The sequence below is a fragment of the Neobacillus thermocopriae genome, from assembly GCF_010975035.1.
Classification (GTDB): domain Bacteria; phylum Bacillota; class Bacilli; order Bacillales; family Cytobacillaceae; genus Neobacillus; species Neobacillus thermocopriae.
In genome coordinates, this window is sequence record NZ_JAAIUV010000023.1 from 1 (window position 1) to 57,671 (window position 57,671).

The 57,671-nt window shown below is 37.7% G+C and carries 54 protein-coding genes, 1 pseudogene and 1 other annotated feature (1 of these 56 running past the window's edge); of the genes and pseudogenes, 13 read left to right on the forward strand and 42 right to left on the reverse strand.

Annotated features, from left to right (window positions below):
• From G4Z05_RS13125 to pruA, 4 genes are all read right to left on the reverse strand, one after another.
• On the reverse strand, positions 1-478 hold a 478-nt coding region (locus G4Z05_RS13125; protein ID WP_205597402.1), incomplete at its 3' end, for a transposase.
• Positions 479-602: 124 nt separating this feature from the next.
• The gene (locus G4Z05_RS13130; protein WP_163252336.1) at positions 603-1,868 is read right to left on the reverse strand and encodes a Glu/Leu/Phe/Val family dehydrogenase; all 1,266 of its coding nucleotides are present in this window, start codon (positions 1,866-1,868) and stop codon (positions 603-605) included.
• Between the two features lie 117 nt (positions 1,869-1,985).
• Positions 1,986-3,182, reverse strand: coding sequence for an ornithine--oxo-acid transaminase (locus G4Z05_RS13135; RefSeq protein ID WP_163252337.1), 1,197 nt, complete (start codon positions 3,180-3,182; stop codon positions 1,986-1,988).
• 73 nt (positions 3,183-3,255) lie between these two features.
• Positions 3,256-4,800 carry an L-glutamate gamma-semialdehyde dehydrogenase gene (gene pruA / locus G4Z05_RS13140; protein WP_163252292.1) on the reverse strand — a complete coding sequence of 515 codons (1,545 nt, stop codon included), beginning with the start codon at positions 4,798-4,800 and terminating at the stop codon, positions 3,256-3,258.
• A gap of 221 nt (positions 4,801-5,021) precedes the next feature.
• Between pruA and G4Z05_RS13145 the strand changes: the two genes are divergently transcribed.
• The gene (locus G4Z05_RS13145) at positions 5,022-6,431 is read left to right on the forward strand and encodes a sigma-54 interaction domain-containing protein (RefSeq protein ID WP_163252338.1); all 1,410 of its coding nucleotides are present in this window, start codon (positions 5,022-5,024) and stop codon (positions 6,429-6,431) included.
• Positions 6,432-6,487: 56 nt separating this feature from the next.
• Here the strand turns inward: G4Z05_RS13145 and G4Z05_RS13150 are convergent, their stop codons facing one another.
• The 15 genes from G4Z05_RS13150 to G4Z05_RS13220 all read right to left on the reverse strand — a co-directional run bounded on the left by G4Z05_RS13150 (position 6,488) and on the right by G4Z05_RS13220 (position 24,852).
• Entirely contained in the window at positions 6,488-7,267 is a 780-nt protein-coding gene (locus G4Z05_RS13150; RefSeq protein WP_163252293.1) for a DODA-type extradiol aromatic ring-opening family dioxygenase, read from the reverse strand.
• A gap of 259 nt (positions 7,268-7,526) precedes the next feature.
• A complete protein-coding gene (locus tag G4Z05_RS16720) occupies positions 7,527-7,658 on the reverse strand; it encodes a GNAT family N-acetyltransferase (RefSeq protein WP_412758512.1) in 132 nt (43 codons plus the stop codon).
• Between the two features lie 277 nt (positions 7,659-7,935).
• Entirely contained in the window at positions 7,936-8,187 is a 252-nt protein-coding gene (locus tag G4Z05_RS13160) for a hypothetical protein (RefSeq protein WP_163252294.1), read from the reverse strand.
• A gap of 86 nt (positions 8,188-8,273) precedes the next feature.
• On the reverse strand, positions 8,274-9,515 hold the full coding sequence (locus tag G4Z05_RS13165) for a glutamate-5-semialdehyde dehydrogenase (protein WP_163252295.1): 1,242 nt from the start codon (positions 9,513-9,515) through the stop codon (positions 8,274-8,276).
• Positions 9,516-9,520: 5 nt separating this feature from the next.
• On the reverse strand, positions 9,521-10,630 hold the full coding sequence (gene proB, locus G4Z05_RS13170; RefSeq protein WP_163252296.1) for a glutamate 5-kinase: 1,110 nt from the start codon (positions 10,628-10,630) through the stop codon (positions 9,521-9,523).
• A gap of 56 nt (positions 10,631-10,686) precedes the next feature.
• Positions 10,687-10,899 (reverse strand) — a binding site (T-box leader).
• 149 nt (positions 10,900-11,048) lie between these two features.
• Complete coding sequence (locus G4Z05_RS13175) at positions 11,049-12,404, reverse strand: aspartate aminotransferase family protein (RefSeq protein ID WP_163252297.1); 1,356 nt, start codon at positions 12,402-12,404, stop codon at positions 11,049-11,051.
• A gap of 83 nt (positions 12,405-12,487) precedes the next feature.
• Positions 12,488-13,954 (reverse strand): CoA-acylating methylmalonate-semialdehyde dehydrogenase, encoded by a 1,467-nt coding sequence (locus G4Z05_RS13180; RefSeq protein ID WP_163252298.1) that lies wholly within the window; start codon positions 13,952-13,954, stop codon positions 12,488-12,490.
• A gap of 152 nt (positions 13,955-14,106) precedes the next feature.
• Positions 14,107-15,723, reverse strand: a complete 1,617-nt coding sequence (locus tag G4Z05_RS13185) for a PucR family transcriptional regulator (RefSeq protein ID WP_163252299.1) — start codon at positions 15,721-15,723, stop codon at positions 14,107-14,109.
• 112 nt (positions 15,724-15,835) lie between these two features.
• Positions 15,836-16,051: a hypothetical protein gene (locus G4Z05_RS13190; RefSeq protein ID WP_163252300.1), complete on the reverse strand. Its 216-nt coding sequence runs from the start codon at positions 16,049-16,051 to the stop codon at positions 15,836-15,838.
• A gap of 17 nt (positions 16,052-16,068) precedes the next feature.
• Positions 16,069-17,544, reverse strand: a complete 1,476-nt coding sequence (locus G4Z05_RS13195) for an NCS1 family transporter (RefSeq protein WP_163252301.1) — start codon at positions 17,542-17,544, stop codon at positions 16,069-16,071.
• A gap of 201 nt (positions 17,545-17,745) precedes the next feature.
• Positions 17,746-19,164 carry a dihydropyrimidinase gene (gene hydA, locus G4Z05_RS13200; protein WP_163252302.1) on the reverse strand — a complete coding sequence of 473 codons (1,419 nt, stop codon included), beginning with the start codon at positions 19,162-19,164 and terminating at the stop codon, positions 17,746-17,748.
• Between the two features lie 20 nt (positions 19,165-19,184).
• On the reverse strand, positions 19,185-20,471 hold the full coding sequence (gene preA / locus G4Z05_RS13205; RefSeq protein ID WP_163252303.1) for an NAD-dependent dihydropyrimidine dehydrogenase subunit PreA: 1,287 nt from the start codon (positions 20,469-20,471) through the stop codon (positions 19,185-19,187).
• A gap of 50 nt (positions 20,472-20,521) precedes the next feature.
• Positions 20,522-21,892, reverse strand: coding sequence for an NAD(P)-dependent oxidoreductase (locus G4Z05_RS13210; RefSeq protein WP_163252304.1), 1,371 nt, complete (start codon positions 21,890-21,892; stop codon positions 20,522-20,524).
• A gap of 482 nt (positions 21,893-22,374) precedes the next feature.
• Entirely contained in the window at positions 22,375-23,196 is an 822-nt protein-coding gene (locus tag G4Z05_RS13215; RefSeq protein WP_163252305.1) for a uroporphyrinogen-III synthase, read from the reverse strand.
• Between the two features lie 123 nt (positions 23,197-23,319).
• The gene (locus G4Z05_RS13220) at positions 23,320-24,852 is read right to left on the reverse strand and encodes a DHA2 family efflux MFS transporter permease subunit (protein ID WP_163252306.1); all 1,533 of its coding nucleotides are present in this window, start codon (positions 24,850-24,852) and stop codon (positions 23,320-23,322) included.
• 183 nt (positions 24,853-25,035) lie between these two features.
• On the opposite strand from G4Z05_RS13220, the gene G4Z05_RS13225 reads away from it, so the two are divergent.
• Positions 25,036-25,929, forward strand: a complete 894-nt coding sequence (locus tag G4Z05_RS13225; protein ID WP_163252307.1) for a TetR/AcrR family transcriptional regulator — start codon at positions 25,036-25,038, stop codon at positions 25,927-25,929.
• A 275-nt stretch (positions 25,930-26,204) separates the two neighbouring features.
• Here G4Z05_RS13225 and G4Z05_RS13230 read toward each other — a convergent pair whose 3' ends face one another.
• The 6 genes from G4Z05_RS13230 to G4Z05_RS13255 form a co-directional block, all read right to left on the reverse strand.
• A complete protein-coding gene (locus G4Z05_RS13230) occupies positions 26,205-26,591 on the reverse strand; it encodes a hypothetical protein (RefSeq protein WP_163252308.1) in 387 nt (128 codons plus the stop codon).
• Between the two features lie 128 nt (positions 26,592-26,719).
• Complete coding sequence (locus G4Z05_RS13235; RefSeq protein WP_163252309.1) at positions 26,720-27,712, reverse strand: VanW family protein; 993 nt, start codon at positions 27,710-27,712, stop codon at positions 26,720-26,722.
• Positions 27,713-27,968: 256 nt separating this feature from the next.
• The gene (locus G4Z05_RS13240; RefSeq protein WP_163252310.1) at positions 27,969-28,955 is read right to left on the reverse strand and encodes a proline dehydrogenase family protein; all 987 of its coding nucleotides are present in this window, start codon (positions 28,953-28,955) and stop codon (positions 27,969-27,971) included.
• 216 nt (positions 28,956-29,171) lie between these two features.
• The gene (locus tag G4Z05_RS13245) at positions 29,172-30,236 is read right to left on the reverse strand and encodes an LLM class flavin-dependent oxidoreductase (RefSeq protein ID WP_163252311.1); all 1,065 of its coding nucleotides are present in this window, start codon (positions 30,234-30,236) and stop codon (positions 29,172-29,174) included.
• A 252-nt stretch (positions 30,237-30,488) separates the two neighbouring features.
• Positions 30,489-32,207, reverse strand: a complete 1,719-nt coding sequence (gene cysI / locus G4Z05_RS13250; RefSeq protein WP_163252312.1) for an assimilatory sulfite reductase (NADPH) hemoprotein subunit — start codon at positions 32,205-32,207, stop codon at positions 30,489-30,491.
• Between the two features lie 26 nt (positions 32,208-32,233).
• Positions 32,234-34,039: an assimilatory sulfite reductase (NADPH) flavoprotein subunit gene (locus G4Z05_RS13255; protein WP_163252339.1), complete on the reverse strand. Its 1,806-nt coding sequence runs from the start codon at positions 34,037-34,039 to the stop codon at positions 32,234-32,236.
• Positions 34,040-34,271: 232 nt separating this feature from the next.
• On the opposite strand from G4Z05_RS13255, the gene G4Z05_RS13260 reads away from it, so the two are divergent.
• Positions 34,272-35,165: a LysR family transcriptional regulator gene (locus tag G4Z05_RS13260; RefSeq protein ID WP_163252313.1), complete on the forward strand. Its 894-nt coding sequence runs from the start codon at positions 34,272-34,274 to the stop codon at positions 35,163-35,165.
• Positions 35,166-35,214: 49 nt separating this feature from the next.
• On the opposite strand, the gene G4Z05_RS13265 is transcribed toward G4Z05_RS13260, so the two are convergent.
• Entirely contained in the window at positions 35,215-35,889 is a 675-nt protein-coding gene (locus tag G4Z05_RS13265) for an NUDIX hydrolase (RefSeq protein ID WP_163252314.1), read from the reverse strand.
• Between the two features lie 205 nt (positions 35,890-36,094).
• Positions 36,095-36,241, reverse strand: a complete 147-nt coding sequence (locus G4Z05_RS13270) for a hypothetical protein (RefSeq protein ID WP_163252315.1) — start codon at positions 36,239-36,241, stop codon at positions 36,095-36,097.
• Positions 36,242-36,454: 213 nt separating this feature from the next.
• Here G4Z05_RS13270 and G4Z05_RS13275 point away from each other — a divergent pair, with 213 nt between their 5' ends.
• Together G4Z05_RS13275 and G4Z05_RS13280 are read left to right on the forward strand one after the other, a co-directional pair.
• Positions 36,455-37,591 (forward strand): CAP domain-containing protein, encoded by a 1,137-nt coding sequence (locus tag G4Z05_RS13275; RefSeq protein ID WP_163252316.1) that lies wholly within the window; start codon positions 36,455-36,457, stop codon positions 37,589-37,591.
• A 93-nt stretch (positions 37,592-37,684) separates the two neighbouring features.
• Positions 37,685-37,879, forward strand: coding sequence for an alpha/beta-type small acid-soluble spore protein (locus G4Z05_RS13280; RefSeq protein WP_038535255.1), 195 nt, complete (start codon positions 37,685-37,687; stop codon positions 37,877-37,879).
• Between the two features lie 63 nt (positions 37,880-37,942).
• Here the strand turns inward: G4Z05_RS13280 and G4Z05_RS13285 are convergent, their stop codons facing one another.
• The 3 genes from G4Z05_RS13285 to G4Z05_RS13295 form a co-directional block, all read right to left on the reverse strand.
• Complete coding sequence (locus G4Z05_RS13285; protein ID WP_240465389.1) at positions 37,943-38,413, reverse strand: SRPBCC family protein; 471 nt, start codon at positions 38,411-38,413, stop codon at positions 37,943-37,945.
• 254 nt (positions 38,414-38,667) lie between these two features.
• On the reverse strand, positions 38,668-38,889 hold the full coding sequence (locus tag G4Z05_RS13290) for a hypothetical protein (RefSeq protein WP_163252318.1): 222 nt from the start codon (positions 38,887-38,889) through the stop codon (positions 38,668-38,670).
• 287 nt (positions 38,890-39,176) lie between these two features.
• Positions 39,177-40,130, reverse strand: a complete 954-nt coding sequence (locus tag G4Z05_RS13295) for a ribose-phosphate diphosphokinase (protein ID WP_327989751.1) — start codon at positions 40,128-40,130, stop codon at positions 39,177-39,179.
• Between the two features lie 400 nt (positions 40,131-40,530).
• On the opposite strand from G4Z05_RS13295, the gene G4Z05_RS13300 reads away from it, so the two are divergent.
• The 3 genes from G4Z05_RS13300 to G4Z05_RS13310 all read left to right on the forward strand — a co-directional run bounded on the left by G4Z05_RS13300 (position 40,531) and on the right by G4Z05_RS13310 (position 42,830).
• Positions 40,531-41,358, forward strand: coding sequence for a GNAT family N-acetyltransferase (locus G4Z05_RS13300; RefSeq protein ID WP_163252319.1), 828 nt, complete (start codon positions 40,531-40,533; stop codon positions 41,356-41,358).
• Positions 41,359-41,574: 216 nt separating this feature from the next.
• The gene (locus G4Z05_RS13305) at positions 41,575-42,195 is read left to right on the forward strand and encodes a DUF3298 and DUF4163 domain-containing protein (protein ID WP_163252320.1); all 621 of its coding nucleotides are present in this window, start codon (positions 41,575-41,577) and stop codon (positions 42,193-42,195) included.
• 167 nt (positions 42,196-42,362) lie between these two features.
• On the forward strand, positions 42,363-42,830 hold the full coding sequence (locus G4Z05_RS13310; RefSeq protein ID WP_163252321.1) for a low molecular weight protein-tyrosine-phosphatase: 468 nt from the start codon (positions 42,363-42,365) through the stop codon (positions 42,828-42,830).
• A gap of 78 nt (positions 42,831-42,908) precedes the next feature.
• Here G4Z05_RS13310 and G4Z05_RS16555 read toward each other — a convergent pair whose 3' ends face one another.
• Complete coding sequence (locus tag G4Z05_RS16555; protein WP_163252322.1) at positions 42,909-43,082, reverse strand: Fe3+ hydroxamate ABC transporter substrate-binding protein; 174 nt, start codon at positions 43,080-43,082, stop codon at positions 42,909-42,911.
• Positions 43,083-43,467: 385 nt separating this feature from the next.
• Here G4Z05_RS16555 and G4Z05_RS13320 point away from each other — a divergent pair, with 385 nt between their 5' ends.
• Together G4Z05_RS13320 and G4Z05_RS13325 are read left to right on the forward strand one after the other, a co-directional pair.
• Positions 43,468-43,902 (forward strand): MarR family winged helix-turn-helix transcriptional regulator, encoded by a 435-nt coding sequence (locus G4Z05_RS13320; RefSeq protein WP_163252323.1) that lies wholly within the window; start codon positions 43,468-43,470, stop codon positions 43,900-43,902.
• Positions 43,903-43,905: 3 nt separating this feature from the next.
• Positions 43,906-45,129 carry an MFS transporter gene (locus G4Z05_RS13325; RefSeq protein WP_163252324.1) on the forward strand — a complete coding sequence of 408 codons (1,224 nt, stop codon included), beginning with the start codon at positions 43,906-43,908 and terminating at the stop codon, positions 45,127-45,129.
• Positions 45,130-45,195: 66 nt separating this feature from the next.
• On the opposite strand, the gene G4Z05_RS13330 is transcribed toward G4Z05_RS13325, so the two are convergent.
• Together G4Z05_RS13330 and G4Z05_RS13335 are read right to left on the reverse strand one after the other, a co-directional pair.
• Entirely contained in the window at positions 45,196-45,825 is a 630-nt protein-coding gene (locus G4Z05_RS13330; RefSeq protein WP_163252325.1) for a DUF2238 domain-containing protein, read from the reverse strand.
• 195 nt (positions 45,826-46,020) lie between these two features.
• Positions 46,021-46,815 (reverse strand): hypothetical protein, encoded by a 795-nt coding sequence (locus tag G4Z05_RS13335; RefSeq protein WP_163252326.1) that lies wholly within the window; start codon positions 46,813-46,815, stop codon positions 46,021-46,023.
• Between the two features lie 473 nt (positions 46,816-47,288).
• Between G4Z05_RS13335 and G4Z05_RS13340 the strand changes: the two genes are divergently transcribed.
• Positions 47,289-48,095, forward strand: a complete 807-nt coding sequence (locus tag G4Z05_RS13340; protein ID WP_163252327.1) for a cell wall hydrolase — start codon at positions 47,289-47,291, stop codon at positions 48,093-48,095.
• Between the two features lie 75 nt (positions 48,096-48,170).
• On the opposite strand, the gene G4Z05_RS13345 is transcribed toward G4Z05_RS13340, so the two are convergent.
• The 4 genes from G4Z05_RS13345 to G4Z05_RS13360 all read right to left on the reverse strand — a co-directional run bounded on the left by G4Z05_RS13345 (position 48,171) and on the right by G4Z05_RS13360 (position 52,868).
• A complete protein-coding gene (locus tag G4Z05_RS13345; protein WP_163252328.1) occupies positions 48,171-48,770 on the reverse strand; it encodes a hypothetical protein in 600 nt (199 codons plus the stop codon).
• A 259-nt stretch (positions 48,771-49,029) separates the two neighbouring features.
• Positions 49,030-50,244, reverse strand: coding sequence for a YecA family protein (locus G4Z05_RS13350; RefSeq protein WP_163252329.1), 1,215 nt, complete (start codon positions 50,242-50,244; stop codon positions 49,030-49,032).
• Positions 50,245-50,388: 144 nt separating this feature from the next.
• Entirely contained in the window at positions 50,389-51,696 is a 1,308-nt protein-coding gene (gene ftsZ, locus G4Z05_RS13355) for a cell division protein FtsZ (protein ID WP_163252330.1), read from the reverse strand.
• Positions 51,697-51,983: 287 nt separating this feature from the next.
• Entirely contained in the window at positions 51,984-52,868 is an 885-nt protein-coding gene (locus G4Z05_RS13360; RefSeq protein WP_163252331.1) for a LysR family transcriptional regulator, read from the reverse strand.
• A gap of 148 nt (positions 52,869-53,016) precedes the next feature.
• Here G4Z05_RS13360 and G4Z05_RS13365 point away from each other — a divergent pair, with 148 nt between their 5' ends.
• Both G4Z05_RS13365 and G4Z05_RS13370 read left to right on the forward strand, forming a co-directional pair.
• Complete coding sequence (locus tag G4Z05_RS13365; RefSeq protein ID WP_163252332.1) at positions 53,017-53,172, forward strand: hypothetical protein; 156 nt, start codon at positions 53,017-53,019, stop codon at positions 53,170-53,172.
• A 206-nt stretch (positions 53,173-53,378) separates the two neighbouring features.
• Complete coding sequence (locus G4Z05_RS13370; RefSeq protein WP_163252333.1) at positions 53,379-53,819, forward strand: cell wall hydrolase; 441 nt, start codon at positions 53,379-53,381, stop codon at positions 53,817-53,819.
• A gap of 109 nt (positions 53,820-53,928) precedes the next feature.
• Here G4Z05_RS13370 and G4Z05_RS13375 read toward each other — a convergent pair whose 3' ends face one another.
• From G4Z05_RS13375 to G4Z05_RS13390, 5 genes and pseudogenes are all read right to left on the reverse strand, one after another.
• Positions 53,929-54,705, reverse strand: a complete 777-nt coding sequence (locus G4Z05_RS13375; RefSeq protein ID WP_412758511.1) for an ABC transporter ATP-binding protein — start codon at positions 54,703-54,705, stop codon at positions 53,929-53,931.
• A 13-nt stretch (positions 54,706-54,718) separates the two neighbouring features.
• Positions 54,719-55,483, reverse strand: coding sequence for an aliphatic sulfonate ABC transporter permease SsuC (gene ssuC, locus G4Z05_RS16420; RefSeq protein WP_205597557.1), 765 nt, complete (start codon positions 55,481-55,483; stop codon positions 54,719-54,721).
• A complete protein-coding gene (gene ssuD / locus G4Z05_RS16425; protein WP_205597558.1) occupies positions 55,484-56,626 on the reverse strand; it encodes an FMNH2-dependent alkanesulfonate monooxygenase in 1,143 nt (380 codons plus the stop codon).
• 28 nt (positions 56,627-56,654) lie between these two features.
• Positions 56,655-57,248 (reverse strand): annotated as a pseudogene (locus G4Z05_RS13385) (aliphatic sulfonate ABC transporter substrate-binding protein); the annotation flags it as partial.
• A gap of 19 nt (positions 57,249-57,267) precedes the next feature.
• Positions 57,268-57,671 carry part of the coding region annotated (locus G4Z05_RS13390) for an ABC transporter substrate-binding protein (protein ID WP_163252335.1) on the reverse strand (this coding region is incomplete at its 5' end). Its footprint extends 82 nt past the window's final position, so 404 of the 486 annotated nt are shown.

The following is a 57,671-nucleotide window of genomic DNA, read 5'->3' on the forward strand; positions in this document are numbered from 1 at the left end:
ATTTACGTTTATTTGCACTTGCTTTAACATGCGTAGAATCAATAAATACATGTTCAGCACTAATCAACTTTTTATCAGAAGCTTCTTTTAGAATGCGGTAGAAGATTTTTTGAAATAGATCTGTATCCTTGAAACGTCTTTCATAGTTTTTTCCGAAGGTTGAGAAGTGGGGGACTTTATCATGAAACCCAAAACCTAAGAACCAACGATAAGCAAGGTTTGTTTCAATTTCTTCAATAGTTTTGCGCATAGAGCGAATACCGAAGGTATATTGAATAAAAGCCATCTTAATTAATACAACAGGGTCAATACTTGGACGACCACGTTCAGATGAATACATATTCTCAACTAATTTATATATAAATGAAAAATCAATAGCAGCTTCTATCTTACGAACCAAGTGATTTTCAGGAACCAGCTGGTCTAAAGTAATCATTTCTAATTGATCTCGATTTACTTGTGTATTTTTAGTAAGCATTTCAATATCACCTCGATATTCTATGACATAATTATACAAAAAATGTCGACAAAATCCTTTAAAAAAGGATTTTGTCGACAGTCTGAAATACTCTTCTCTAATGAGAAGAGTATTTATCACTGAATTATACCCAACCTCTGAAGCTTGAGGCTTCGGCAATCTTTTTGATTCCAACCATATAAGCGGCTAGACGCATATCAACTTGGTGGGTCTGGGCAGTTTGATAAATCGTTTCAAAAGAACGAGTCATGACGTTCGCTAGTTTCTCATGGACCTCTTCTTCACTCCAATAGTACCCTTGATTATTTTGAACCCATTCAAAATAGGAAACGGTTACACCACCCGCGCTAGCAAGGATATCAGGTACAAGGAGGACACCACGCTCTGTTAAAATTTTTGTTGCCTCTAAAGTAGTCGGTCCATTCGCTGCTTCCACCACGATAGATGCCTTAATGTTTGCTGCATTTTCAGCGGTTATTTGGTTTGAAATGGCGGCAGGAACGAGAATATCACAGTCAAGTTCTAGTAATTCTTTATTAGTAATTGTATTTGTAAACAACTTAGAGAATGTGCCGAAACTGTCTCTACGGTCGAGTAAATAATCAATATCAAGTCCATTAGGGTCATAAACGCCCCCATATACATCAGAAACGGCAATGACTTTCGCGCCCGCATCATGTAAGAATTTTGCCAAATAGCTTCCTGCATTTCCAAAACCTTGGATAACTACACGTGCACCTTTTAGTTCGATCCCTTTTTTCTTAACGGCTTCATCAATACAAATCGTTACACCTTTAGCCGTTGCTGTTTCACGGCCTTGTGAACCTCCTAGTACAATAGGTTTGCCCGTAATGAAACCTGGTGAATCGAATTCGCGAAGACGGCTATATTCATCCATCATCCAAGCCATAATTTGTGAGTTGGTATAGACATCCGGTGCGGGAATATCTTTCGTTGGTCCAACTATTTGACTGATCGCACGAACATAGCCACGGCTTAATCTTTCAAGTTCACTCATTGACATTTGACGAGGATCGCAAATAATGCCACCTTTTCCTCCTCCATATGGAAGGTTCGTAATGCCACATTTTAAACTCATCCAAATAGATAATGCTTTGACTTCTTCTTCATCTACATCTGGATGGAATCGAACCCCACCTTTTGTTGGTCCGACCGCATCATTATGTTGGGAACGATAGCCGGTAAATACTTTTACAGAGCCATCATCCATTCTGACAGGAATGCGAACAGTCAACATTCGAATGGGTTCTTTTAATAATTCAAACATTTCGTCATTATAACCTAATTTTGTTAATGCTTCTCGAATGACTGTTTGTGTAGAATAAAATAAATTTAAGGATTCTTTTTCTTTTTTTTGTTCTTTGGCCATTTCGTTTACCACTGTCATAGCAGACATGTCAGACACCTCGTAGTTTCCATAATGATTTATAATTTTTAATTTCATGAATAATTGACTGCCCACCCTCAAAGGAGTGGGCGAATTCCATTAAGATAACACTTTTTGAATTCTTTCGAACGCCCAATCGATCTCTTCTTTTGTAATAATTAACGGTGGTGCAAAGCGAATAACTGTATCATGAGTCTCTTTACATAATAGACCTTCTTCTTTTAATTGTTCACAATATGGTCTTGCTGCTTCATTTAGTTCCACTCCGATAAATAAACCGCGTCCTCTTACTTCCTTAATAACAGGATTTTCGATTGTTTTAAGTTTTTCAATGAAATAGGTTCCTAATTCAAGAGAACGTTCAGCAAGCTTTTCTTCTATAATTACGTCAAGTGCTGCAATGGATACGGCGCAAGCAAGTGGATTTCCTCCAAAAGTGGAACCATGTGAACCTGGGTTAAATACTCCTAAAATATCGGAGTTAGCAACCACACAAGAAATCGGGAACACTCCACCACCAAGTGCTTTACCTAAAATTAACATGTCAGGGGTAATGCCTTCCCACTCATAAGCGAATAATTTACCGGTACGACCCAAGCCAGCTTGGATTTCATCAGCGATAAATAAGACGTTGTTTTCTTTACAGACATCATAAGCAGCTTTAATGAATCCAGCAGGTGGAATGTTAATCCCTGCCTCTCCTTGGATTGGTTCAATGATAAATGCAGCCGTATTTGGTGTGATCGCAGCCTTAAATGCTTCTAGATCTCCGAAAGGTACTAATTTAATTCCTGGAAGCATTGGACCAAATCCACGTTTGTAATCTGGATCAGAGGATAAGGAAACTGCTCCCATCGTCCGTCCGTGGAAGTTTCCAGTACATGCAATAATTTCTGCCTGATTATCTGGAATCCCTTTTACATCATAGCCCCATCTACGAGCCGCTTTTAGGGCAGTTTCAACTGCTTCTGCACCTGTGTTCATTGGAAGTGCCATTTCTTTATTTGTCAGTTTACAAATTTTTTCGTACCAAGGACCAAGTTGGTCATTATGGAAAGCACGAGAAGTTAATGTGACTTTATCAGCTTGGTCTTTTAAAGCTTGAATGATTTTAGGATGACGATGTCCTTGGTTTACAGCCGAATACGCACTAAGCATATCCATAAAACGATTACCTTCAGGATCTTCTACCCATACTCCTTCAGCCTTTGAAATGACAATTGGTAGTGGATGATAGTTATTGGCACCGAATTTTTCTGTTTGTTCAATAATTTGAGTCGTTTTCGTTTGAGTCATTGTCATTTTGTTTCCTCCTTTATTTATTCGCTAGATAAAGCCACCTTTTTAGGCTCTTTTTATTCATAAACCGTTATAGCATTTCAGATGTTGTTTTTGCTTGCATATGAAGTAGTAAATAATCAGGTCCTCCAGCTTTTGAATCTGTTCCTGACATATTGAATCCACCAAATGGTTGATAGCCGACAATCGCACCTGTACAACCACGGTTGAAATAAAGATTTCCAACATGGAATTCTTCCCGTGCACGTTCAATGTGTTCACGGTTGTTAGAAATAAGGGCACCTGTTAAACCATATTCAGTATTGTTGGCAATCTCCATCATATGATCAAAATCACGAGCTTTACAGAAAGCAAGAACTGGTCCGAAAATTTCCTCTTGCATGATGCGTGCTTTCTCATCTACATCTGCAAAAATTGTTGGCTGAATGAAGTAACCTTTTGAATCATCACCTTCACCGCCTGTCATTAATCTACCTTCTTGTTTACCAATTTCAATATAGCTCATGATTTTATTAAATGCTTTTTCATCAATGACTGGTCCCATATACGTATCAGCATCTTCTGGATTACCAACTGTTAATGTTTTGGTTAGGGCAACCGCTTTTTCAAGCACTTCCTCATATACGTCTTGATGAACGACTGCGCGAGAGCCAGCAGAGCATTTTTGTCCAGAGAAGCCAAAGGCTGAATAAACAATACTTGCTGCAGCTAAATCTAGATCTGCATCTTTATCAACCACTACGGTGTCCTTACCACCCATTTCAGCAATCACGCGCTTAATCCAAATTTGTCCTGGATTGATTTTTGCAGCACGTTCATTAATTCGACATCCAACCTCACGCGATCCTGTAAAGGAAATAAAACGTGTTTTAGGATGATCGACAAGATAATCGCCAATTTTTGACCCACTTCCAGGTACAAAATTAAGAACACCATCAGGAAGACCTGCTTCTTTCATTAGCTCAACAAATTTGGCTGCAACCACTGGTGTAGAATTTGCAGGTTTCAGAAGAACGGTATTACCCGTTACAATGGCTGCAACCGTTGTTCCCGCCATGATCGCCAATGGGAAGTTAAATGGGGAAATTATGATTCCAACACCAAGTGGAATATAGTGATATTGATTGTATTCTCCATCACGGCTATTAACTGGGAAACCATCTTTGATTCTCAACATTTGACGAGCATAAAACTCTAAGAAATCAATAGCTTCTGCTGTGTCTGCATCGGCTTCTTTCCATGGTTTACCTGCTTCTTTCACGAGGTATGCAGAAAACTCATGCTTACGGCGACGGAGCATAGCAGCAGCTCGGAATAAGATGTTTGCCCGATGTTCTGGACGCCATTTTTTCCATGATTCAAATGCTGTTAAGGCTGCCTGCATCGCCTTTTCGGCTAACTCTTGGTCTGCCATGGAAACACGACCAATAATTTCTTCTTTATTTGCTGGATTGATGGAAGTAATTTTTTCTTCAGTGGTAATCTCTTGTCCACCGATGATCACCGGATATTCCTTCCCTAACTGGGATTGTACGTAGGCAAGCGCATCTTGAAACGCTTTTTTATTCATTTCATCATTAAAATTAGTAAATGGTTCATGTGTATACGGTTTCACTTCATTCACCCCTAAATTTTGATTCCGCTATAATTTAATGCAAGTTCCGTGCCAAGTTGAAAATCACTGAAAATAAAAGGAAACATATAAAAAAACGCCAATATTTTTTGCGCAAATTTTTTCATCATTCAATCATAGCAAAATATTTTTGCATTTCGACTATTTTCATGTTTTAATAGTTTTATAAAGTAAGAATAAAGGAATGAACATTCGTGGATAAAATGAATATCGAATATTTACAATACTTAAACCGAATATATAAACGTATATTGGATGAAGTGGATGTCGGTGTTCATGCCGTTGACGAAACCGGTAAAACAATTATTTATAATAAAAAAATGATGCAAATGGAATCCATGGAGCTACAGGATGTCATGGATAAAAATTTGTTAGATGTTTTTATGTTTAAGGATGACCAATCTAGTACACTAGTGAAGGCATTGCAAGAAGGAAAAGAAACAAGAAATGTGAAGCAAACCTATTTTAATAATAAACGCCGAGAAATAACGACCATCAATGATACAATCCCTATTTTTGAGGATGAAAAAATTTGCGGTGCCGTGGAAATTGCCCGTGATGTAACGAAGTTAGAACGCCTAATCAAAGGAAATATGACCCGCAGTGGGACGACCAGGTATACATTTGATAGCATTACAGGGACAAGCCCAGCAATGAAAGAAGTGATTGAAAGTGCCAAACGGGCAGCTCGGACCTCTTCTTATGTTTTAATCGTTGGAGAAACGGGGACAGGTAAAGAACTTTTTGCTCAAAGCATCCATAATGCTAGTAGTCGTTTTTCCGGTCCATTTATTTCACAAAACTGTGCAGCCCTACCTGATAATTTAATAGAAAGTCTTCTATTCGGAACGAAAAAAGGAGCTTTTACGGGAGCGGTCGATCAACCAGGATTATTTGAACAGGCAAATGGAGGCACATTGTTACTTGATGAAATTAATTCGTTGAATTTAAATTTGCAAGCAAAACTTTTACGCGTTTTGCAAGAAAAAACGATTCGTCGAATTGGGGATACAAAAGATACACCTGTGGATGTAAGAGTAATTGCTAATATGAACGAAGACCCAATTGATGCGATTACGGAAAATCGCATGCGAAAAGACTTATATTATCGTTTAGGCGTCGTAACTGTCTTTATTCCCCCATTACGTGAAAGAAAAGAAGATATTCCATTACTAGTAAAAGACTTTATAGAAAAGTATAATGAAAGATTTCAAATGAATGTAAAAGGATTATCTGAAGAAGTGCACCAATCGTTCATGGAATATGATTGGAATGGGAATGTACGCGAATTGGAACATATAATTGAAGCAGCTATGAACATTATGATGGATGACGAAGAAATCATTATGTATCCTCATCTACCATTTCAATACCGAAGCAAAATGCATAATAAGGAAAGAGTGGCTCCAGCCTCTAGTGTGGATACATTCATTAAAGATCGAGCAGATTTGGATATCCCACTGAAGCAGCAAATGGAACTTTTTGAAAAGACGTATATCGAGCATGTATGGAGAAAAAATAACTATAATATTTCCAAGACGGCGACTGTTCTAGGCTTAAGCCGGCAAAGTTTGCAATATCGAATGAAAAAATTAAATATCAAATCAAAATAACCAAATTGAATAGAAAAAATCCTGTCAAATGATGATTTTTGACAGGATTTTTTTGTTTATCCGAATTGCCACACACTGTGTGTTAAGCTTCCATAGCGAAAGCTACGATGCAATAGCTTAGCTTTTTGTACGTCATCTGCAGCACCCATGGCATAAAATATGGGGATAAAGTGCTCTTTGCCATGTGGAGGTACAGCATATTGTGCATTTGGTGCGAGTGAATCATAATGAAATAAAGAATCTAAATCCCATTGGTGTAAATGATGGGCAAGCCAGTCTTCAAACTCAAGAGCCCATGGTGTTATTTCGCCATTGTCTGCCCAATTTAATGCCATTAGATTATGAGAAGTCCCTCCGCTTGCGATAATAAGAATATCTTTATCTCTTAGTACGGATAAAGATTTGCCAATTTTATATTGTTCTTGAGGTGTAAGAATTGGATTGACAGACATAGCGATAACCGGGATATCGGCATTAGGATAAAGTAAACGTAGAACAACCCATGAACCATGATCTAATCCACGTTTTGTTTCCATACGAAACGGAATTCCATTGGCTGTAAGTAGATCTATTATTTCTTTTGAAACATCGTGATTACCTTTTGCTGGATATTGGATGGTATACAAGGCGGGATCAAAACCACCAAAATCATGAATAGTGCTATATTGCTCCACTTCACTTACTTGTTGTACTGGTGATTCCCAATGGGCTGAAAAGATGACAATCGCTTTTGGCCGGGGTAAATTTTTCCCTAGGTCATTTATAAAATGTGTGTATTCATTATTTTCGATCGCTAGTAATGGTGATCCATGTGCAATAAAGAATGATGGTAGCATATGTATTCCTCCATTTGATGCATCAATTGAATAGCAGAGATTTCATTTTTTATTTGTAGAATCCTAATAATCAAATAAATAAAGAACAGATTTGGTCCTAGATGACTAATATTTGAAAGTAAATTACTCAATATTTGTTTCTATGAAAATTATGTTAATTACTCATCACTTAGTATAGGATTTAAATACCTTGCCATTCCAGTTTTAATCTTTTTCAAACCAAATTTTCGATAAAATTCTTCATTTACAATGGTAGATATTAAATGTACACAAGAAACATGACTAAGTTGATCAAGTGAATATTCCGTAATTTTTTCCCTATCCCTTGCCTTTGAAAATCTTGATGAACGACAATATCATAAATGAAAGCATTAAAAACCCCATCTGACATGGCTCTACAAATCCAATGATTCTGCCATGAATAGTCACTAATGCAATAACGTTACTTGCTTCAAATACTTGTCTAATGATTTCATTTGTATGTTTCATCCATCCAACCGACTTATAGTCATTTCTCATTTCATCGATATTGGCACTGTCGAAATTATGATGAAGTTTTAGATCTATATCTATCACCCTTTTTGATAGACGAATTCGTTAAATTTAAGGAGGAACCTTTGCCTCCTTTCATTTAATCCAAAAAAAAAAGGAGTGTATTCACTCCAAATTTAACTAATATTTTCCTCAGTAGAATGAGCCGATTGTAATAACGCTTTTTTGCTTGTTATTTTTGTCAAGTTGGATCTTTTCAGCAGGTAATTTAAATGATCAACGGGCATGGAACCATAGCCTTTACCATCTGCTAGGGTAAATTGAATGGTAATTCCATTATTGGATGTGACTGTCAAGGATTCTGCGGAATTAAAATTTCTTTGAACCTCTTGAGAAATCTGAAACTTCGCACCTTCTTCTATAGGCATTCTGTCTCTCCTTTGAACTTACTTTTACTTACATTATTCCAAATATTTTCCTGTTCATACATCTTTTTTCAGTGAGTCTGCCTATATTAATTTCTTACCTGGCCAGTTCCTCGTACAATGGATTTAACAGTCGTGATTGCCTTAAGCCCCATTGGCCCGCGAGCATGTAATTTTTGGGTGCTTATTCCGATTTCTGCCCCATAGCCAAACTGTTCCCCATCTGTAAATCGGGTTGAAGCATTATGATACAAAACTGCGGCATCTACTGCTTGGAAAAATAATTGGACATTTTGTTCATTCTCACTAATAATCGCTTCTGAATGCTTTGTACCATAACGATCAATATGATCGATAGCATCAGACACATGTTTGACTAGTTTGACTGCGGCGATTGGAGCCAAATATTCTGTATACCAGTCTTCCTCCGTTGCATTTTTGATATAAGAGAATTGAGCTGATAATGAATCATCTCCTCTTAATTCAACCCCTTTATCATGAAGCGTATCTAGTAGCTCTTTTATATATGGCCATTTCTCATGAATGAGAATGGTTTCTGCAGCATTACAGACAGAAGGACGTTGTAATTTGGCATTGACTGCAATATTGATCGCCATATCCCGTTCGGCCGTTTCATCAATGAAAACATGACAGTTACCTACTCCTGTTTCTAACACAGGGACAGTTGCATTTTGCACCACTGACTGGATCAAGCCAGCTCCTCCACGAGGTATGAGGACATCCAAATATTGATTCAGTTTAAACATTTGCGTTGCTGTTTCCCGACTAGTATCTTCTAAGAGCTGTATCACTTCTGCAGGAATAGAAGTTCCCTCAAGGGCACTTTGCATTACTTGAACGAGCGCTTTATTTGAATGAAGAGCAGAAGTACTACCCCTCAACAGGACAGCATTTCCAGCTTTCAAACAGAGAGTGGCTGAATCGACGGTTACATTTGGACGTGCCTCGTACACCATACCAATGACACCGAGAGGGACACGAATGGTTTGAATATGTAAACCATTTGGTCTTTCCCATTCATCCATGATTTCACCAATTGGATCTTGAAGGGAAACAACTTGACGAATTCCATCAATGATTTGTTCAATGCGTGTTTCAGTAAGTAGTAATCGATCCAGAAGTGCTTCTGATAATCCATTACTTTTACCAGCTTCGATATCCTTCCTATTTTCATGAAGAATCCAATCCTTTTCATTAGCGATCTGTTCAGCGATTTTCAATAATGCAGCATTTTTTTCCTCTGATGAAAGAATCGATAATTTTTTGGCAGCTGCTTGGAGTTTTCTTGCTTTTTCTATAAGTTCACTCATTTCATTTATTCCTCCTTTAAAATGACCCAATTATCTCTATGAATGACTTCAGCTCGATTATTAATAGAAAAAGATTTTGATTGTTCGCTAGGCAGTCCTTTGACCTTAACTAAATCTTTTGAAGAAAAATAGATTTGTCCTTTTCCGATAGTTTTTCCCTTTTGATTGCGCACCTCGACTACGTCTAAGGCATTGAAATCTCCAATGACATTTGTTACACCAACGGGCAACAAGCTTTTTCCATTTTTCACGATTGCTTTCTCTGCTCCATCATCAATTTCAATAATTCCACCTATTTGAGAATGATACGCTATCCACTGTTTTCTCATTTGCATTTGTGACTGGAAAGGAGCTCCAATATAGGTTCCATCCCCTTTTCCTGCCAAAATCTCTACCAATTTTTCTCTGCCCTGGCCAGTACCAACAAATACACTGACACCAAGGGAAAGAGCTTTCTTCGCAGCCAACAATTTGGATTTCATTCCACCAGTACCAACCGACGATCCGCTCCCTCCTGCTGCTTCAAGGAGTTGATCAGTAACCTCCGGAATAAATTGATATTTCTTGGCTGTCTTTGATTCCTTTGGATTCCCATCATAAATACCATTCACATCTGTTAAAATGATGAGCGCATTGGCATGTAAAAATCCGCTCACCAATGCTGAGAGCATATCATTATCCCCGAATGTTAGTTCTTCTATTGAAACAGAATCATTTTCATTGACGATAGGGATTGCTCCTCGATGGAGAAGCTCTGTCATAGTTGAATAAAGATTTTGAAACCGAGTTCTACTATAAAAATCTTCTCTCGTTATCAGTATTTGAGCAGGGACAATATGATATTTTTGAAAAAGTTGATTATAATGTTGCATCAACAACCCCTGTCCCACAGCTGCGGCAGCCTGTTTACCTGAGGTTGTTTTGGGTCGTATTGGATACCCAAGTGTCCCAAAACCTGCAGCAACCGCACCAGAAGAAATGAGGATTACCTCATGCCCTTGTTCTCTTAAATAAGCGATTGCCTCCACATGGTCTCGTATCTTTTCTTCTGAAATAGTTCCCATATCAGTTGTAAGCGAACTACTTCCAATTTTTACAACCACTAATTTCTTCATACTAAAACCCTTCTTATTTCTAAAAATATAAAAAAACGACTCTACCGTCCTATTAAACTAAGGACGGAAAGTCGTTTCCGCGGTACCACCTTAATTGGTGCCAAGCACCCACTCGAACCCATAACGCAGGTTTGCGGCTTATGTTTGCATAAGCAGCTTTTTTAAGGGTAGGTTCAATTATCTTCCCGTGAGAAACCTTCCAGCCTTTGGGTTTCACTCTCTTGCACGTTTCAATAATTTACTAGTCCCTTACCATTCACAAATATAATTTCTTATGATTATCTTAGGAAAAAAGGGAATTGTCAATATAATTATTAGAAAATTTCAAGTAATTATTCGAGAAATTCCCGAGTATGTATATCCTTTTGATAGAAAATGAGCACTTGTAAAACAACAATTACAAGTGCTCTAGAAATCATTATTTGATTTGATTGAGTGCCTCTGTCAATGTCTTTACTAAGAAATTCAAATCCTTTTCCTCGATATTTAATGGAGGAGCAAGGGTTAGAACATTATTGTAACCTGCTACAGTAGCTCCATTTTTACCTATGATGATGCCATTATCTTTACAGATAGCCATTACTTGATTAACGAGACGTACATCAATTGGTTCTTTCGTTCCCTTATCCTTTACCAATTCAATACCGATTAATAGCCCCTTCCCGCGTACATCTCCGACATATGGATGGTCCTGTAAAAGGGTTTTCAATTCATTTAATACCTTTTCACCCAACTCTCTCGAACGCTCAAACAAGTTTTCTTTTTCCATAATTTCTAAGTTTTTCAGTGCTAATGCACAGGCGGCAGGGTTTCCTCCAAATGTATTCACATGACGGAAATAGTCATATTCTTCCGTACCTTTAAAAGCATCATAAATCTCTTTACGTACGGCAGTTGCAGAAAGTGGCAAATAAGCACTGGTAATGCCTTTTGCCATTGTAATAATATCTGGCTTGACACCATAGTTCATAAAACCAAATGGTTTTCCAGTTCTTCCAAATCCGCAAATGACCTCATCGACAATGAGGAGTGCCCCATGCTTCTTACATACTGCTTCTGCAGCTTTCATATATCCATCTGGAGGAACAAGAATCCCACCGCCAGTAATAATCGGTTCCATGATCATGGCTGCAATGGTTTCACTAAGTTCCCATGTCATTGTCCGATCAATTTCTTGTACCGATGATAATTCCATTGGATCTGAAACATTCGTATTGTCTCTATAAGAGTCTGGTGGTGAAACATGAATAAATCCAGGGGCGAGTGGTTCGTATTTATACTTACGTTGGGCCTGACCTGTGGCGGCTAAGGCTCCCATTGAGTTACCGTGATAAGCACGGTAGCGTGATACAATTTTATAACGTTGATAATCGCCTTTTTGTTGATGGTATTGTCGGGCGATTTTGAAAGCTGTCTCATTTGCTTCAGATCCACTATTTGAGAAGAAGATGACATAATCGTCACCAAGCATTTTATTTAGTTTTTCTGCCAGCTTAATTGCCGGAATATGGCTTTGAGATAAAGGAAAATAGGCCATTTCCTTCAGCTGCTCGTAAGCAGCATCAGCAAGCTCCGTTCTTCCATAGCCAACATTCACACACCAAAGCCCTGCCATCGCATCCAAATAACGTTTGCCATCCACATCAGTTACCCAGGAGCCTTCTGCTCTTTCTGCGACAATCGTAGCCTTTGGATTATAAGGCTTCATTGAATGCCAAACATACTTCTCATCCTTTTCTAATAGCGTATCTTGAAATCGTTCCGTTTGAACCATCCTTGCTCCCTCCATTTTCTATTAATTGGTTACAGGTGCCTGTCACCATTAATATCATTGATATGCAGTGAAGCTACAAATATTTATGCATCAAATCTTGAGGTGATCATTTTCTTTTTGGTATAGAAATTGACCCCGTCTTTTCCATTGACGTGGAGGTCGCCATAGAAGGAGTCTTTCCAGCCGGAGAATGGGAAAAACGCCATTGTCGCAGGGACACCAACGTTAATGCCTAGCATACCAGCATCAGCCTCTTCACGGAATTTTCGGACGGCTTTTGCATTGTTAGTATAAATCGTTGCTCCATTTCCATATCTGGACTTACGAATATATTCTAAGCCCTGGTCTAAATTTTCTGCCCTTAATAGACTTAAAACAGGTGCGAAGATTTCTTCTTTCGCAATCGTCATATCTGGGGTGACATGATCAAAGATGGTTGGGCCGAGGAAGTTTCCTTTTGGATGATCATCCATTTCCTTCCGTCCATCCCGAATTAATTCAGCCCCTTCGGCAATTCCTTTCTCAATATAACCAAGGACTTTATCTCGATGCTCTTTACGGATAACCGGTGTTAAAAGCACTTCCTCATCCATGCCATTTCCGATAATTAATTCATCGGCTTTTTTCTTTAATGCTTGGACAAATCGTTCATTATCGCCAATAATTACGACTGCGCTACAGGCCATACAACGTTGGCCGGCACTACCGAAAGTAGAACTAATAATATGCTGAACAGCTTTATCCATATCCGCATCTGGCATAACGATATGATGATTTTTCGCACCAGATAGTGCTTGAACTCGCTTACCTTCCTTGGCTGCACGTTCATATACATACTTAGCTACTGGTTGTGAGCCAACAAAGGAAATCGCTGCAATATCTTTGTGCTCAATCAAACCATTCACGACATCATGAGCACCATGAACAATATTTAATACTCCCTTAGGCGCTCCAGCTTGAGTGAACAACTCTGCTAAACGATTGGCTAAAATAGGAGTACGCTCGGATGGTTTTAACACAAATGTGTTTCCACACGCAATAGCAAGCGGGAACATCCATAATGGAACCATCATCGGGAAATTAAAAGGTGTTATCCCACCAACAACTCCTAATGGATAGCGAAACATTTCAGAATCAATTCCTTCTGCAATACCACTTAATGATTCACCCATCATTAATGTTGGCGCTCCGCACGCAAATTCCACACATTCAATACCGCGTTGCACTTCACCATAGGCTTCTTTGTAAGCCTTTCCATTCTCCTGAACAATCAACCTTGCCAATTCTTCGTGATTTTCTGTTAACAGGTGATGAAATTTATATAGGATTCTTGCTCTTTTTGGAACAGGCACATTTTTCCAAGTTTGAAAAGCTTCTTTTGCAGCGGCTACGGCGAGATCCACATCTTCCTTAGATGAAACAGGAACCTTGGTTAATACTTCATTAGTTGCAGGGTTTGGAACATTTAATGTCTGACTGCTGTGTGCACTCACCCATTCTCCATTAATAAAATTCTTTAATACTGCCGTTTCGCTTTTTGTCACGCTCATGTTTCATCCTCCTATTTTCATTCATATATTAATAGGTTTAATACCATTATCTATTAATCACTTTTCGCATTCATTAGACACAATGTAAAAAGTCTCACCTTATTTCTTACACACTCTGAATATAGGTTTAGAAATTTAAAAATTATATCTTATTATTGGGCTTGATTCATTCTGTCTAGATTCGAAGCAGCTAAATAATCATGAACCAACAACATAAATTCAATAGCTATCCGTTTTTCCCGTTCCATAAAATCGGCACCAAGAAGGTTCTCTAATTTTTGTAGACGATGATAGAGAGTTTGTCTGACAATATAAAGCTTGTTGGCAGTTTCTTGTTTTGAGCCATTACATTCTAAATAGGCTTTTAATGTTTCTAAAAGTTTTGCATTATACTTTAAATCATATTGGATCACTGGCTGGAGATATTCAGCTGCTAGTTCCTGCAGATCGGTTTGCTTACTAAGTTGTGAAATGAGTCGATATAAATGAAGATCTTCATAAAAATAATAGGTTTGCTTATTCGTCATTTTTTGCTGAATCCGTAATGTTTCTTTTGCCGTCTGATAGCTTTTGTGTAGATCGTTAAGTGAATCAGTAAATTTTCCAGCAGCGATGAAAAATTTATCCGGAAATTGTTTACGAATGAAATCAGAATCTTCAATAGAAGCGATCGCTTTTTTGATTCGTTCTTTCATATTCTTCTTTCCACGCTGGTTTAGTAGTATAAAAGTTAACTCATACCTTTTCTCAACAAAGAATACGATAAAACCATTTTGTTCAAAAACGGAGCGAAATACTAACTTTAAATAGGTGACATCAGGAAAGGACTTTTCATTGACGGGAAATAGTTTCATGATGAGGACGGCTGCCTGGTTAGACTTGGATTTACAGCCGTGTTCGATTAAATAGTCGTATATTTCTTCGAGCGTATGTTCACCTGCCAACCAGCCATGGAGCCACTCAAACTCATTAACCCGCTTTTTTTCCTCGGTATACAATTCTCTTAACAAATGCTGAGCTAACGCCGTTGCCGTACGGTCTAAGATGAGTAAATCATATTCACTAATGGGAATGTCCTTAGAATAGATGGCTAATTCCCCGTAATCTTGACCAAATAGATGAATGGGCGCAATAGCAAGATGATGATTAGGATGTTTTTTCGATCGTTCTAATTGCTCGATGATGGAAGCTTGTTCTTGTAATGGTAATTCCGGAACAAATTCATAAGCCTGATTTTTTAGTCGGAATATGATTTGAACATCTAATGCTGAAAATATAAATTGAAGAATATCTTCATACGTTTCTATGGTCAGCAACCTTTTATTAAGTCGTTGGGAATAATTTTCTAAATCAGATATCTTTTGATACTGTTGATTAATAATGACGGAATGAATGTCTTGGGTAATTTCCACAAACGGGACTTGGTGCTGAAAAATAATAATAGGAAATTGATGTTCGTTGGCTATATGAATGACCTCATCTGGAATGGTCGATAAATAGGTTCCTAATTCAATACAAAGGCCAGCTGCATTATGTTCAATAAACTCTTTCACCATGGAAGCAAATAAATCCTGATTGTCTTTCCAGGCAACCCCTGTAGATAGAATTAACTCCTGACCCTTTAATAAGTTTCGAATACTTGTCACTTCAACGACGTGGACCCATTTCACGATCCGCTCCATTCCATGATGACCAGCAATCACTCTAGCATTTTCAAAATGATTTCGCTTTAATATATCAACAATTTTTAGCTGGAATTGTTCTTTCATTCACTTATTTCCCCTTTTAACTTTATGTATCATGGCTTTTTGCTACTATTCAATCGAATTTGGTCAGCCTTATGAAAAAGGATTGGTTTTCTACCAATCCTTTTTCAACTTTTTATGTCCGTTGCTTCTGTTGGATTAAAAGACTGGAAAAATATTTTCTAGCATTGGCATTTCCAATCAATAACGTTTCCGTCACTTTCCTATTTGGGTGAACAAAATCTACCGTAGCTCCATTCAAATGTTCCTTTACATTTGAGATTAAATAACCTTTTTGGATAAAATAATCAATTTTATCCCTTTCTTCTAAGTATTGTTGATAGTCAGACATCAAGCTCCTCCTCTCGATTAATATAAATCCAGATTTTTAGGGATATCTTCCACCACTTCTTCTACGACGTTATTTTCTTCAATAATCCAGTCACGTCCTACAGAAATACCTAAATATTTCTCATCACTTGGATCTTCCAGTTCTGCTTGACGATATTTTTTAAACCACCAATACTTTCCGAGAACGTAATAGACGGCACCTCCAACAATAAAACCAACAACGAATCCGTATTCTGGTACGAAATAAGATGCAATTGCCCCTATAATCCAGGCAATGAACCCAGCTACATTCACTCCATGAAAATATTTAAATTGCCCATGTTGCTCATACAATTCTGGAACGTTCACTCTTCTTTTGCGAATTAAATAATAATCAGCAAATAAAATCCCAACGATGGCTGATAAGATGCCACCAACAAATAGTAAAAATGGAATGATGATATCAAATAATTTCCATGGTTGAACCACCGTTCCAATAATGCCTGCAGTAATTACTCCGGCCCAGAATGGAAATTTCGGACCGCCCACATTGGAGAATATAGTGGCAGCCGGCACGACATTCGCCGCCGTATTGGTCGACCACTGGGCCAATACAACCATTAATAATAAGATGACTAAAATAAATCCTCCCGCAGACTGCTGTAGTGCAACAACCGGGTCATAGTTTAATACCGCGATATAAGAAACTGCCCCGATGATGATCATAAAAGTCTGGGTTATTGGCATAGCAACTAAATTTCCTATTAATGAACTCTTGTTCCGTTTAAACCAATTCTTTTCATTTGCCGGTGCTTTAATAAATCGGGATATGGATGGTATATCAGCACTTAGAGTCGCCCAAAATCCCATATTTGCAAAAATAACAACCAAAAATGCAGTAAAGGCCTCCATCCCTGATACAGGGTTTTCTACCCAACTCCACACTTGTCTTCCTTCAGCAGCCGCTTGATCAGAAAGGGATACATACATCCACAACGAAATAAGTAATATGATGGGGGCAGCTAAATCAGCAAAACGTTCAATGGATTTAATCCCAAGAGCTGTGTTAACTAACTGAACGATGGCGAAAATGAGGAAACAAATGAACCAATTATTAAATCCAAATAATAAATTTAAAATCCCATTCATTGCGGTTGCACCGAAATAGGTGTTTATTCCAAACCACATGGATGCCGTTACACCACGGGTGATGGAAGGAATATGTGTACCAATCGTCCCAAAAGGGGCTCTCATGTAAACGGGGAAGGATAATCCGTGTTCAATTCCAATATCGGCAATTAATGAAATGAAAAAGCCGATAGCCAAACTTCCGATAATTGTTGCCAATATCACCCAAGGTAAGGATAAAGTCATTACCCCTGATCCACCGATGGCAAAGGTAGCAAGAACGACAACCATTCCAACCCACATAAAGGAATATCCTAGTTTTGTAATTTTCCTGTCTTTTTGAGCTATGGGCAGTAAATCAGGGGATTTTAAATGGTTTTTTTTCATGTGAACACTCCATTTCGGTTAAATTTTTTAGATTAAAATCCAAAATTCAAACAACCGACAATAACTTTTCTTTCATAAGTGTAGACTGTCTCAAAAAAGGGGCTGATTTGAGATGAATTTAAAAATTAATCTTTAGAGCCCTTCGTGTTTGAGACAGTCTAGGAGTGGTTCAGTGTTTAGTGTGGAGCTGCCTGAATGGAATTAGATTGATAGGGTTTGACTTTGAGTTAACTGTGAATTCACATTGTATTTCGCTCTCTTTAAATATTGTCCGGAACCTGGTTTTCCGACAAATTGTTTATCACGAACAACAAATTCGCCGCGAACTAAAACAGATACTGGTTCCCCAGTCACCTTCATGCCTTCGAAAGCATTGTAATCAACAGCCATATGATGAGTTTCTGCAGATATAACTCGCTCAATATTTGGATCAAAGATGACAAGGTCTGCATCGGCACCTACGGCGATTGTTCCTTTTTTAGGGAATAGGCCAAAAAGCTTGGCAATACGAGTTGAAGTAATGTCAACAAATTGATTGAGACTAATTCGTCCCTTTTTCACACCCTCTGAGAATAAAATGGTTAGACGGTCTTCGATGATCGGGCCGCCATTAGGGATTTTTGTGAAGTCACCCCGGCCCAGTTCTTTTTGTCCTTTAAAATCAAAAGAGCATTGATCAGAACCAAGAGTTTGCAACTGTCCAGTTCTTAATGCATTCCAAAGGACATCCTGATTCCATTTTTCTCTAAGTGGTGGTGACCAAACATATTTGGCTCCTTCAAAATTTGGTTTTTCCAAATAACTTTGATCAAGCACTAAATATTGTGGACACGTTTCACCCCAGACGTCGTATCCTTTTTTACGAGCTTCGGCAATCTTTTCTGCGGCTTCTGCACAGGAAACATGAACAACATAGAGCTGAGAATTGGCTAAACCAGTAAAATGGGCTGCCCTACCCGTTGCTTCACCCTCTAACTCCGGTGGTCTTGTTAATGCATGATAAATCGGATCTGTTTTCCCTTCTTCCAGTGCTTTTTTCGTTAAGTAATCAATGACATCACCATTTTCCGCATGAACCATAACTAATGCACCTAATTCTTTTGCCGTAACTAGTGTTTTAAATAAGGTTTCATCATCTGCTTGGAAAACATTTTTGTATGCCATAAAAACTTTAAATGAAGTAATCCCTTCTTCCTCAATCACTTGCGGAAGCTCTTTAAGGACATTATCATTGATTTCACTAATCATTAAGTGGAAACTGTAGTCAATGACAGCTTTATCCTTCGCCTTCTCATGCCAAGTTTGGATAGCTTTTTTTAATGGTTCTCCTTTATTTGTTAAACAAAAGTCAATAACGGTTGTGGTTCCTCCAAAAGCGGCTGCAATGGTTCCAGATTCAAAGTCATCTTTTGTCACGGTACCACCAAACGGCATATCTAAATGAGTGTGTGGGTCAATTCCCCCTGGAAAAACGAGACATCCTTTCGCATCAATGATTTCAGCGCCGACGGCTGACAGGTTGGAACCAATTTGGGTAATTTTTCCGTCTTCAATTAATAGTTCAGCTTCACATGTATCGGTTGCGGTAACGATTGTTCCATTTTTAATAATTTTTTTCATACCTGATTCCCTCCTAACCATTAATTTGTTACGTCTACATTGCATGTCAATGAACCGTTTAGGGCAGCTTGTCGCTCATTCCATGTCATTGGAGGTAGTTCCCTCGGCACTTCAATCATGTCGATGGCACCATCCACAGGACAAACAATCGAACATAAATTACATCCAACACAATCTTCTTCTCGGACTTTCAGATAGCTTTTTCCATTTGCGTCTGTCAGCATATCAATACACTGATGGGAGGTATCTTCACAGGCAATATGACATTTATTACAGTTAATACAGACATCCGTATTAATCCTAGCAACAATATTATAATTAAGGTCCAAATCGCCCCAATCTGAATATTTTGGAACGGATTTGCCAACAATGTCTGAAACGGAAACAATACCTTTACTGTCCAAATAATTGCTTAGCCCTTCAATCATATCCTCGACGATCCTGAAACCATGATGCATAGCAGCGGTGCACACTTGAACACCCGTAGCACCCATTAGCATGAATTCAACCGCATCCTTCCAATTGGAAATTCCACCAATTCCAGAGATAGGAACATTGACATTCGGGTGTCTTGCACATTCGGCCACCATATTTAGAGCAATCGGCTTGACTGCCGGACCACAATAACCTCCGTGAGCCCCTTTTCCAGCCACATGTGGAATTGTGTTCCAAGTATCTAAGTCGACACCCATCAGCGAGTTGATTGTATTTATCAAACTGATCGCATCTGCCCCACCATTACAAGCCGCTTCCGCAGTTGCTGTAATATCGGTGATATTGGGGGTTAATTTGACAATAACAGGAGTTTTCGCAACCTCTTTCACCCAATATGTTTGTTTCTCTACTAATGCAGGCACCTGACCAGATGCCGCACCCATTCCCCGTTCAGCCATTCCATGTGGGCAACCAAAGTTTAATTCAAGGCCATCTACTCCTACGTCCTCCACCCGCTTAACAATTTCATGCCATTTTTCCTGCTTTGGTTCGACCATAAGTGAAGCAATGATGGCATGGTTAGGAAATTTCTTTTTCGTTTCATAAATTTCTTTTAAGTTCACGTCCAATGGGCGGTCAGAAATCAGTTCAATGTTATTAAAACCAGCGACTCTTTGACCGTTAAAACTTAATGCTGCAAAACGGGAACTTACATTCAAAATTGGGTCCCCTAGTGTTTTCCACACAGCTCCTCCCCAGCCTGCTTCAAAAGCACGCTGAACCTGGTAACCAGAGTTTGTCGGTGGTGCGGATGCAAGCCAAAATGGGTTTGGTGATTGAATACCTGCTAGATTAATTCGTAAATCAGCCATTCCATTTCCCCCTTCTCCAATATCTTTTTTATTTATTAAGTTTCATCCTTTTAGTTCACCGTTCCAACAGCTGAATATTGCTTATGAATGGCATAAGCAACCTCTTTTCCTTGCTGTGCTGCCGTTACAACCATCGCCTCCCCTTTACCTTTACCAAAAATGATGTCACCACAAGCGAACACTTTTGGATTGGATGTTTGCTTGGTTTCCTTATCTACCTTTACCACGCCTCCATCATGTTCAAGACCAAGCTGTTCGATTAATGATAAATGTCTTGTTTGTCCGATGGCTTTAATTACCACATCAACTGGAATAATATGCTCTGAACCTTTTATTGGAACTGGACGACGGCGACCATCTGCATCAGGTTCACCTAACTTCATTTTTAAACACTCAATTCCAGTCACTTTACCATTTTCATCACCGATAATTCTTTTTGGTGCCGTTAACCAGCGGAATTCTACTCCATCTTGTTTAGCAAATTCATATTCAAAGTCATATGCTGTCATTTCTTCGGCCGTTCGCCGATATAAAATTTTTACGTTTTCCGCTCCCAATCGAACTGAACACGTTGCACCGTCAATCGCGGTATTACCGGCACCGATCACAGCCACTCGCTTGCCAATAAAATCAAACGATAATGGGCGTTCTTTAGTGGACTTCACAAAATCAATGGCATCATAAACCCCTTCAAGTTCCTCTCCTTCAATGCCTAGGTTAGGAACATGACCCATACCGGCTGCCAAAACGATTCGGTCAAAACCATCTAACAATTCTTGAACTGGTATGTCCTTTCCGACAACTGTATTGGTTCGAATTTTTACATTTAGTTTCTTAACTTGTTCCACTTCCCATAAGGCAATTTGTTGTGGCAACCTGAAAGACACGATTCCATAAGTATTTAATCCTCCAGCCTTTTCGGCTGCTTCGAAAATGGTGACATCATAGCCTAATCTGGCAAGCTCTCTCGCAGCAGATAACCCTGCCGGCCCACCGCCGATTACTGCTACCGTTTTACCATTAGATGGTCCTGGTTCAAATAGTGTTTTTTCATGTTGGATTGCCCAATCTGTGGCATATCTTTGCAAATGGCCAATCATGATTGGTTTGGTAGAATGGTTAAGGACACAAGCTCCTTCGCAAAGCTCTTCTGTCGGACAAACCCTTGCACAGCTTGCACCGACGGGGTTAGATGACAGAATGGTTTTTGCAGATCCTAGCAAGTTTCCTGAGGCAATTTTTTTAATAAAAGTAGGAATATCGATGCCTGTTGGACAGGCCTTGATACAGGGGGCATCATAACAATAGAGGCAACGATTCGCTTCTTCTAATGCTTCCCGGTTTGTTAGACCAGGCTCGACCTCTTGAAAATTCTTTTTAAGGTCGGTTAATGAGATTCGTAGGTTTTTTTCATTAGCCAATAAAAACCCTCCTTTTATATTAAAAGTAAATTAGATCCATCTATTGAAAGCGCTTCATAAAATGAATACTTAAACAAAACCTCCTTTTCAAGATTTATTAACAGAAAATTCTGCATTTAAATCTATTTTACAGCGTCATAGGTAGATGAGCACCTGACAACCTGTAAAATCATCAAACCAATAAATTAACCATTATGTAAAAAGTAATAAAAAATAGTCTATGTGGTATTTTCATTTCTGAATTATTTATAAATTTACCATACACTTTTAAAAAAATATGTAAAAAAATAGCGAGATCTTGAAAGATCTCACTATTTTTTTATCAAATGATGTTTTGTCTATAATTCTATGAATATCTTTATATGAAAGGAATTGTGGTTATATTTAGCAGATATGGAGAGCAAAAAAAATTTTCGACAAATTCCTTGAAATTTGTTGATTAATGACTGTTTAGTTAATAATATTTATAAATCTGAAAACTACTATTTTTTGTATTCCTTTTGATAAAACTTAGCTAGTTCTATAATCATCGCTCCCATTCTTTCAAGATCAGGAACAATGATATTTTCTACCCCCTCTTCTTTTAACGCCTCTGCCGTTACCTTTCCAACAGCTGCTGCCACTACCGTTTGACGATGAAAAATTTCACTAATCTCCTGATGAATCCCTTTTTTTCGTGCATAGTTATATAAGGAATGAACTTGAGTTGCTGTTGTAAAACAGATGGCATCACAGTTGCTTTGCAATACCTCTTCCAACAATGACTCCACTATTTCCTCTTTCGGTTCAATGTGGCGATATGGAAGAATTTTTTGAACCTTTGCTCCTTTACTTTTGAAAAATTGAGTAAGTACAGGAGCTTCTTCCCCATGTAGCTGAATCATGACTTTACAATTCGTAAAATCAACATTTCCAAGTGTTTGAGAGAATCCCTTAGTTGTCCCATCTTCAGAAACCGCAGTAGGCACAATCCCTAATTTCTTTAAGGTAGCTAATGTTTTATATCCCCTTGCTGCTATCTTCGTTTCGAAAACTCTTTTTAAAAACAATTCCTTTAGACCTAAGTTCTCTGCTAATTCTACAAGTTTTTCTGTGCCCATTCCGGTAGTGAATACTACCCAATCTGCCCCCTGTTCAACAAATTGAACTAAGTCAGGCTCTACTTCCTTCTCAGCTAAAAACACTGTGCCTTGTAAAGGTCGATGAAGAGGGATACCACCCTGATTTTCTATCAATTGGCTAATTTCCTCTATTTTACGGGAACCGCAAATGGCTATTTTTTTCCCAGCTAACCTTTTATGCATTCATCATCCCTCACTTTATCCATTCTTTCGTCCTAATCCTACCATTTCCATTGTGATTTGAAAGCCCCTTCCTCATTATTTTTACATAAAAAAATAGAGGCGTTCCAATCCGCCTCTACTTCTCTAATTCTGTGCTAACTTTGCTGTTGTTACATTTTTCGCAGCTGGTTTCATTTCACCAGGGTCTTCTGCTTGTTTTGCCCGTTTAATAAAGATGGCTAAAACAATGGCAACAGCAGCGATAAAGGTTGAAATTAAGAATGAATAGTTGATTCCTTCTAACATAGCTTTCATGGCAATTTGTTGCTTCATTTGAGCTATTACTTCCGGTGTCGGTTGTTCTGTCATGTGTCTCATTGCTTCTTCACCAAGAGCCTTTGCTTCGGATTCTGTCCGATTAGACATAATTGTTACTAATAGCGCTGTTCCAATTGCACCTGCAACTTGGTTTAAAGTATTATTCATGGCTGTACCGTGTGGATAAAAGCGTGCCGGTAATTGGTTTAACCCGTTTGTTGAAACTGGCATCATAACCATAGACATTCCAAACATGCGGATTGCATGAAGGGTCACCAAGTACGCATAACTAGTATCCATAGATAATTTACTAAAGAAGTATGTCGTCACAGTCATAATGGTTAAACCAGTAAGAGCTAATGGACGGGCGCCAATTTTATCAAAAATTTTACCTGTAATTGGTGACATAATGGCCATAACTAATGCCCCTGGCAATAGCATTAACCCTGCATCCATAGGGGTAATACCACGGATTGTTTGGACATAAATTGGGAGCAAAAGCATACCTGAAAACATGGCCATATTTACAACCATCGCAATGGCGGATGATAAAGCAAACATAGGGTATCTATAAATGCGAAAGTTTAATAATGGTTGTTCTTGTTTTAGCTGTCTTAAGATAAATACGATTAAAGAGATAGTACCGATGATAATCGTTCCGTAAACATAAGGACTATCCCATCCTTTATTACCCGCAGAACTAAATCCATAAAGAATGCCACCAAAACCAACACTTGATAATAGTAGTGAAAGTACATCTAAATGGATGTTTACTTTTTCTTTTTTATCTTTCAATAAGAAAAAGCCAATAATTACCACAGCAGCGGCAATTGGGGTAACGAAATGGAACAACATTCTCCAGTCATAATGCTCAATAATCCAACCTGACAAAGTAGGACCAATGGCAGGTGCAGCCATTAAGATAAGACCGAATACCCCCATAGCTGCTCCTCTTCGCTCAACAGAGAAACTAACAAGCATGACATTCATTAATAGCGGCATCATGATCGCAGAACCCGCTGCTTGAATCATCCTGCCTGTTAATAGAAGTGGGAAAGCATGAGCAAATCCGGCTAAGATCGTACCAAAAGTAAATAATCCCATAGCGGCCAAAAAGATATGCCGAACAGAATATTTTTGAATTAAATAAGCGGTCGCAGGGATTAAAATTCCGTTTACCAACATAAAACCGGTCGTCATCCATTGAACTGTAGAAGCATCAATATCTAGGTCCTTCATAATAGATGGTAATGCAATATTTAGTAACGTATTATTTAAAAACGCAATAAAAGCCCCGACCATTAGTACGGCGATAATTCCGTAAGGCGGGCGTTTGGTTTCTTTTATAGAATTCCCCATTTAAATTCCTCCTTAAACTTATTGTTCAATTTTTTATACCCCTGTTACATACTTTCCTATAATATACCCGCTGTTCAATATTTGCAATAGAAAAATCTTCAATAAATAAAGGTTTGTCTTGCCTGAAAATTTAAGATACTATATTTTTATACCGATAGTACAAATGAAAAACAAGGTGATTAAATGAATGATCGCAAGCAACATGTAGTCAAGATGGCTCATGAATTATTTATTAATAAAGGATTTCAGGCAACGTCTATTCAAGATATCTTGGATTATAGTGGTATCTCAAAAGGGACATTTTATAATTATTTTTCTTCCAAAAATGAATTATTAATGGCCATTTTCAAAACGATTTATAAAGATTTAGAAAAAATGAGGGATGAACTCCTTATTGGTCAAGATCGATCTGATATCGAAATTTTTATTAAACAAATTGAAATGCAATTAATAACGAATCGAAAAAACCGATTAATTCCTCTCTTTGAAGAAGTCATGGTTTCTAAAGATACGGAAATAAAAAAATTTCTTGAACAAGGAAAGTTAAGAAATATTCAATGGATCTATCATCGTTTGATTGACATATTTGGTGAGAGTAAGAAACCTTATTTATTAGACTGTGCGATTATGTTCATGGGAATTCTTCGTGAAAACATAAAATTTAATCGTATATACAATGAATCAAGTGCCAATATTAGTCGAATTGTTCGTTATTCAGTAAATCGGTTAGTAAATATGGTTGAGGACCTATCAGAAAATAAAGAACAATTACTTCAACCAGAGCTTGTAGAAAGTTGGTTTCCCAATTGTAAAAAACAACACTATGATTTAAATAAAAAGATACAACATATCATATTTTTACTTAAAAATAATATCGGCTCAGATAAAAACCATATGAAAGCGAAAGAACTTTTGGAATTTATTGAAGAAGAGTTATTTGGTACGAAAAGTCCACGGCAATTTTTAATTGAAAGTGCCATTCTTTCTTTAAAAACCGAACATGAAGATGAATGGAGGAAGAATCTTACCCGATTAGAACAATTATTAGAAGAATATTTTAAGCTGATAAAGGACTAACCCCCTAAAGTGGGGGTTTCCTTATTTAGATGAGAAAGTATAGTATAAACTTGGAGATTTGTCTAGCTCCAGCACCCTAGCGGCGAGAAGCCTTCAGTCTCCTCCCTACGATAAGTCAACATCGAATCGCCTTCAGCTCTTCGTGTTTCCTTTATCTCAGTTGGGGAACACCACAAGGAAGGCTTCGGCAGCATTAACATCGCACGACCGAAAGCGTTAGCTTTTGGGAGGAAGCCATACGCCGCTAACCAGGGGGCTTTCGCTTTTCTATGTACTTAATTAAAAAATGCTTTTTGGATTTCCCATATGAAATAATCGTTGGAATATTGTCTTACTTCTACAACTGCGTCTTCTCCGTTTTTTGAAAAAATTAAGCCTGATCCCATTTGCTCTTTATATTCCCAGCCTTTTGAAATCATGAAGTCTTTCACTACTTCATATTCACGGTTCCCTTTGATTTGAGATAAATATCGTCTACGTTTTTCGGTCTTAGCTAATAGGACATATTCAGAGCTGGATAATTTCAATTTTAATGTAGAAACAAGGAAAGCAATTGGATTTCCTTCTTGGTGGAGTACAGGCCCAATGTGATTAAGGTATAAACAAAATCCCATTACCATGAAAATCATTAAAATAAAAATCGTTTTCCTTATTTGCTCCATAGGCCCGCCTCCTTCAAACTGGTCCTATATATAAGACGGAAAAGATAGCCAAATTGTTTCAAATTTTTTCAAAAACCCTAATGGCTAATAAAAAAAAGACTATGATCCTGAGGATCATAGTCTTTATGTCAATGACTTTTCGCGTAAAGTGCTTGATATTCTGCTGATGTTCTGATTTCTACGGTGAGTTTGCCTTTTCCATATATCGTTTTTATTAATAGTGGAACACCTGTCGTATTTTGGAAACGGAAATCTTTTACCCCATATGCTACTGTGGCATCACGTCCTGCTGGGACATATCCAATGGATAAGGAATGATTATGCCATTCAATATATTTAACCCCTAATTGATCAATGGAATTAAATAATGTGGATGAAGTTTGACAAATTCCTCCACCAATGCCATCAACTAATTTTTTATTAATAATTTCCTTTGCTGGCTGATATCCGTTTTCGGCTGTTCCCGGCCCTACCATTGTATTAAAGGAAAAAATATCATTTACCCCAACAATTACGTTATTGATTGCTTGAGCCGATAGTTCAATATTTTTGGATCGTCCCACGACCCCGCTATTAAAATAAGTAGAAAAAGAAGCAAGGACAACGTCATCTAAATGAGGAATGTCTTCGGGCTTATATTCACTTTCCGTTACATAAATAGGAAGTTCCACCTCTCCACCATTTACAGATGCCTCCATTACTTTCTCGACTAATTCCGATTCCTTCAGAATTACTTGTGGCTTACCTTTAATAATTTGGCCATTTTCATCAATTCGATCAAGAACCATTCTCTGATCAATACCTGGAGTTGTTTCTGTACCTCTAGCCAGTTCCTTCGCCCAGTTTTCTAATTCCTTTCTATATTTTTCTTTGTCCGTATGAAATCCCATTTCTGAAGGATGAATCGTTCTAACAATGCTCTTTGTTCTAGGGTCAATGACTTTTACCTCCATCTGCTTAGGTTCTTCTTTTTTTGAAGATTTTTCTGTTGTTTGCTTTTGATGATGGGTTGGTTTAGTCTTATTAGCTATTGGATCATTTGCCGTTTTTTCAGTACATCCTGTCATAAGAACGAAGCTTGCCATTAATAAAATCGCGAATACGCATTTTCTTTTTCCCATTCCTCAACTTCTCCTCTAACTCCTATACAAGTGTATTTCTTGAAATGGTTATGAATAACTCCACCAACTATCTTATTCGTGGAAGTTTAACCATATGACTTACAATTAAGAATGATTCTTCATTCTTTTAATAAAGACTGTTTGGAATTGGAAATTGTTACAATAATTATGAATCTATTGAAATTTTACCAATTTTATGGAATAGAAAAAAGAAAAATCCCCCATATTTATATGGGGGAGAAGGAGCTAAATGATATTATTTTCGTTTTTTCTTTTGATCTTTTGTTAAACGTCCCAGAATAAATGCACCTGCTGCTACGCCTAGGATCGTATTTGTTTTCTTGTTAAATACTTGCTTTACTACAAGATTCAAGTTTTGTGGTCGTTCTGCAAGACGACGCATGAAATAACCATACCAGTCATTTCCAAATGGTACATACGTACAGAAGTTATACCCTTCTTTGGCTAATTGTAATTGCATATCTTTTCTAAAACCGTAAAGCATTTGGAATTCAAACTTATCATTTGGAATATTATGCTTTTTCACGAATTGCTTAACATGGTTAATAATTCGATGGTCATGTGTAGCGATAGAAGTAAATTTCCCATTTAGTAAATGCCATTCAATAAGCTTAATGTAATTAGCATCAATATCTTTTTTATCCTGGTAAGCGATTTCAGCTGGCTCTTTATAAGCTCCTTTTACTAGACGAATGCGATAATTTTGATATTTTTCAAGCCATTCTTGAGCTTTATGGAAATAAGCTTGAATAACGGTACCAACATTGTCGTATTCCATAGATAATTCATCCAGAAGGTCAAACGTTGGCTGCAAATGTTTGAAGTCTTCCATGTCTATATTGACAAACATATTATATTGACTAGCTTTATGAACAATTTCGCGAATATTATTCAAGCAAAATGAATAGTCGATATCAAGGCCTAATTGAGTAGGTTTTAATGAAATATGTGCATCTGCATTATTGGCATGAATCGCCTCAATGACTTTTAGAATTTGCTCTTTGGCCTCATTAGCTTCTTCTTCTTTATAAACAAACTCACCTAAATTATCAACTGTACAAGAAATTCCATGGGCATTAAGTTCTTTGATACTTTTAATTGCTTCATCAATATTGGTTCCAGCAACAACACTTTGAGCTCCTAATTTTAGCCCATATTTTTTAGCAGCACTATTCAGAAGTTGATTTTGAGATAAAGCCATAAAGAAATCTTTCAGCATCATGATTTGCTCCTTACTGTTAGAATAGTATCAATAATTACATTATAGCATACGCTTTCAAAAAATATTTTTTTTGGAATATTCTAAATGAAATAAAAAGATCTTTCTATACACACCCCTATCTATTTTATTTTTCTCCAATACTTTTTCACTATGTATTCTACTCTTTTGTTTAAAGTAAGTTATACAAAAGAAGGGAGGAATGGTTTAGATTCCTCCCTATTCCATAAATGAATGTTCTTCTTTCTCCCACTTTGATACTTCTTCCCGAACCCTTGGTGCTACTTCTGTTCCCAATAATCTTATGGCGTTCATCACATCTTCATGTGGCATGGTGCCAACAGGTACATGTAGCATAAAACGTGTGATGCCAACATGTTTTCGAAGGTGAATAATTTTTTCAGCGACTGTATCAGGATCCCCTACATAAAGGGCGCCTTCCAAACTTCTTGCCTGATCAAATGTTGAACGATCATAATACCCCCAGCCCCGTTCTCGACCCAAGACATTCATGACATACTGAGTAGGAGGGAAAAATTTATCCGCAGCTGTCTGTGTGTCCTCTGCTATGAAACCATGAGAATGAGAAGCTACAGAAAGCTTGGATGGATCATGACCGGCTTTTGCGGACGTTTTTTTATAAAGTTTAACAAGTGGAGCAAAGTGTCTAGGGCTTCCTCCAATGATCGCAAGAACAAGCGGCAGTCCGAGCAGGCCAGCACGGACGACAGATTGAGCATTACCACCGCTTCCAATCCATACTGGTAAAGGATTTTGAACCGGTCGTGGATACACCCCTAAATTGTGAATAGCTGGACGGAATTTTCCTTTCCAATTCACTTTTTCCGACTGAGTGAGTTGTAACAACAGATCCAGTTTTTCTTCAAAAAGTTGATCATAATCCTTTAAATCATACCCAAACAGTGGAAATGATTCGATAAACGAGCCCCGTCCTGCCATAATCTCAGCCCTACCATTTGAAATTCCATCTAAGGTAGCAAAATCCTGAAACACCCTGACAGGATCTGCAGATGAAAGGACGGTCACAGCACTTGTTAAGCGTATCTTTTTTGTTTGAGATGCAGCAGCCGCTAGAACAACAGCAGGTGATGAGGCAGCGAAATCTTCTCGATGGTGCTCACCGACACCGAAAACATCAAGACCAACCTGATCCGCCAGTATAATCTCCTCAACTACCTCACGTAAACGCTGGGCATGACTTATCACTTTGCCGGTCTGAACATCTGGCGTTGTTTCAACAAATGTACTTATCCCTATTTCCACAATGAAATCCCTCCTTGATGGGTAATTACTATCACACTATGTACCTATTTTCACGTTAATTTTAAATAAATTCAAGTGTTTCGAAATGTTTGAAGTTGAAATTCTTATAATGATGAGGAATCCAAAAATCTGCCAAAAATATTAGGGAAAAGTCGCCATAACTTCCTTTCCGGAACAACTATTTCATCGTAGGATTTTAACAACAAAGAAAAAAGCATCGGTTTCTAATTAGAATACCGATGCCTTTTACCTTTAGTCATGAAAATTTGTTCCGTCTGTTACAGCCTTAACGATTCCAGCCCGAATGACAAAGTCACCAAAATGCTCACCTTCGTTCCGTTCTTTTGCATAACGGCTTAGTAGAACACGAAGTTCGTTTAAGATTTCTCCTTCTCCGATGTTTTCACGGTACAATTTATTCAGACGGGAGCCGTCGAAAGCACCACCAAGGTACAAGTTGTATCTGCCTACCGCTTTCCCGATTAAGGCAATTTCCGCTAGGGCCGGACGCGCACAACCATTCGGACATCCTGTCATTCGAATCGTAATTTCCTGATCACGCAAGCCATTTTCATTAATAATTTCTTCAATTTTATCAATAAGTGTAGGGAGATATCGTTCACTTTCTGCAAATGCTAAACCACAGGTTGGAAGAGCCACACAGGCCATTGAATTTCTACGAAGGGCGGTATGGTGTGCTCCATCGGATAAACCGTATTGTTTCATTAGTTCATCCATTTGATCCTTTTTCTCGCTTGAAACATTGGCAATGATTAGGTTTTGATTTGGGGTTAAACGAAAATCACCCGTATGAACTTTTGCAAGCTCCCTTAATGCTGTTTTCAGTTTATAATCTGGAAAATCCTTTACACGACCATTTTCAATAAATAATGTATAATGCCATTTACCGCCAGGTCCTTCCACCCAGCCATATCGATCACCATTATGTTCAAAATGATAGGGTTTGGCTTCTTCCAATTTCCATCCAAGACGAGACTCTAACTCTTCCTTCACGTTTTCAAGTCCGAGCCGGTCAACAGTATACTTGAATCGTGCATTTTTACGCACGGAGCGATTTCCATAGTCGCGTTGGATCTCTATGGTTTTTTCAGCGACTTGCACGATTTTCTCTGGTGCACAAAAACCAATGACTTTTGCTACTTGAGGATAAGTCGCTTTATCGCCATGGGTGCTTCCCATACCACCGCCAATGGCTACATTAAAACCTATTAATTGATCGTTTTCAACGATGGCAATGAAACCTAAGTCTTGCGAGAAAACATCTATATCATTCGATGGTGGTACAGCAATTCCAATTTTAAATTTTCGTGGCAAATATGTTGGTCCGTATAATGGCTCTTCTTCTACCTCTGGAGTACCTGCCACTCTTTCTTCATCGAGCCAAATTTCATGATAGGCCCTTGTGCGGGGTAATAAATGTTCACTCAACAACTTCGCCCATTCATAAACCTCACCATGTATATAGGATTGATATGGATTCGGGTTGCACATTACATTTCTGTTGACATCTCCACAAGCCGCAAGCGTCGTTAACAAGGTTTTATGGATTTCTTGAATCGTTTGTTTCATGTTCCATTTTAAAATCCCATGAAATTGAAACGACTGGCGTGTTGTTAACTTGATGGTGCCATTTGCGTTTTTTGTTGCAAGTTCATCTAAAACAAGCCATTGTTCAGGAGTCACGACTCCACCTGGAGCTCGAACACGCAACATAAACTGGTAGGCAGGTTCTAATTTTTGCTTTTGTCGTTCATTCCGCAAATCGCGGTCATCTTGCAAATAACTACCATGATGCTTCATGAGACGGTTATCATCATCAGGGATCCCGGCACTTAAACGGTCTTCCATGGCTTCCTTGAGGGTGCCACGCAAGTAATCACTTTCAATTTTGATACGTTCGACATCACTTGGCTTGCCATCTGGTGCCTTTAGAATTTGCTTTGTCGTCATGTTGAAAAAACTCCTCTCTTTCCAAATCAGTATACATCGCGCTGATAACGTTTTTGCTGCTGCATGGCGGAAAGATATTCTTCTGCCTGCTCACGGCTCAAATTCCCTTCTTTTTCAATAATCTCAAGAAGTGTTTGATGAACATCGTGAGCCATATGTTTCTCATCCCCACAGATGTATACGTATGCGCCTTCTTCAAGCCATGTAAATAATTCTTTACTATGCTCAAGCATGCGATGCTGCACGTATACTTTTTCTTCCTGATCTCGAGAAAAAGCAACATCCATTTTCGTCAACACACCGTTTTTCAACCAATTTTGCCATTCGGTCTGGTAAAGAAAATCTGTCACAAAATGCTGATCACCGAAGAACATCCAAGCCTTTCCTTCCGCCCCCTGTTCTTCACGCTCTTGCATAAATGAACGAAATGGTGCAACACCCGTACCTGGGCCAATCATAATAATCGGCGCCTCTGGATCCGCTGGAAGTTTAAAGTTTTCATTATGCTGAATAAATATAGGCACTGTATCCCCAGGTTTTAAACGCTCTGCCGCGAATATAGAACAAACTCCTTTTCGTTCACGTCCATGTGCATGATATCGAACAGCCCCAATGGTCAAATGAACCTCATCTGGGTTGGCTGTCAAACTGCTTGCAATCGAATAAAGCCGTGGTGGAATTTTTCGAAGCACAGAAACGAATTCTTGAGCAGAATCTCCCCATGAACCAAAGTCACGAATCAAGTCGAGAAGATCACGTCCATTCATATAGGCCTTTAATTTTTCCTCATTGCCTGGTGATACGAGATCCTTCAAGGCTTCATTGTGAGAAAGCTTTGAAATTTTTTCGATAAGGCCTTTCGTTAATACCGTTATTTCATAGTAACTCGTTAAAGCCTCTTTAAGGGTACGGGAGTCTCCATCTTTCACCGTCACGGTTTCTCCTGCCTCCCACGGAAGGACGTGAAGCAGTTCTTCAACTAATACAGGATCATTTTCCGGATATATACCAAGGCTATCTCCTGGTTCATATTGTAAGCCAGAGCCTTCAAGTGATAATTCCAAGTGTCGTGTTTCTTTATTGGAACCACGTCCGTTTAAATTTAAATTTTCAAGTACTTCTGCTCGAAACGGGTTGCTTCTTGAGTACGTGGATTCCACCGTGGTTGTAGCTACTATTGGAATAGGAGCAGCACTTTCCCCCTGTGATTCATTTAAACTGCTAAGTACCCCTTGAAGCCATTCAGCGGCTGGTACATCATAATCAACATCACAGTCAAACCGTGGATAAAGGCGTGTGCCTCCTAAGTCTTCTAGACGTTTATCGAAGTCTTTCCCCGTCTGACAGAAAAATTCGTAGGAACTATCACCAAGAGCCAGTACGGAGAATTGTAAGTGATCTAGCTTTGGAGCACGTCTACTATGCAAAAATTCATAGAAAGAACGTGCATTATCTGGTGGCTCACCTTCCCCATGGGTACTTGCAATGATCAGTAGGTTTTTTACTTTTTTCAAATTGTTTGGTTTAAAATCACTCATGGCAGAAACAGAAACTTGAAATCCGTTTCCTTCAAGAGTGGAAGCTGCTTTTTGGGCAAGTCCTTTTGAATTACCAGTTTGTGAACCATATAATATCGTTACTTCTTTTGATTGAATTGATCCGCTATTAGAAGTATTTTGTACTGCGTTTGTTCCTGGAACGAGAGTAGTCGCTGATGCGGCTAGATAACCACTTAGCCAAACTTTTTGAGTTTCTGTTAAAGTTGGCATCAGACGGTTGAGGAGCTCCGTTTGTTCCTGACTAAACGGACTGTTGATCACTTGAAGCTGCACCAAATCCATCCACCTCACAAAGTTGTAGTTTATCTTTAAAAATTTTCACAAAAAATAGATTACTATCATCATAGATTTACTATTCCTATAAGTCAAGTCGGTTTTATTTGTTTTATTTCTTGAAAAAATTAATTATTTGTTACTAATTGAACTTTACCGAAAGTTCTTTCATTAGTAAAATAAATATTAATAATTATAACTATTAAAAAAACTAATAAAAGGCGTGAATTCATTGAATTACGACGAATTAAAGACTTTTGTCACTCTTGCAGAAGTAAAAAATTTTACAAAAACAGCGGAAATGCTTCTTATGTCACAACCAAGTGTGAGCTTACATATAAAAAACCTTGAAGCAGAATTTCAAACAAAATTATTTTTGCGCTCACCAAAATTTCTTCAGATTACTCCAACAGGCGAACTTTTGTACGAGCGTGCGAAAAAAATGCTGACCATCTACGAACAAACGAAACAGGATATTTTGGAACACCACCACATCATTAAAGGAGAATTAAAGATTGGAGCTAGCTTTACGATCGGCGAATATATCCTTCCTCCACTCCTTTATGACCTTCAGCAACACTATCCTGAATTGAAACTCGAAGTGATGATTGGGAATACAGAGGAAATCGTCAAGGCTGTTCGGCTATATCAAGTAGATGTTGGTTTAATTGAGGGACAAACAAATGATAAGGAGATCTGTGTTCATTCTTTTATGAAAGATGAATTGTTTATTGTATCATCCCCTCATCATGAACTTGCTAAAAAAGAGGAAGTGACCATGGCTGACCTACAAAATCAGTCATGGGTAAGTAGGGAAAGTGGATCAGGTACTGGAGGATACCTCAATCATGTCATTCGGTCAAATGGTCTCAAAGTAAAGTCACTGCTAACTATCAGTAGTAACCAAGGAATTAAAGAAATGCTGATCAATGGGATGGGACTGTCACTCTTGTCCTATAGTGTCATTGAACGGGATGTCCAGCATGGGAATCTTTCGATCATAAAAGTAAAAAATCAATCATTTACCAGAACTCTATCCTATATTTATGCTCCCATGATGTCAGATAAGCGAAATGTGAAAACCTTCATCAATGCCTTATTAAACAAATGGCCGAACGAAGGATGAATTCATTCATAAGAAGATGACAAATACTTAGAAAAATCCTATTTATCGTTTAAAGAATGATCTTATAATCTCTAACATTAAATTCTGTCATTTTCAAAGGGCCACCATTTAAGTAATTGACCATTGTTTTTAATACATGAATAGTTGGAGGTGCTAACAAAATTTTATCAGATTCATAGGCTGATAGTGCTTCTTCTGGTGAGAGCCATATTGTGTCGCTAATTTCATGGGTATCTGGTTTTGGGGTTTGGCCTTTGGGTAACCTCGCCAGAAAAAAACGTGTATCAAAACGAATTTTATAGAGGCTCGGTGTAATAATGTGCCCAATATACGTTAAGCTTTCAAGATGAAGATAAATTTCTTCCTTCATTAAGATATGTAAAAAAGAGATTTCACCATTGAGGAGACGGCGGCGGTACTCCTGTATAGAATCTTCACTTAATACAACTGTCGTCCCGTCTTTCCGCTTGCAAAGGAGGACACCAGCTTCTTCAAATAATTCTCTAGCCGCTGCGATATAATGGGATCGTTCAAATGAGTGTTCGATATTTTCATCGATAATAAATTCAGTATCATGAATCACATCTTCTTCTTCTACTCCCCCTCCAGGGAATACATAGTAACCGCCCATAAATTTCATGGACTGTGGTCTCCTCGTCAAATAGATACTGGAAGAGTCATCCATTAAAACGACTGTGGAAGCAGGTTTTGGAATCACTGCCATTTGTAAACCACCTTTCAAAATTGGCTTCCTTTCATAATATTCCACTTCCACTCATCATTTCCCTCTATATTATGAAAAAAATGTGTCATTATACAACCACTCAAAAAAGCACACTGATCTCCCAGTGTACTTTTAGTAAACATCTTTTAAAAAATGTTATTGGTCTATTCATTGTAACATTTAAAAAAATTTAACTAATTTCTTTTTATGACAATTGGTTATTACTTTCATTAAGCATTTCCTTCACATCTTGAGTAATTTTATCATAGCTTTGGTTTACTCTATCCATAACTGCTTCATTGTCTGATTGCTTTACTTCGTTCTTATTTTTTTGTTTATTCGTATTTTCCATATACTTCACCTCCATTTTTAGCATGTGTAATGGAGTTTAATTTATTACATGGCTTGATTTTAAGTTTACATAATACTATTATTTTATAAATACATCTAGTATACGATCACTATTTAATTTTTTTGTGAAGGTAATCCGTATAGGTGGTTTGTAGAAATATTTATTTTATAGCCTTAAATGGGATACAATGGTTTTAGATTTGGAGGTGAGATGATGATTCGGACTCTCAAATGGATTGCATTCCTATTCCTATTAACGATATTATGGCCTGTCATTGAAAATAAGATCGATAATGATAAATTTGCCCAGTCAATGGATCGGTTTCAGTCGCAAATAGATGAATGGGACGAAAACTCAACGGTTTTGAGTGCCATTGAACCAATTGTTAAATCGATTCAATCCTTCCTGGCTCAGTTAAACATTCATGTGGAATGGCCAAATGATATACAGAAAGAATCACCTCTCGTACAAAAACCGGAATTACAAGTCCCTTCTGAGCAGACCTTTTCGATTCATAACATGGAACTTGGTTACGATAAATCCATCGTTGAGCAGCAAACCGGTCCTGCAAAACGAGTAACACGAAATGAATATGGATTGAAATGGCATGCTTATCATAAAGATTTTCATAACTTCTTTATGGCAATGTATGATAGCAACAATAAGGTGGTTGGTTTATATACTAATCAGGATCTTATCGCTTCAAAAAATGGTATTCACATAGGAACCTCAAAAGAAATGGTATTAGAGGTACTTGGAAATCCCATATCAGGGCTCCAAAAAGGAATGACGATTTATCAATTTCAAGAAGATAGAAATTATGATGTTTTTGAACTAGATGAAGCTTATGTAACGATTTTTTATGATAAATATGCGGGAAATACAGTTACTGCTATGCAAATCATAAGTAAGGGTGTAGAACAAAAAAAACGCGATTTTTACACCAAAGCTAGCCAAGAGTTAACGATTGGTTTTGAGTACCAAATGTTCGATTTAACCAATGCTACTCGTGTCCAACATCAATTACCCATTCTTATATGGGATGATCATGTGAGTGAAACGGCACGAAAACATAGCTTAGATATGGCTGAAAAACAGTATTTTGATCATACTAATCTCGAAGGAGAGTCCCCTTTCGACCGAATGAAGGAAGATGATGTAACCTTTCGTCTAGCTGGTGAAAACTTGGCATATGGGCAGTCTAGTAGCATTTTTGCCCATGAAGGGTTAATGAACTCCTATGGGCACCGAAAAAATATTTTGCAAAAGGATTTTGAATATTTAGGAGTAGGAGTCGCCTTTAATAAGGAATCACACCCCTACTATACACAAAATTATTATGCGAACTAAAGAGTTTCGCGCATGCATTAGTTTTTTCTAATTGGTTACATTATATACGAGCAATTTTTTCATTGCTCAAAAAATCGTCGGGAGTGATGTATCATGGCTAGAAACAAACTTTTGGTTCCTGGTGCAGGCAATGTTCTGAACCAAATGAAAGAGGAAATCGCCAATGAGTTTGGAGTGAAGCTTGGTGCAGATACGACCGCACGAGCTAACGGTTCAGTTGGTGGCGAGATGACAAAACGTCTTGTTGCCTATGCTGAACAAGCATTAAGAAATCAACAAGGTCAGTAACCTGTGATTTCTCATATGCTGTCCCTTTATTGTAAAGGGACAGCTTTTTGAGTAGAGAATTTTTTACGAACGTTTATTAATCCCTCTTCTTGCCTGGAAAATCGCCTTTTTGATTTCCTTTTCTAACCTTTCAACAAAATTGGTTATCGCTTTGTCTGCTCCTCCATTTACTACTCTTTGGCCTACAATAGCAAGTGTCCCTGTTAAAACGGGATCTGCTTGAAGATGGATTTTCGTTGTCCCTTGTTGGTCCCGCAAAAATACATCAATGACCGCCTGAATATCACCTAGATTGCCTTTCCCATTAACTTGAAGCCGATAAAAAGATGGCATTTTTTCCTGAATGATTTCTATTTCTAATCTAAATACATCTTTGATTGGACCAAATTGGAGATCCCATTCACAATAATAAACATCCTCCGATGTTTTCGTAAAAATTTTACATCCATTAATGGCGTTTTGAAGTACTTTTTCATCTTTTATCCATTTCCATACCAATTTCCTCGGTAAATGAATGGTATGGTGGTAATCCATTTTCACCCTACTCCCCCCAGTTGAAAAATTCGTTATTCAGTCTATTCATGAATGTTCTTCATGTTAAAGTCAAAGCATGAAAACAAAAAATGTCAGGCGCTAGAAGCACGTGACATTCGAAATGTTAATGTAAAAAAAATTTTCCCCTCTTTACTTACTCGGATTTTGGAAGACAATATAATAAATTACCCCCGGCTACAAATAAATCAATTGCTTGTCCCTACTTGATAAAGCATGCAAGAGAAGAACTGGTTTTATCTCTTTTTCTTTTTGGACGTATCGGCTACTACGGTTTTTGTTTTTTTGATTGGCTCTAATGTGACTTGTACATGAAATGTTTTTTCATCGATGGGATCTACACTACTGACTTTAGCTTTTCTTCCTTTAATTTTTAATTCTTCTCCTTCTTTCGGGACTTGTCTTAATAACTGACAAAGCAAGATATTTTTGTTTTCAAGAAAATGGACAGCAAACATTTGACCTCACCTTTTTCATTTGAAATGTAGTACAAAGCATGTACCCTTAAAACCAATATATGATTCGGATGAAGCCAAATGACTATTTTGCCTATTAAATGTTTCCACCGAGCAAAATATATACGTTATTTTTTAAGATATATAGAAAAAATCAAGATATTACACTTGAAATAGCCTTTTCGGAAGGAAGCTTTGAGAAGTAGGAAGAGAAATCGAATGAGGATCTTTATTGGATAAAAAAACGCCCTCCTGATTTGACATTCATTCAGGAAGGGCGGAAAAATGGATTACTCAAATAATGGACTTACCGCTTTTTGATTATGTACACGATCGATTGCTTCCACTAATAATGGAGCCACTGATAAGGTCGTAATTTTTTCTATGAGCTTGTCTTGAGGATGCAAAATCGTGTTCGTCACTACTAACTCCTTAATAACAGAAGATTCAATTTTTGAAATCGCATCCCCTGAAAATACAGGATGGGTACAGCAAGCATAGACGGCTTTTGCCCCTCTCTCCATTAAGGCATTGGCCCCTGATGTGATCGTTGTAGCCGTATCGATCAAATCATCAATAATAATGGCAGTTTTCCCGTCAATATTACCAATGATGTTCATAATTTCAGACTCATCATGTTCCGGCCGGCGTCGATCAATTAAGGCAATCGGTGCATTTAATAGGCTAGCCATTTTTCTTGCTCTCACGACTCCGCCATTATGTGGAGCGACAATGACGATATCTTCCAACCCTTTATCCTTAAAATAGGAAGATAAAATAGGAATGCCTGTTAAATGTTCCACAGGAATATCAAAAAATCCTTGAGCTTGTGGCGCATGAAAGTCCAATGTAATGACTCTAGAAGCCCCTGCAGTTTCTAAAAGATTGGCAATTAATTTAGCGGTAATTGGTTCACGGGAACGAGCTTTTCGGTCTTGGCGAGCGTAGCTAAAATAAGGCATGACAACATTGATGTTTTTTGCCGATGCCCTTTTTAAGGCATCAATCATGATGAGTAGCTCCATGATATGTTCATTTATAGGTTCAGAAGTAGACTGAACAAGAAATACATCACTGCCCCGCACACTATCATCGATATGAATTTGAATTTCTCCGTCACTAAATCGTGTAACCGAGCTTTTCCCGAGCTCACATCCTAAATACTCCGCCATTTCCTTCGCAAGCTCTGAATTCGAATTCAAAGTAAACATTTTAAAATCTTGTTTAAGAAAATAAGTCACTATTTTTCCCCCTATATGTGAATTGATGGATTGACTGGATTTGATTGCTCAACATAGTGGTGGCTGCTTCTATTTTGACATAAAAACTTAAAAAATGCGAAAATCATACTTATTCGTTAAAGATAGGTGTACCTTTTTATTCCTTGGCCATCCAAAGATATAGTCAAAATATAGTAAAATGTTTAACATTTACTAATAAAATTCATTATACTGTCCGTACTGTTAAAGATGAAGCATCCTATTGGGTATATGAAATAACCATTTTGAAAAGATTTCGAATAACCTAATAAGGACAGCTTCAAATTTTCGTTTGTTCCGTTCATTCATATTTATTAGATCAAGCAGGAATTACCTCAGCAAGAATAGAATGGTTGTAAGGAATGATTCATACGGGAGGATTTCCATGCTGTCCGAAAAAGAATTAAAAGAAATTAAAGCATTACAATTACTTTGTGAGAATCATGGCGGATTTCAGTTAAAATTAAATGATGGGATGCTACAGAATCGAACGGAAAACGTGAAAGAAGATTTCTTCCATTATGAAGACGGCCAGCTTGTCGGTTTTCTCGGCTGCTATGGATTCGGCAATAAAGTTGAGATTTGTGGAATGGTGCATCCGGATTATCGAAGAAGAGGGATTTTTTCTACATTACTAGAAAAGGGATTAGCGGAATCCAAAAAGCGAGGATTTAAAAGAATCTTGTTAAATGCGCCTACCTTGTCTGTTTCAGCCAAGGAGTTTATAAAAACCATTCCTTGCTCTTATACGATTACAGAATATCAAATGAAATGGCAGAAAACGGATTTATTCGAAGATTCGTCTGTAACCATCAGGCCATCTTTAACAAATAATGACCGGGAAGCGGAAATTCAACTCGAAGTTTTATGCTTTGGTTTTGCAGAAGAAGAGGCAAGAAAATTTGATCAAGAATTGACGGAAAACAGCACGGAACAAAAATTCATCATTGAAGTGGAAGGGAAAATAGCTGGAAAAATTCGTGTTTCCGAGGTGAATGATGAAGCTTGGATTTATGGGTTTGCTGTGTTTCCAGAACTTCAAGGAATAGGAATTGGAAGAAAAGCCCTTTCCAAAGTTGTTGCAATGGAACAAGAAAAAGGACTGCCTGTATTTTTAGAAGTAGAAGCGAAAAACGCTCATGCACTAAGGCTTTATGAATCAGTTGGATTTAGAACTTACCATTCACAGGATTATTATACCTATTTAAAATAAAAGCCTTCCTTAAAGCATCCGAGTCATGTAAAAAAATCCCGGTGCTTTAAGGAGGCAATCATCCTATTAAAAACGTATGTTCACACATCATAACATTTTTATGTAAACCAATTCTTTCCCCCACTACGATCACACACTTTCCTTCAAACTAGCGATTTTTCCCATTCACATCTTAAAATTTTCAAGAATAGACTAAGTGAAAAAGGATGGATAACAATGTCTATCACGCTTCCTGTCTGTATCAGGCCATTAATGATCAGCCTGGGAACGGATAAAAAGGTATTATATCCCCAAGTATACAACCTCCGAAACAAAGAATTCGAAAAAATGATCAACCAAGCAATTGTTCAACAAACTCAATGGATGATCGACAAACAAGCGGGAAATATGCCAACAAGTGTGGTTGAAATGTTAGGTTCGTATGAAATCAAAAATAACCAGCGTGAAGTGTTAAGCCTAACACTTTCAAATTACACCTATCATTATCATGCCGCACACGGAATGACTTATATAAAATCTTTAACGTTTGACCTACAAAAAGGAAAACAATGTGAATTGAAAGACCTATTTAAGCAAGGTAGCAATTATATTGAAAGGCTATCCAGCTTGGTCCAACAACAAATCAATGAACGGGATGTTCCACTACTTGATACCTTCACTACCATCAAACCAAACCAAGACTTTTATATCGCTGACAAAACCATTGTTATCTATTTCCAACTATACGAAATAACACCCTATGTTTATGGTTTCCCCATGTTCCCAATCTCTGTATATAGTATCCAAGACATCATTAACGAGGATGGCCCCCTCGGACGCATGGCGGAAAACAATTAATCCAATAGCTCGCTAACTCCAAAAATTGATTGGTTTATCATAGACAAATACCCAGATTTAAATTAGAATTTGTTCGTATAAGTGCATGAAAGGAATGGTGAGGACCATATATGGGTCCTCTCTGTCTTTTAACCATTCGTGAGATTAGACAAAAAGGAGTGATCGATATGATCAATGTATTATTTGTTTGCCTCGGTAATATTTGTCGCTCACCGATGGCGGAAGCATTGTTTCGAGACTTAGTGAAAAAAGAAAATTTATCGGACAAAATCTTCGTCGATTCCGCTGCTACGAGTTCTTGGCACACTGGATCACCCCCGCATAAGGGAACACTTGAGATTTTGAAAAAATACAACATCTCATCTGATGGATTAATCGGTCGTCAATTAACAAAAGAAGACTTTGAAAAATTTGATTATATCGTTGGGATGGATGAAAGCAATATGAAAAATATTACGGCGATCACCAATAAAGCGAAACGTCCACAAATGATTCGCCTACTTGATTTGACGGATCATAAGAAAGATGTTCCTGATCCTTATTACACAGGAGATTTTCAAGAAACCTACCAACTTGTTTCAGAAGGATGTAAGGCATTACTAGAAAAAATTCGTCAAGAAAAAAACTTAATATAAACTCCTACTCTATATAAAATGGGAAACTTAATTTGATAAGTTTCCCATTCAGCTTTCAATCATAGTCGTTTCATCCAATCAGTTTGTTTTTTGATGGAAGCAATCTTCACATATGAAACTTCCTTCGTTTTTGAGAAACGCTTTTATTTCCGTAAAACCTTTACGCTTTGGATAACGCATTTTAATAAAAACAACCTCATTCCCCTGGATTTCCTTCCCACATTTTGTACACTTTGGTTCCTCTCCAAACATTAATATCTCTCCTATTCGATGTTCTTTCTTTTATTATAAACTAATTACATAAAATTCCCATAAACTACTAATTATGAATGTTGAAAGACGTAAACGATGAACCATTTCTATCATCTCTCATGAGGTTCTAGACCCTATTTTAAATGCCTTTTACACCTTAAAATCCGTTTAAAGGACACCTGATTTCAGGTGTCTTTTTTACATTCTATTATGCTGTAGATTGGGGTATTGGAAAAGAAGACATTTATAAATGGATTTTTCATGGTGTTATTCATCCTGAATTTTATGCTCACCTTCCTATTGACATATAATATCTACAGTTTTACACTATAATAGTTATCAAAAATAATTATCAAATATAACTATTTTTAGAAAGGAGTTACCTGTGAAGCAACATCAACAAATTTTTCAAGACCTGTCCTTTACGATTCGACCATTTGATACACAGCTAAGCGAGATTTTACGGAATCATGGGATTCAACGTTCCGAATGGTCGGTGCTTTATACCATTGTTCATGAGCCTGATATTACGGCAGCAGAGATTGCCAAACGATTAACCTTTGAAAAACCGAATATGACAAGAATTATTAAAGATTTAACGAACGCAGGTTATATCGATGTTGAAACATCAGCAGAAGACAAACGAAGAAAACATCTACGCATTACACCTTTAGGAAAAGAAAAATATTTAGAGGCACGCGTTACCATTGACGCTTTTGAAATGGAAATTTTAGAAGGTGTAACGGAAGAGGAGCGGATCCATTTACTTCGTATTCTGGAGAAAATGCGCACAAATTTAAATAGGAGAGTTAGATTATAAAAGATGAGTAACACAAACGAAAAGTTATGGACAAAAGATTTTATCATCGTATCCATTATTAACTTAATCGTCACATTAATTTTCTACTTATTAATGGTGACAACCTCATCCTTTGCTGTCAAAGAATATCATGCTACAGCGAGTCAAGCAGGTTTGGCAACAGGGATTTACATTGTGGGGGTATTAATCGGTCGTTTATTTACAGGACGAGTGATCGGCACAGTTGGGGTGAAAAAAATCCTGATTTTAGGGTTAATTTTCTTTATCAGTACGACTGGTCTTTATTATATTCATGCGGGAATTTTATTTTTACTCATTAGTCGGCTCGTTAACGGGATGACTGCAGGGATCACTTCAACGGCGACAGGAACCTTGGTTGCCCAAATTGTTCCAATGAGTCGTAAAGGAGAAGGAATTGGCTACTTTAGCATGAGTTCAACACTTGGTACGGCCATTGGACCTTTCCTAGGTATGTTCTTAACACGTTTTACCTCTTACAATATGATTTTCTTCCTTTGCTTGATTTTAGGAGCATTTGCTCTCATTATCGGCTTAACGTTAAAACAACCAGTTATGAAAAAACTAACAAAAGCAAAAGAACAATCCAAACAAGCTTTTAGTATTAAAAACTATATCGAACCAAATGCGATGGGGATCGCCATCGTCACATTCTTTATGTCATTTGGATATGCAGCCTTATTAGCATTCCTTACCTTCTTTGCAGAGGAACGTCATTTAATAACAGCGGCAAGCTTCTTCTTCCTTGTATATGCGATTGCCATTTTACTAACACGACCATTTAGCGGTCGTTTCATGGATACAAAAGGTTCAAACTTTGTCATGATTCCTTGTTTTATCTTATTAGCGATTGGATTATTTTTAGTCAGTGTAGCCCATTCAGGTGGTCTTTTATTAATCGCCGCTGCGATTGTTGGTGTTGGCTATGGTAACTTACAATCTGGTGCTCAAGCAATTGCGATTAAGCTTACATCACCTGAACGATCAGGGTTAGCCACTTCTACCTTCTTTATCGCATTAGATGCTGGTCTTGGCTTCGGCCCTTCCATTTTAGGTGCCATCCAACCTATCATTGGTTATGGCAAGTTATTTATTGCCCTTAGCTTCATAACCATACTCTCGCTAGCCTTATACATTGTCCTACATGGTCGAAAAGACAAAAAACTTATCCGAATTCAACCATATCACAAAAGCTTAGGACATCATTAAGTTATAGTTTCTAAATTCAATGGGGAGTTGCCAACGACAACTCCCCAAATGGTATAAATACATACATTATTCCTTTTTCAACAGTTTGTTTAACTGATCGTTGTGCCATCTCGATAAGACTAGGAGTCCAAGAATGGAGCCAAGAAAGGCTAACAACATATCCCATGGTGCATCCCACCGATCTCCTTGTGCACCTAAAAAGTTTTCGGTCGTTACCCCTTTTTTCCCGAACACAAATGCCAACCATTCAATGATTTCATAAAGTGCACTAATGGCTAAAATGATACTTACGGCAATAAAAAATAACCACTTCCCTTTTTTTAATGGAGTTTTTCTCAATAATATTTCTCTGATCACCATGACCAGCAACCCTTTCAAAAAATGCCCAAATCGATCATAATGATTTCGATGTAATTCAAATACATCTTTTATCCAATGAAAGAGCGGGACTTTTGAATAAGTGTAATGGCCTCCAATAAACATCAGAATGGAAAGCATTGCGAAGATGAAATAGGAAAGTGTCGTAAATCGAAAACGATGATAGACGGCTATAACCACGATCAATAACACAACAGCAGGAAGGACTTCCACGATCCATAATGAGAAAATGGCGGGCTTGATCATCGACCAAATAAAAACAGCCAAGACAAGCAACAAAAGTCCTACATGAACCATTTGACTTTGGTCTCTGTCCACTTTTTCACTCCTATAAAAATTCGTATATATTCTTCAATATTTCCTTATTAGGAATTCCATAAACATCGGAAAAAGTTCCTGTCTTCCCACCAGTGTTGCATAATGCTGAAAAACTGTCTATCGTTGAAGGTGCGATCGTTCCTACTCTCCATTTTCGATCTGACAACTCAATCCTTTATCAATCCTTACTCTGTTTTATTTCCCTTTTAAACTATTTTTATATTGGTCATAGTCCGTTTTCACATAATGAAAGGCTGCTGCATTTCCACCATGATCCGGGTGAGTGAGTAATAATAATTTCTTAAACTTGGCTAATATTTCTTTCTCCCCTGCTGTTTTTGAAAGTCCTAATTTACGACGATAATCAGGTGTTGTTGAAGGAGATACGGTTTGACTCTTTTCTGTATTTTTCTTTTCGTCCTCTTCTTTGCCTTGGCGAGAATAATGTTCTTTTAACCTCAACAATTCATTCCGTAATTCAATATTTTCTTTTAAAACTCTTCTTGTTTCCTTTTGTAATAAACTTTTTTCATTCTGTAATTCGGCCATTTCTTTATGTAATTTTTCTCTTTGTTGTTTTAATTCCTTAATGGTATGTTTATAAAACTCTTCCATTCCTTTCATATGTTCATCCTGGGCTTTTAATTTAATCCTTAGTTCACGAACTGTTTTTTCTTGGTCGGTCACAATGAGTTGAGCCGTTGTATTACCGGATAGATAATCATTGATGTGCTCCCGGTTTCCAATCTTTCGAATCTTCCCTTCATGGAACCATTGTTGAACAATTTGAAGCCCTGTGCTTGCCTCTACACCCGCATCTTTAAGTAATTCAATTACTTGATCCGTATCTTCAAGTTTTAAGTCTACTTTCGATGAATTCCCTGCATATTTAATTTTATGTTCTCGTAACCAGCGCCTAACTGTTTGAATAATTTTTTCGTCAGGAACCCCCGCGCTCCTTAATAATTCAAATGCTTGATCCGTATTCACCTAAATCCCCCTACCATGCTTTTCACATCCAAATGTGTGCAGTACAATCATCGATTTTGTCGAAATGGATTCTTACTACTAATATTAATGGAGCCCAAAAATAATGTGAATGGCAAAATACGACTAAAAAAACAAAGATAGAGCCTGCAACTTTACAATAAAATTTTGACTGAACAAGAGATTCACAAACCATAATCACTATATTTTACATATTTTTCTTTAAAAGGAACAAAATGAAATTTATTCACCCTAAATTTTGGAACGACAATATTTTCCGTAGCTTTAACATAATTACCTCCGCTTCGTAATTTTTCCTGGTTTATGACAATTTTATAGGAAGTTTGTCATATTACTGCTTAAATCGTAAAGTTGTTCATCCAATTATAAAGAAATGTAATGCTATTGTTCTGTTAAAAAGGTAACGGAACATGTTAGGGTAGTATCATGAAATTTTATTGGAGGTAGCACACAACATGAAGAATTCGATGAAAGTATTCGTTGTAGCTTGTGTAGCTACAGTCGGATTTGTGATACACAATTCTACAGCAAGAGCTATTGATGAATATATCGCGAAAAAGGAAGATCTACTTCCTAAAATCAATCAGGAAAAAGATTCTACTGTTAAGAATATAGATATCAATAAAGAAAAGAATCAAGATGAGCTTCAAGTATCAATGGAAGAAATCTTGAAAGAGCCAGAGTTACTAACAGATTCAGAAAAATCCCATAAACAGGATGATTCAAATGTAGAAGAAAAGATGACGAAATCAACTGAATCTGAAGCTGTAACAAAGGCAGAAGCGGCTCCATCTGAACCTTCGAACCAAGAAGAAAAACCTGTTCAAACAATGGCTCAAGCCGAACCTCAAGTAAAAGCAGAAGAGGAAAAAGTAGAGGCACCTAAGATTTCTCTTTCTGAAAAAGAAAAAGACTTATTTGCCCGACTAGTGGAAGCGGAAGCAAAAGGTGAACCGTATGAAGGAAAAGTAGCTGTTGCAACGGTTGTATTAAATCGGGTAGAATCTTCAGAGTTTCCGGATACAGTGACAGAAGTCATTCATGAAAAGGTGGGCAAAGCTTACGCCTTTACACCCGTACAAAACGGTGAAATTAACAAACCTGCTTCAGAAGAGGCAATCAAAGCCGTTGAAGAAGCTTTAAAACGAGAAGATACGTTAAATCATTCCATTTATTTCTATAACCCAGAAATTGCCACTGATAGCTGGATCCGTACCCGTCAAACGGTAAAAACGATTGGAAACCATGTTTTTGCGAAATAATTTAAGAATGAGAAAATTGGCGCGCCAAATAGAAACAACCTATTTGGTGCGCTTTTTTTGATTTATATCGGCATTTTATTCTTGTTTCTTTAAATCATCCGGATAAGTGATCGTATCGATTAACTCTTGATTTGCTTGATCTTTCACATAAATCGTTACTTTTTGGTCCACATCAGCTATTCCCTTATATTGCTGGTACATCATACTAGACATGGCAAGTCCCATAGCCGCAAACTTGTCCATACTATTTTGATAGGCCTTTTTATCCACCATCCAAGTAAACTCTGAAAAGGTATCATTATAGGAAATATCGATAATGGAAACATATTCTTTGTTATTTTTCAAATCGTCAATGGTTTGCAAAATCCCTTCTTTTATTTTCTCCATCATTGTTTTATACGTTTCCTTAGACATTTTGTAAGTTAATGAACCATCTTCATTTTTAATGACTTCCTTTACACCCTGTTTTTTTGCTTCTGCCATAACGGCATCCATATCTTGACCTTCGAACATGGATGCTGGAATTTTAATCTCCACATTTTTTGGTCCTTTTTCTACCTCAACTGGCTGTTCTTTTTGTTTCGCCGCTAGCTTCGAAATAGGTTGACTATTTGAAGAACAAGAAGCAAGAAGGAAAACAAATGCAGCCATAAAGAAATAGGCAAAAGTCCTCATTTTACTACCCCCAGTTAATAGATCATTTATACTCTTTTTTGTAGGATGATTTTCCACACTAATTATATATACAAATCCATAAATGGTAAAATTTTTATTAACGGAAATACATAAAAAATTGAAATGTATTAAGTATAGATGGTCATCCTTTTATTGCTCATCATGAAAAAAAGCAATGGAAGGATTATTACTTTTCTCCTACCATTGCAACATGCTACTATGGTTACTTTTGAAAGGGTTAATTAGGTGAATTGGCCCGTTATTTTCCGCAACATTTTTTATATTTTTTTCCACTTCCGCAAGGGCATGGTTCATTACGACCAATTTTTCTTCTTGATTGGATATCAACCACATTATTTTTTTGAATTGGCGATGGTTGTAAATGTCTCTTTTCAATTTGCACTAACTCATTTTGTGTATATCCTTTTAGGAACCATTCTCTTGTATGATTCATAAGATGGACAATTTTTTCCATACAGGCATTGATCGTATCGAAACCTTCAAATTCTAACATCGTTTGTAAATATCGAAGAATATCTCCTGGTCCTTCACCAATTCTAATCGCAAACTGACATTCTTCAGCAATGGAATCAGCATCTTCTTTGCTAATTTCATAATTTTGTCTTAAAAACTGAACAAAGCGCTGATAACTTTCATTCCGATCAACAAAGTTTGGTTCTCCTGCTTTGATCAGCTGCTCTTTTGAAAAAGGATAAAAATCGAGAATTTTTCTTTTTTGGTGTTCCATTTTTACTCGATTCGGGTCCAATACTCTAATATTTGAAAAAACCTCGTCGTTGATCATGATTTGCTCGTAATAGAAATGAGCATGATCAATCACAGAAAGATAATCAGAAACGGGAACTTCTTTTTTTGTATATTTTTTCAGCATTGCCAATAATTCTCTCAAGGTTAGAGAACCATAATAATAGAGAAGTCCGTGAGTCAATTTGATCCATTCTGTGTTTCGACGAATAATTGGTTTCCATTTTGAATGATCCGTTTGCGAACCAAGTATTTTCATCCATTCTTCTGGCATGGCCAAAACTTTTTTGCCATTGTTCATTCCAGGAAACAGAATCCCACAATTACGAAAATACTCCATCTGGTTATTCGTTAAATTTGGTTCAACAACCACGCCGTCATGGCGAAGGGCTTTTTGAATCATTTCGTATCGTTCCTGATCGATCGTCAAAAACATATTATCTACTAATTCGGGAATTTTTGATTGTAATACTTCAATTAAATCTCCCTTTTTTAATTGGCTTACACCGGTAATTTGATAATGTCTCCTAATTTGGCTCAGATCATCTTTCGTCAGTCTAGCAAGACTATCCTTTAAGGATATAGGTAATGAAATATCACTCCACATCTTTAATTCCCGTTTTTGCTGAGATTTTCTCGACATTTCATTCTTATCCTGTGAAGATCCGAGTAATTGTTGAACCGCTTCTTTTTCGCTGTTTCTACTCATGTTGTTCACCTCGGAAAAAAATCGTGTCTATATCATCCTTCTAATTTTCAACTTTTTTATTATCTAATAGAACAAATGTATTTTCAATTGGTAAACCAAATAAAAATCTGTAGACAAATGGGACTGTCTACAGATTATTCCATCTTATCTAAAACGACTTCTTCTTCGGAAGAATGCTGGTAATTCTAATTCATCTTCTGAAGAGCGGTCATGTTCATGCTCCGATTCTACATGCTTGTAAGAATATCGGTCATTTTGCAATGAGGTATCCTCCTGCTTGTAGACGTTTCGGTTATAATAAAAATCCGTTTCTTCTTGATTGTAATGATTTCGATGATCATCCATATTCGTATTTTCTGACATATAACCCTTCCGATTATAGTCCATATCCGCTTCATTAGACATGTTAGTACCTTCTACAGAAATGGTACGCGGTTGTTCTGTTCGATAGAGGTTGGATATCGGACGAGAGGATGGCTTTTTAAAGGTTGATTGTTCCTCCTCGTTAAAGCCTGTCGCAATAACCGTAACAATGATTTCATCTTTTAAATTTTCATTAATAACAGATCCAAAAATCATATTTAATTCATCGTGAGAAGCAGAAGAAACGATTTCCGCGGCCTCCTGAACCTCATAAAGACTTAAATTATGGCCACCGGTAATGTTCATAATAACCCCTTGTGCCCCATTAATAGATGTTTCAAGCAGCGGGCTATTTAATGCTTTTTTAGCAGCTTCGGCCGCTCGGTTGCTACCTTTGGCCACACCAATTCCCATTAATGCTGTTCCTTTATGAGACATGACAGTTTTGATATCCGCAAAATCAAGGTTGATTAAACCAGGTACAGCTATTAAATCGGATATCCCTTGAACACCTTGACGCAACACATTATCCGCTTCACGAAAAGCTTCCAACATAGGCGTCTTTTTATCAATGATTTCTAATAAACGATCATTTGGAATAATGATTAACGTGTCTACCGATTCTCTCATTTCTTTAATCCCACGTTCAGCGTTTACCGCACGCTTATGGCCTTCAAATTTAAACGGACGTGTAACTACTCCAACCGTTAAAGCACCTATTTTTCGTGCAATTTTAGCAATTTCAGGAGCGGCACCAGTACCCGTACCTCCACCCATTCCGGCGGTAACGAAAACCATATCTGCTCCAGCCAATACTTCTTCAATCTGCTGTTTGCTTTCTTCTACGGCTCTTTTTCCAATATCAGGATTGGCTCCTGCTCCTAGTCCTCTTGTTAAAGCCGCACCTATTTGCATCTTAATCTCCGCTCTTGATTGTTGAAGTGCTTGTGCATCTGTATTAACAGCGATGAATTCTACTCCTTCTACTCCTGCCTCGATCATCCTGTTCACGGCATTATTTCCCCCACCGCCTACTCCAATCACTTTAATCGAGGCAAATTGATCGATTGGTGTATCATAATCAAACATACGCATCCCTCTTCCTACAACAACTTTCATAAATATATGATTCGAATCTATTTATAGGATAATAGAAAATATTTTATGTAATTACATCAAATATAATAGGCTTAATATTTAGTATACACAAGCATTGTATTTCTTTTTTTAAGCTAAGTTAACATTCTATTTACAAATTTGTTATTCCTTTATATTTGATGATTTTTTTCATTCTTTAGTAGAGTAGATTGTCATCGAAAGATAGAATGGCTGTGTGCTATTCCCTAATTTTTATTCTTTTTCGTATTCATTCTTCCTTATTTTGAACGACCTGTTAATGATTCCACAAACTGAATAAATGCTTTCGTGACGTTCCATTCTAATGATTCTTTATGATAATACATCCAAGTTCTGCGTAGGATTGGTTTTCCATTTTGGTGTGTTAAATCCACTTTGTAAATATTTTCTGTATCTTTGAGCATGCGGCTAGGCAAAATGCCATAGCCCAACCCATTCATCACCATTTTCATACATGTATCCACTTGATCTACTTCAATACTAATGAAAGGTGGCTGTATATAGTTCTCAGCCCACCAATTGTCTATTAAGGTTTTTAATAAAACATCCCCACTATAATCAATTCTAGGAAGATGTGGTAAATTTACAAGATCGATAGGTTCTTTAGAAGCAATGGAAACTGTTTCTTCTAATAATAAATGCTTTTTCAGTCCTCGAGAATTATAGTCGCCTCTCACAAAGCCGATATGAACGTCCTTATTATGGATCAGTTTGGTAACATCTTTACTCCACCCTGTCACCACTTTAAAATCCACATGCGGGTACTGTTCCTTAAATAATTTTAACATAGAAGGCAATTCATAATTGGCAAAAAAGTTAGATACTCCCAATTTTAACGTTCCTGCGACTGCATTGCCAGCATGATTGCTCATATTCCTTACATGCTCTTTAATTTTATTAAATTGTTCAAGGATTTCATCCGCACATCGGACAAGATATTCTCCCTCAGCGGTAAAATGAACCCCTCTACTTTCACGAGTGACGATTTTGACTCCCAATTCTTCCTCCATGTGCTTTAAACGATTGGTCAATGCAGGCTGGGTAATATACAAAAGACGCGCTGCTTTCGTCAGGTTTTTCTGACTATAAAGAACCCTTAATATTTCCCAATCACGATAATCCACAAACATCACCCTAAATTTTCCATATAAAAAATTTTTATATTTCACCATAACAATTAACAATTTTATTTATTTCCATTATTGCATTACCATTATCTCATAGCAACCAATCATTTATATATATATGGTTAATTTTAGGAGGTCCTATTCAATGTGGGTAATCACTCATTTTTCAAATTCATCTTTTACACAATATGAATTCGAAACAGAAGAACAAGCGCGAGAAGCACTTAAAAACATGAAAGGATGCAATATCCTATCCGAAGTCGTTTATTACAATGACCCATGTTTTGAAGAAGTAGCTTAACATATATGAAAGGGGACGGAGCTGGAAGGCAAATGGTGCCAACTAATCCGTCCCTTTGCTTTATCTTTTTATATTTCGAACATGCATCATCGACTTTCCCTTTTTCCCTTCAGCTGAGATCTTCATCTTCCTCCTTTCTAAAAATAAACAGAAATTTCTTCATGTATTCGAACATTTTTTCATACTATAAATGTGGGGGTGGAAAAATGCCACGAATAAACTATCGAGATTCGGACGTTTCTTTAATGGCTCGAATGATGAGAGCAGAAGCTGAAGGTGAAGGAAAACTGGGAATGCTAATGGTCGGAAATGTGATTGTCAATCGAGTGATAGCCGATTGTTTAGATTTTAAACAGGTAAGAACTGTTCCCCAAGTGATTTTTCAAGTGCAAGGAGGGAACTATTCCTTTGAAGCGGTTCAAAAGGGAAATGTCTTTTATCAAAGAGCCAGAACTTCTGAAAAGAGACTAGCCAAACAGAATTTGGAATATTGGAGACAACATCCATCTAAATATGCTCTTTGGTATTTTAATCCATATGCTCCTTGTCCTCCCACATGGTATGGTCAACCACATTCTGGGCAATATAAGCAGCATTGTTATTATGAACCAAAAGCTGGGACATGTGATAGTGTTTATATAGGATAACCCCAAAATAAAAGGGGCGGTTCCCTACCATACTTGCTTTTATAAGAAGTATGAAATAGGGCCGTCCCCATTGTTTTTTTGTATCAAACACTACCGTGAATGATCTATTTCATTGCGATTCTACGGCCGGCAGATTACTATTTGACTCAACTGTCATCCTTTTATTTCCTAAAATTTTATTTAAGATTTGATTCACTAGTTTCATAAATAGTGGATGATCACGGTGCCGTGGATAAGGTAATCGGACAGGTACTTCTAATGCAATACGACCTTCTTCTATAATGACCACCCTGTTGGCTAATGCTACCGCTTCCTCTACATCATGGGTGACGAGAATGGCTGTGAGTTGCTTTTCTTTCCATAACTTTTCTATTAATTCATGCATTTCAATACGAGTTAAGGCATCCAAAGCCCCAAGAGGCTCATCTAACAGCAATAACTTTGGCTCATGAATGAGGGCTCTAGCAAGAGCAACTCGTTGCTTTTGCCCCCCTGAAAGTTCAGATGGCCATGAATGTAAACGGTCCCCTAGCCCAACCTGTTGCAAGATTTGTTCAATTTGTTGTTTTTGAGATTCCTCCTTTAAGCCAATCGCCACGTTATCGTAAACATTTTTCCACGGAAGGAGTCGACCATCTTGGAACATGATTTTGGCCAATCGATTTCTTCCTCTCCATTCCTCTCCATTTACTAGGAGCCTACCTGAAGTGGGAGCTTCCAAACCTGCTAGTATCCGTAGTAGCGTGCTTTTGCCGCAGCCACTTTTACCGACAATAGCTATGAAATCCCCTTGATGAATCTGTAAATCTATTTTTCTTAATACTTCTTTTTCTCCAAAATCTTTTCGGATATTCAACAGTTTCACGATCGGTTGTTCTATAGCCACTACTCTACACCCCTTACTCATTCTGATGGCTTGGATGCCATTTGATTAATCTTTTTTCCGCTATTTTTGCTATCATGTCAGACAATTTTCCTAAAAGTGCATAAAGTAGAATACTGAGAACGACGACATCTAATTGCATAAATTCCCTAGCGTTCATCGCCATATAGCCGATTCCCGAATCAGCGGCAATCGTTTCCGCAACAATCAATGTTACCCAAGTAATTCCAAGGGCAAACCTTACCCCTACAAGGATAGATGGTAAAGCAGCTGGGAAAATCACATGCCAAAAAAGGGAGAATCCTTTTAATTCATAGACATAGGCCATTTCAATAAGGGATGGGTCCACCGAACGTATGCCATGATAGGTGTTGAGGTAGATAGGGAAAAAGGTCCCTAGAGCCACCAGAAACAATTTCGCCTCTTCCCCAATACCAAACCAAAGAATGACAATGGGTAATAACGCTAAATGCGGTATATTTCGAATCATTTGTATAGAAGAATCGAGCAATTTTTCCGAGATTTTCGAGATCCCATTTACCAACCCTAAAAGAAAACCAAGACCGCCACCTATTAGAAATCCTACAAATGCTCGTTTTGTACTTGTCCAAACATCTGCAGGCAACTGACCGCTTTTTGTTAGATTTGTTGCGGCAGAAACAATATCAAGAGGATTCGGTAGGACCCTTGTGGAAAGGATTCCAATCGAAGCAGATACTTGCCAAGTAAGTAGTAATCCGATTGGAATGACCCAAGGTAATATTTTTGTCTTCCATTTCATTTACTTCACTCCCCCGATGGTTGGTAAAAAACTGTTAGCCACAATTTCTCCAAATGGACTGACAATCGAAGAAGATGGATCATTCGCTGAATTTGTTAAATTTAAGTGTGGGAATAGAAGCTCAGAAACACGATAGGCTTCTTCTAAATGAGGATATCCTGATAAAACAAACGTTTCTATTCCGATTTCCTCATATTCTTTCATTCGTTTCGCCACAGTTTTGGGATCTCCAACTAGAGCCGTACCGGCACCTCCTCGCACCAGACCGACACCTGCCCAGAGGTTCGGGCTAATTTCCAATTGATCTCTCCGACCATGATGAAGTGCCGACATTCTTTGCTGTCCAACGGAGTCAAACCGTGCAAATACTTTTTGTGAGGCGGCAATCATGTCATCATCCACATACTTAATTAAACGGTTGGCTGCTTCCCATGCCTCTTGTTCTGTTTCTCGGACAATGACATGAAGACGGATACCAAAACGTAGCTTTCTTCCCCGCTCTTCGGCCAATTTTTTCACTGATTTTATTTTTTCTTCTACTTGTTTAGGCGGTTCCCCCCATGTTAAATAGACATCCACATGATCAGCGGCAACTTGCTGACCAATTTCAGAAGAACCTCCAAAGTAAAGGGGAGGATATGGTTTCTGAACCGGTGGAAAGAATTGCTTAGCTCCTGTAATGGTTAAATGTTTTCCGGAATAATCGGCTTCCCCTGATTCCAATAAGTTCTTCCAAATCGTTAAAAACTCATCCGTAAGTCTATACCGTTCTTGGTGGGATAAATGGACACCATCCCCCGCTAACTCTACAGGATCCCCACCTGTTACGACATTGATTAATAGACGTCCATTTGATAATCGATCAAAAGTAGCAGCCATCCTTGCCGCATTGGTCGGGGACATGATACCAGGCCGTACCGCAACGAGAAATTTCATTCTCGAGGTGACAGGAATTAATGAACTTGCTACAACCCACGCATCTTCGCAAGATCTTCCAGTTGGGATAAGGGCTCCTTCAAAGCCTAGATGGTCCACCGCCTTGGCAATTTGTTGAAGGTAGTGTATATTCACTTCCCTTCCTCCAGTAGTAACACCTAAATAGCGAGTATCTCCATGTGTGGGAATAAACCAAAATACTTTCATTTTTTCTCTCCTCCTATTGATTCACATTTCATTTTGCGTCTGAAATGTTGATTTTCTTTGGAATCAGTTTTAATTCATAAAATTTGTTAGCGATTTTTTGTTGATCGTTCAGCCGTTCATCCGTGATCTTTTCGATTCCAAATGGTCTTCTTTCAAGAACCACTTCCAATGTTTCTTGATCCATACCGATTTGAGGGGCAAGGAATTTGGCAGCTTCTGATTGATTGTTACTTACCCATTCTTCTTCTTTTTCTAATTCCTCGATGACGATATCAAGGATATCGGGATGTTTTTTCGCAAATGATTTGGAGGTAAGGAAATATTCACGGTTATGTACCAATCCAGTTCCATCGAGCAAAATACGAGCGCCTGTTTGTTTCTGAGCTTCGGCTAAATAAGGATCCCAAATGACCCATGCATCCACCGCCCCTTTTTCAAATGCGGTTCTAGCATCTGAAGGAGGTAAAAACGCCGTTTCTATCTCCTCGTATTTCAATCCATTTTCTTCTAGTGCTCGAACAAGTAAATAATGGACATTGGATCCTTTATTTAAGGCAACTTTTTTCCCCTTTAAATCTTTTATACTTTTAATCTTGGAATCTTTTGGAACAAGAATAGCTTCACCCTTCGGATTAGCTGGCTCATTGGCAAAATAAACGAGTGGTGCATCGGCAGCTTGGGCGAACTTCTTTTTCTAATTCCTCGATGACGATATCAAGGATATCGGGATGTTTTTTCGCAAATGATTTGGAGGTAAGGAAATATTCACGGTTATGTACCAATCCAGTTCCATCGAGCAAAATACGAGCGCCTGTTTGTTTCTGAGCTTCGGCTAAATAAGGATCCCAAATGACCCATGCATCCACCGCCCCTTTTTCAAATGCGGTTCTAGCATCTGAAGGAGGTAAAAACGCCGTTTCTATCTCCTCGTATTTCAATCCATTTTCTTCTAGTGCTCGAACAAGTAAATAATGGACATTGGATCCTTTATTTAAGGCAACTTTTTTCCCCTTTAAATCTTTTATACTTTTAATCTTGGAATCTT

Bases quoted from the DNA above. Each gene is read 5' to 3' on its own strand.
- preA (WP_163252303.1), bottom strand. From the start codon at position 20,471: ATGGCTGATTTACGAATTAATCTAGCAGGTATTCAATCACCAAACCCA.
- G4Z05_RS16720 (WP_412758512.1), bottom strand. From the start codon at position 7,658: ATGTCAGATGGGGTTTTTAATGCTTTCATTTATGATATTGTCGTTCAT.
- G4Z05_RS13365 (WP_163252332.1), top strand. From the start codon at position 53,017: ATGTGGGTAATCACTCATTTTTCAAATTCATCTTTTACACAATATGAA.
- G4Z05_RS13150 (WP_163252293.1), bottom strand. From the start codon at position 7,267: ATGCTACCATCATTCTTTATTGCACATGGATCACCATTACTAGCGATC.
- G4Z05_RS13225 (WP_163252307.1), top strand. From the start codon at position 25,036: ATGAATGATCGCAAGCAACATGTAGTCAAGATGGCTCATGAATTATTT.
- G4Z05_RS13190 (WP_163252300.1), bottom strand. From the start codon at position 16,051: ATGTCTGACTATCAACAATACTTAGAAGAAAGGGATAAAATTGATTAT.
- G4Z05_RS13185 (WP_163252299.1), bottom strand. From the start codon at position 15,723: ATGAAAGAACAATTCCAGCTAAAAATTGTTGATATATTAAAGCGAAAT.
- G4Z05_RS13305 (WP_163252320.1), top strand. From the start codon at position 41,575: ATGTCTATCACGCTTCCTGTCTGTATCAGGCCATTAATGATCAGCCTG.
- ssuC (WP_205597557.1), bottom strand. From the start codon at position 55,483: ATGAAATGGAAGACAAAAATATTACCTTGGGTCATTCCAATCGGATTA.
- G4Z05_RS13165 (WP_163252295.1), bottom strand. From the start codon at position 9,515: ATGAGTGAACTTATAGAAAAAGCAAGAAAACTCCAAGCAGCTGCCAAA.
- G4Z05_RS13145 (WP_163252338.1), top strand. From the start codon at position 5,022: ATGAATATCGAATATTTACAATACTTAAACCGAATATATAAACGTATA.
- G4Z05_RS13175 (WP_163252297.1), bottom strand. From the start codon at position 12,404: ATGGTTCAAACGGAACGATTTCAAGATACGCTATTAGAAAAGGATGAG.
- G4Z05_RS13130 (WP_163252336.1), bottom strand. From the start codon at position 1,868: ATGGCCAAAGAACAAAAAAAAGAAAAAGAATCCTTAAATTTATTTTAT.
- G4Z05_RS13325 (WP_163252324.1), top strand. From the start codon at position 43,906: ATGAGTAACACAAACGAAAAGTTATGGACAAAAGATTTTATCATCGTA.
- G4Z05_RS13220 (WP_163252306.1), bottom strand. From the start codon at position 24,852: ATGGGGAATTCTATAAAAGAAACCAAACGCCCGCCTTACGGAATTATC.
- G4Z05_RS13350 (WP_163252329.1), bottom strand. From the start codon at position 50,244: ATGAGTAGAAACAGCGAAAAAGAAGCGGTTCAACAATTACTCGGATCT.
- G4Z05_RS13290 (WP_163252318.1), bottom strand. From the start codon at position 38,889: ATGTTTGCTGTCCATTTTCTTGAAAACAAAAATATCTTGCTTTGTCAG.
- G4Z05_RS13240 (WP_163252310.1), bottom strand. From the start codon at position 28,955: ATGATGCTGAAAGATTTCTTTATGGCTTTATCTCAAAATCAACTTCTG.
- ssuD (WP_205597558.1), bottom strand. From the start codon at position 56,626: ATGAAAGTATTTTGGTTTATTCCCACACATGGAGATACTCGCTATTTA.
- G4Z05_RS13310 (WP_163252321.1), top strand. From the start codon at position 42,363: ATGATCAATGTATTATTTGTTTGCCTCGGTAATATTTGTCGCTCACCG.
- G4Z05_RS13275 (WP_163252316.1), top strand. From the start codon at position 36,455: ATGATTCGGACTCTCAAATGGATTGCATTCCTATTCCTATTAACGATA.
- G4Z05_RS13160 (WP_163252294.1), bottom strand. From the start codon at position 8,187: ATGCCTATAGAAGAAGGTGCGAAGTTTCAGATTTCTCAAGAGGTTCAA.
- G4Z05_RS13300 (WP_163252319.1), top strand. From the start codon at position 40,531: ATGCTGTCCGAAAAAGAATTAAAAGAAATTAAAGCATTACAATTACTT.
- G4Z05_RS16555 (WP_163252322.1), bottom strand. From the start codon at position 43,082: ATGTTTGGAGAGGAACCAAAGTGTACAAAATGTGGGAAGGAAATCCAG.
- G4Z05_RS13135 (WP_163252337.1), bottom strand. From the start codon at position 3,182: ATGACTCAAACGAAAACGACTCAAATTATTGAACAAACAGAAAAATTC.
- G4Z05_RS13230 (WP_163252308.1), bottom strand. From the start codon at position 26,591: ATGGAGCAAATAAGGAAAACGATTTTTATTTTAATGATTTTCATGGTA.
- hydA (WP_163252302.1), bottom strand. From the start codon at position 19,164: ATGAAAAAAATTATTAAAAATGGAACAATCGTTACCGCAACCGATACA.
- G4Z05_RS13180 (WP_163252298.1), bottom strand. From the start codon at position 13,954: ATGAGCGTGACAAAAAGCGAAACGGCAGTATTAAAGAATTTTATTAAT.
- G4Z05_RS13265 (WP_163252314.1), bottom strand. From the start codon at position 35,889: ATGGCAGTGATTCCAAAACCTGCTTCCACAGTCGTTTTAATGGATGAC.
- G4Z05_RS13215 (WP_163252305.1), bottom strand. From the start codon at position 23,196: ATGCATAAAAGGTTAGCTGGGAAAAAAATAGCCATTTGCGGTTCCCGT.
- G4Z05_RS13370 (WP_163252333.1), top strand. From the start codon at position 53,379: ATGCCACGAATAAACTATCGAGATTCGGACGTTTCTTTAATGGCTCGA.
- G4Z05_RS13235 (WP_163252309.1), bottom strand. From the start codon at position 27,712: ATGGGAAAAAGAAAATGCGTATTCGCGATTTTATTAATGGCAAGCTTC.
- cysI (WP_163252312.1), bottom strand. From the start codon at position 32,207: ATGACGACAAAGCAAATTCTAAAGGCACCAGATGGCAAGCCAAGTGAT.
- G4Z05_RS13285 (WP_240465389.1), bottom strand. From the start codon at position 38,413: ATGGATTACCACCATACCATTCATTTACCGAGGAAATTGGTATGGAAA.
- G4Z05_RS13340 (WP_163252327.1), top strand. From the start codon at position 47,289: ATGAAGAATTCGATGAAAGTATTCGTTGTAGCTTGTGTAGCTACAGTC.
- G4Z05_RS13345 (WP_163252328.1), bottom strand. From the start codon at position 48,770: ATGAGGACTTTTGCCTATTTCTTTATGGCTGCATTTGTTTTCCTTCTT.
- G4Z05_RS13195 (WP_163252301.1), bottom strand. From the start codon at position 17,544: ATGAAAAAAAACCATTTAAAATCCCCTGATTTACTGCCCATAGCTCAA.
- proB (WP_163252296.1), bottom strand. From the start codon at position 10,630: ATGAAGAAATTAGTGGTTGTAAAAATTGGAAGTAGTTCGCTTACAACT.
- G4Z05_RS13270 (WP_163252315.1), bottom strand. From the start codon at position 36,241: ATGGAAAATACGAATAAACAAAAAAATAAGAACGAAGTAAAGCAATCA.
- G4Z05_RS13280 (WP_038535255.1), top strand. From the start codon at position 37,685: ATGGCTAGAAACAAACTTTTGGTTCCTGGTGCAGGCAATGTTCTGAAC.
- ftsZ (WP_163252330.1), bottom strand. From the start codon at position 51,696: ATGTTTGATTATGATACACCAATCGATCAATTTGCCTCGATTAAAGTG.